Raw genomic sequence first — 57671 nt, forward strand, 5'->3', positions numbered from 1 at the left:
AACTTCCTCGGCCTCTATTCGCGCAATGACCACCGATAAGGCTGGGGCTGCTGCTGTGATTGGCGCAGTGGCTGCATTAGCGGCAGAGCAAGCACCGATTAATGTAGTGGCAGTTGCACCGTTATCACACAATTTGATTTCTGGCGAAGCGCAGTTACCAGGTGATGTAGTAACCACGGGCTCTGGCTCTACTATCGAAGTTGCAAACACGGATGCAGAGGGCCGATTAATATTGGCCGATGGCATTTGGTATGCCCGTGAACATTTTAACCCACGTGTAATTGCCGATATTGCTACCTTAACAGGGGCTAAAGTGGGCGCATTAGGCACCGATTACTCAGCGATTTTCAGCGAGCAGGACGACATTATTCGCACCTTACGCCAAGCTGGTGAGAATACTAACGAGTTAGTGTGGCAGCTTCCGTTAGGCCCTTATGCGAACATTGTTAGCAGCGATATCGCTGATCTACGGAACACGGGTTCGCCCGGTGCTCAGGCTGGCGCACGCTTATTACAGCACTTTGCTGGTGATACCCCATGGGTTCACATTGATATGGCGGGCAACGCAAGAGTACAAAGTGCTACCGGTATTCACCCGCAAGGCGCAACAGGTTACGGTGTGCGCTTACTTACTGAGTGGGTAAAAATCTACGCTGCTGAGTAAACCCGGTAAATACATGTGAAACCTCACATTATGCTTGAAATAATGTATTATCAAAGCCTCGGTTATCCGGGGCTTTTTTATAAAACTTCGGTTTGCAAAGTTATGTGGAGAGCATCATGAGTAAAGAAGTAAGCGAAGGGTGTGTGCGCGTTGAAGAAAAAATGGCACCTTTTACCAATCAAGTAACCACATATAATCACCGTTGGTTAGCCGATGAACCAGAATCAGTAGGCGGCGCCGATGAGGGCCCTGCGCCAATGGAAATGGTGATGGCTGGTTTAGGTGCCTGCACTTCCATGACCTTACGTATGTACGCTGCCCGCAAAGAGTGGCCACTTGAGAAGGTAACGGTGGATCTGCGGCATGAAAAAGGCAATGAGGGCAACGAGGCAATTTCCCGAAGTATCAAACTTGAAGGAAACCTCTCGGATGAGCAGCGTGAACGGCTGCTGGAAATCGCCAATAAATGCCCTGTTCATAAAACATTGTTAAACACTGATTTAGAAATCCCCACCGAATTAAAATAACCATGTTGTTGAGAGTTTAAAAAATAGGACGAACCATGAGTTTATTACCTTGCGTAGAAGTTGAACCGAAGGAATCCGCCAATGCAGCAGTGATCTGGTTGCATGGCTTAGGTGCCGATGGCCACGATTTTGAGCCTGTTGTGCCGCATATTCAGTTTGCAGCAGGTGTAAACACGCGGTTTATTTTTCCGCATGCACCGCGTATTCCGGTTACTGTGAATGGTGGCATGCAAATGCCAGCTTGGTACGATATTTTAGAAATGTCGATCGAGCGTAGTGTTGATGAAACGCAACTGCGTGCATCGGCCGCTTCTACGATTGCGCTTATTGAACGCGAGATAGAACGTGGCATTCCGGCCGAACGAATTGTGTTAGCCGGCTTCTCTCAAGGTGGTGCCGTGGCTTATGAAGCTGCACTTAGCTACAACCAAAAGCTGGCAGGTGTAATGTGCCTTTCCACCTATCTAGCAACCAAAGATTCCGTGCAATGTAGCGAAGCGCAGAAAACAACGCCGATGTTGATTCAGCATGGTACTCAAGATCCAATTGTACCTGTTCAGCTTGGTGAGCAGGCAAAATCTTGGTTAACCGAGCGCGGGTATCCCGTTACCTATCAAACCTACCCAATGGCACATCAAGTTTGTGCAGAGCAGCTACAACACATCAGCCAATTTATGCAAAAAGTATTGCCTTAGTAGTGCGCTTTTACAATGGCATGTAAGGCTATGGGAACAATTAAAAAAGCTGAACGTAACAATAATAGAGGAAGCTAACATGCAATTACGCTCAATTATCCGCTTTTTCGCGCTACTCGTTTTAGTGCTTGGCGGCACGGTTCATGTTGCGAGTGCACAGAACGCGAATAGTGCACCCGAAGCCATGCAGCATCTCGCTGCGGAAGATATTTTTGCGCTTCAGCACGCCAATGATGTGCAAGTGAGCCCAAACGGTGAGTACATTGTGTATGTGCGCCACAGCAACGATATCATGCATGATTCTACTCGCCGCAGTTTATGGTTAGTGGATATTGCCAGTGGCACACAAAGCCCGTTATTTGCCCATGAACATCAATACAGCAGCCCGCGCTGGTCGCCCGATGGCAAGCGCATTGCTTTTATTTCCAATCAATCTGGCAGCTCGCAAATTCATGTGCATTGGTTAGCAGAAAACAAAACCGCCACTGTTTCGGATCTCCGTAATAGCCCGAGTAGCTTAACTTGGGCTCCGAATGGAAAGCACATTGCGTTTAGTATGGAAGTGTTAGCACCATCTACGCCGTTCGCTCAGAGTGTCTACCGGCCGAAACGTCCAGAAGGCGCGAACTGGGCAGAACCCGCGATTATCTCTGAACGAGCTTATTATCAGGCTGATGGCCGCGGATTCTTAGAGAGTGCTTATCGGCACATCTTCGTGGTTAGCGCTGAGGGCGGTACAGCACGCCAGCTCACCGCGGGGAATTATAATCATGGTGGTAGGTTAGCTTGGTTGCCTGATAGCAGCGCAATTGTATTTTCAGCGAATCGCCGTGATGATTGGGAATATCAATCACTTGAAGCAAACCTATATCAAGTTGATGTAATCGATGGGCACTTAACCGAACTAACTAACGAAAGTGGCCGGCAAACTTCACCGGTATTTTCTCCCGATGGCACTCATTTAGCGTTCTTACATACTTCTGGTGAGAGAAAACCTTACCGCAATGCCAAGTTACGGGTTATGAGTTGGCGGAGTAAGGAAGTAACAGAGTTATTAACCGATTTCGATCGCTCGGTGGAATCACCTGCTTGGATGAGTGCCAGCGCGATAGCTTTTCAATATGCTGATCGCGGCCGGTTAAAATTAGCAAGTGTTGCGTTGAATGGGAGCACTATTACTGATTTAACCAGCGATGTTGGCACCGGCAGCAATGGCCGCCCGTATTTGGGTGGTATGTTTAGCGCCGCCAGTAACGGCGTGTTGGCATTTACCCATGGTAACGCTGGGCAAATGGGCAATGTAGGCGTGTGGCAAAGTGGCAGTGTAGAGGTGCTTACAGAGCTAAATCATGATTTATTTAGCCAGCGTAGTTTGGGTAAAGTGCACGAAATCAATTATCGCTCGAGCTTAGATAACGTTGAAATTCAAGGTTGGTATATTACGCCGCCGAACTTCGATCCGGAAAAAGAATATCCGTTGTTAGTAGAAATTCATGGTGGCCCACATTTGGCGTACGGGCCATACTTTGCGGCTGAACTGCAGCGTTATGCCGCCGAAGGTTATGTGGTTTTCTACAATAACTATCGGGGAAGTAGCTCCTATGGTGAAGATTTCGCCATGTTGCTAGATGGTAAATATTCATCACCAGATGATTTTGCTGATCATATGTCGGGCGTTGATGCCATGCTCGAAAAGGGTTTTATTGATGAACAAAACCTATTTATTACCGGTGGTTCTGCTGGTGGTATCGCAACGGCTTACGCCGTGGGCTTAACGGATCGCTTTAACGCTGCAGTGGCTACGAATCCAGTGATTAACTGGGTATCAAAGGTGCTAACAGCGGATAGCTACTTGGGGCAGGTGGCGAACCAGTTTCCCGGTATGCCGTGGGATGAACTTGAGCATTATTGGCAACGCTCGCCGCTTTCGTTGGTGGCAAATGTAACCACACCAACATTGATGTTTGTTGGCGAGGATGACCGGCGGACGCCGCTTTCAGATAGCCAACAGTTCTATCAAGCTCTGCAATTAAAGGGTGTCGATACGGCGTTAGTGCGAGTGCCGGGTGCTTCCCATGGGGTTTCGAGCCGGCCTTCGCGCATGATCATGAAAATTGAGCATGCGCTGGCTTGGTTCGAGCAGTATAAACAATAGCCTTTGCCGGCTACTGGCGTGGTAGGAAACTCTCACCATAGTCAGTAGCCGGTAAACCGAGGTGGCTGGCGATGCTTTGGCCGATGTCGGCAAAGCTTGTGCGCAGGCCAATATTTGCCGAATCATACTCGGCTATATTCAAATCTGGGCCAAAACAAATTACCGGAATATATTCGCGCGTATGATCAGTGCCTGGCCAGGTTGGATCACAGCCATGATCAGCGGCGATAAATACCCGATCACCAGGTTGCAGAGCAGCAATTAATTCTGGTAAACGCTGATCAAAATCTTCTAAAGCCTTGGCATATCCGGCAACGTTGCGGCGATGGCCATATTCCATATCAAAATCTACAAAATTTGGAAAAATGATGCTTTGCTCTGGTGCCGTTTTAATGGCTTCTAAGGTGGCATCGAAGATTGCATCGTTACCACTGGCTTTCACTTTTTGCGTAATCCCTTGATGGGCGTAAATATCCGCAATTTTACCAATACTAATCACCTCGCCACCGGCGGAAACGAGCTTATCGAGCACTGTGGGTGCGGGTGGTAACACCGAATAATCTCTGCGATTCCCGGTGCGCTTAAAGTTTTCTGCATTGCTTCCCAAAAATGGCCGAGCAATTACGCGGCCCACTCGCAAACCATGATCATCGAGTTTTTGCCGAGCGAGCTCACAAAGCGCGAGTAATGGTTCTAACCCAAAGGTTTCCTCGTGCGCTGCGATTTGTAAAACGGAATCGGCTGAAGTGTAGAAAATAGGCTTGCCTGAAGCCATATGTTCTTCGCCAAGACGAGCGATAATTTCGGTGCCAGAGGCGTGACAATCACCCAAAATTCCGGGTAAGTTCGCTTCATTTATAATTTGCTCAATAAAATCAGCCGGGAATGTGGGCACAGTAGTTGGGAAGTAGTGCCAATCAAATAGCACAGGAACACCGGCAATTTCCCAATGGCCGCTAGGGGTGTCTTTGCCGCGGCTCTTTTCTTGTGCGTAACCGTATAGTGCCTGGCAAGGGCCGTTGAAAGAAAAGCCGGCTGGGCGTTCACCGCCGCTCTCTTCGGCCAACAAACCTAACCCCAGCTTCTCTAGATTTGGAAGCTTTAATGGCCCTTGCCGATCGATATTAGCTTTGCCAGCAGCACAAGCTTCGGCAATATGGCCAAAAGTGTTTGCACCCACATCACCAAAATCTTCAGCATCGGCAGAAGCGCCAACACCGAAAGAATCGAGCATTAGAATAATTGCACGGGCCATTATTTACTCCTTACGCATCGTCTGCGGTAAGTGTCTCATAAACAACTGGATCAAGCTCAGGCAAAGTTTCGCTTAAGCCAATCGAAGCTTTCAACTCAACGGAAGCCGCTGCGGCACTCACCTCATCTTCAGCGTGAATCATGGCTAAAGGCCGATTGCTATCCACGAAGGTGCCAATCGGCGCAATTTCGCTCAAACCAACCGCATGGTTGATGCTATCGGCAGGGTTTGAACGCCCACCACCTAATGTTACTACAACTAGGCCTAAATCACGGGTGGCTACTTCGGCTACATACCCCGGAGAATCAGCATATACCGGCATGATTACCGGCGCTTTCGGGAGATAACCTTGCCAATTTTCTAAGAAATCAGCCGGGCCGCCTAATGCATGCACCATTTTACCAAAAATTTCAGCCGCACGGCCGGAATCAAGCGCATCATTCAGCTTAGCTTTTGCTTCATCTTTAGTGGCGGCAATGCCACTTAGTAATAGCATTTGCGTAGCCAATGTCATGGTTACCCGATGTAAACGCGGATTACGGCGTACACCGGTTAAATATTCAATGGCTTCACGCATCTCGGTGGCGTTACCCGCAGTATCACCTAATGCTTCATTCATATCAGTAATCGTAGCTGATGTGCGCACACCGGCGCCATTCGCTACCGCAACAATGCTGCTAGCGAGTGCTCGCGAATCTTCTAGGCTGGTCATAAACGCGCCATTACCGGTTTTTACATCCATCGCTAGGGCTTCTAAACCAGCCGAGAGCTTCTTAGAAAGAATAGAAGCAGTAATCAACGGGATAGAATCAACCGTAGCGGTAACATCACGAATGCTATAAAACCGCTTGTCCGCTGGCGCTAAATCGGCCGTTTGGCCTATGATTGCCACACCGATATCTTTCACGATACGTTGAAAATCGGCCAAATCGGGTTGAATGTTATAACCGGGGATACTTTCGAATTTATCGAGGGTTCCGCCCGTATGGCCCAAACCGCGGCCTGCTATCATTGGCACATAACCGCCACAGGCTGCCACCATAGGGCCGAGCATTAAGCTTACCGAATCACTTACACCGCCGGTTGAGTGCTTATCAACAATAGGGCCGCCTAAATTAAAGGAATCCCAATTAAGCACCGTACCTGAATTCATCATTTCTTCAGTTAGCGCAACTCGCTCCGGCATAGCCATGCCGTTAAAATAAACCGACATTGCGAATGCGGCTACCTGACCATCAGTAACATTTCCGTTGGAAATACCTTTTACGAAAAAGGCAATTTGTTCGCGAGTAAGGGTTTTCCCATCGCGTTTAGCTTTGATTATTTCTTGTGGCAACATCTCAGTATCCTCCTGATGCCGTGTGTTCTTGACCACCTTCCAAAGTAGCCACTAAATTTGCGCGCACTGAGCTGACACCTAAGCGAAAACACCTTGGGTGAACTGCATCGGCACCTAAAATTTCTTCCGCGGCCTGCATGTAAACAAGTGCATCGCTTAGATTACGAATACCGCCAGCTGGTTTAAACCCAATCATGTGGGTGGCATGAGCGGCGCTTTTGTTCGCCTTCTGTTCTTGGATGTAGTTAGCAATAACTTGCAACATTATTTTAGCCTTTTCTGGCGTGGCGTTTTCCGCCACCTTACCGGTTGATGTTTTGATAAAATCAGCACCACCGGCGATAGCTATTTCAGCCGCTTTTGTTATGAGCTCTGGGGTTTTCAATTCACCTGTTTCGAGAATTACTTTAAGCCGCGTTTGCGAACCACATTCAGCTTTACAGGCCTGCACTAATTGCAGCGGTGTTGTGGTATCGCCGGCCAGTAATGCTCGATAGGGTAACACAACATCTACTTCATCGGCGCCATAGGCAACGGCTGCGCGAGTTTCCTTCACAGCGATATCGATATCTGCATTGCCGTGAGGAAAATTAGTTACCGTAGCCAAGCGCACGGAATATAAATCACGCTCATCCAGTAGTTTGCGTGCAAGGGGTAAAAATCGAGGAAAAATACATAACGCGGCAACCTGCAAACGTTCAGTAATCTGAGGGTTGGCGCTTGTATCTTGCCAACTGGCATTGGCTACTAAAGCAGCGATATCGGCTTCAGTTTCTTGATCGGTAAGGCTGGTTAGATCAAGTAAAGCGAAGGCTTTGGCGGCATCAGCGGCGGCCAATTGAGCATCGTTCATGGTGTTGTTCCTTGCTGCTATTCTTTTTTAGGTTCGTGATTGTTTTTTTGCCTGTATCGTTACGCACTATTCATTTGCCGGTAACAATTGCTCAGGCCCAAACGAGTGGGGTAATAGTTCTTGAATTGTCATTACCGCACGAACCCCTTCCGGCCCGCAAATATGGATGCGGGTGTTGGCCGTTGCGAATTCACGTATTCGTTGGCGGCAACCACCGCAGGGTGAAACGAGCCCCTCACCATTGCCAATAACGTACATATCATTGATTTGGGTTACTCCAGCCATCACCATGGCGGCAATCGCACTGGTTTCAGCGCAGTTACCCTCAGGGTAAGAAGCATTCTCTACATTACAGCCAGAAAAAATCTCACCATTCGGGCCTACAATTGCGGCGCCCACGGGAAACTTTGAATAGGGCGCATAGGCCTTACTTTGCGCTGCTTTCACAGCTTCCAGCATTTGTGTATCGGATAAAGTATTTACTGAACTCATCTATGCAATTGCCTTAGGGTTGAAACGCGAAGGTGCAAACGCCAACGTATAAAATTTGAAAAAGGGCCGATATATTACCTGACTTTTTCAATTGCCGCTAACCAACGTTGATGAAGCGCTTGGCGCTCTTGTTTGTTGGTTTTTGGGCTAAAGGTACCGGCACTTTTACAGAGCGGCGGTAAATCGGTAAGTGAACGAAAAATGTTTACTTCTAGGCCGGCCAAGAATGCCGCCCCACGCACACTGATTTCGGCTGTGTCCGCACGCACTACCGTGTAGCCGGTAATATCTGCAAGGGCTTGCATGAACCAAGCGTTATCGGTCATGCCGCCATCAACTTTTATCGTGTCGATGGTTTGGCCATCAGCCACCATGGCTTTGAATAAATCTCGACTTTGCAGTGCAACACTGCGCAATGCTGCCGCGGCTAACTGTTTTTTCCCTGTATCGCGTGTCATTCCGAAAATGGCGGCGCGAGCATTTGGCTGCCAGTAGGGCGCCCCCAATCCGGTAAAAGCAGGAATCAGTATTTCGCTTTGTTCCGCACCTATGCCTTCGGCTAAGGATTCAGTTTCAGCTGCGGTATCAATAATTCCTAATTTATCGCGCAACCACTGCACAATGGCGCCGGCCATAAAGATGCTGCCTTCGAGGGCGTAAGTGGCTTCGCCGTTAAGTTGATAACCAAGAGTACTGAGTAACCGATGATCGGACATTACAGGTTGCTCACCGGTATTTACTAACGCAAAACAACCGGTGCCATACGTGCTCTTAATTTGCCCCGGCTCGATACAGGCTTGGCCTACTAGAGCCCCTTGTTGATCGCCAATTAGGGCGCCAACCGGTAAATCGGCGCTTTCATTTTTTTCAGAGGTTTGGCCGGCAAAGGTAATTTCAGTTTCTGCTTGAAATAGTGTGCGATCAACCATGGCAAACGAACTCGCGTTATCGCAAATTTCTGGCAACATAGCGGTAGGTACACAAAATGTTGCACAGAGTTCTGGATCCCACTGGCGAGTGTGTAAATTCATCAGTAATGTGCGCGAGGCATTAGTTGCATCGGTAGCGTGCACTTGGCCGCCACTTAAGTGCCAAAGTAAGAAGCTATCAACAGTACCAAACGCCAACTCTCCCGCTTCGGCCCTTTGTCGGGCGCCTTCCACATGATCGAGTACCCAAGCAATTTTGGTGGCCGAAAAATAAGGATCGAGAAGCAGCCCCGTGCGTTCTTGCACCCAATCTTCCAAATCGTTATCACGCAGCTCTTGGCAGTGATCTGCGGTGCGGCGATCCTGCCAAACGATGGCACGGTGAATGGGCTGCCCCGTAGCTTTATCCCAAACTATGGTGGTTTCTCGTTGGTTAGTGATTCCTAAAACGGCAAGCTTAGAAACGTCAACACCCGCATCTTTAATGGCTTGGCGGCAAGCTAAAATGGTGGTTTGCCAAATATCCATGGGCTCGTGTTCAACATGGCCGTTGGCAGGGAAATGTTGGGGAAATTCTTGTTGGCCGCGGCCTTTAGCTTCTAGCTTGGTGTTGTAAACCATGGCTCGGCTAGAGGTGGTGCCTTGGTCGATTGCCAAGATATATTGGCCTTGATGCTGGGCGGCAGAGCCGCCAGCAGAAGCATTCGTGCTCATAGTAAACTCCTGAAGGTCAGGCGATTACGATAGCACTTGTAACGATGGTGTCCAGTTTTTGCTGAGCGCTTCGGCTTCCGCACGCTTTGCTATACGCAGATTCACATGGCCTACTTTACGGCCCGGGCGTGAATCTTTGCCATACCAGAAGGCTTGTACCCGCGAATCCTGCCATAGCTCTGTTGGAATTTCAGCGCATCCAATGGCGTTCAGCATGAGTGTAGGTTGCACGGCGAGCTTTGGAAAAGGCATGTTGGTAAGGCTTCGAATATGCAAATCAAACTGGCTCGCGTTACAACCTGTTAGCGACCAATGGCCGGAATTGTGCACCCGTGGTGCAATTTCATTTACAAGCAACTCGGCTTCTTCGCCATCGCCTACCACAAAGAATTCGATGGCAAGTGTACCTACATAGCCCAAATGTTCGGTGATTCGTTGAAAGGCTAATTCCGCCGCTTTTTGCAAGCGTAAATCGGGTGCTTCAAAACCAGCAAAGGTATGGCTGAGAATGCCTTTAGTGTGCACATTTTCAACCAGTGGGTAGCAGAGTATGCGGCCATCTTTGGCTCGAGCACCCACAATAGATACTTCTTTGGTAAATGGAATTAATGCTTCGATAATACCCGGTTGTAACCCGGCGGAATGTGCAAGGCTCTCCGCTTCAGCTGCGGCAGATGCACTCTCGGGGCTCCAACGCCATTGGCTTTTTCCATCGTAACCACCAAAAGCGGCTTTGATAACCACAGGCTGTTGCCACGTGCGAAGCGTTTGGGTGAATTGATCGGCGGTTTGGAATGCTTGCCAGGGCGCCGTTGCGATACCAAGATCATCACAAAGCTTTTTTTCTAGTTGGCGGTGTGTGAGCGGCCGAATTTTATCGGCATCGGTGAGTAATTTATTCGCGGCCAAGGCAACATGTTCGGGGTCGAGTTGTTCGTGTTCCCAGCTCACTACATCGGCCCATTGCATGGCTTCTTCAATGCTTTGCGAGAGTGCCACGTGGGCACCGGCAGGCATTACTTTATTGGTGCGTGTGTTAACTAATAAACATTCGTGCCCAAGTTGAATGCTGCTTTGTGCGAGCATTTGCCCAAGTTGGCCATTACCGAGTATCAGAAGTTTCATGAATCAAGTTCCAATTTGCTATTCGCTAATACGGCTTCACGTTGCTTACTTCTGAATTCACGCACTTTATTTTGTACTTGGCTATCGGTTGTGCCAATCACCTGAGCTGCTAGTAGGCCCGCATTGGCCGCGCCGGCTTCACCAACGGCTAAGGTGCCAACGGCAACACCCTTCGGCATTTGCACGATGGATAGTAGGCTATCAAGGCCTTTAAGTTGTTTACTAGCAACGGGCACGCCAAATACCGGAAGGCAGGTAAATGCGGCTAGCATTCCCGGTAAGTGTGCAGCGCCACCGGCGCCGGCAATAATAACGCGGGTATCGCCTTGTTCAGCTTCAGCCATGGTAGCGGCTAGTAAATCTGGTGTGCGGTGGGCGGAAACTACGCGGGCTTCCCAACTCACCCCAAAATCTTCCAGCATACGCGCAGCTGCCTGCATTGTTGGCCAATCGGAGGTGGATCCCATTAAGATAAGCACAGTGGCCATTTACAGCTCCTGCTATTCTTGGCGAATAGATAAATATGAGGGTGCATTTATTGAAAGCCGCGGATTATAACAGAAAGTTGGTTACTTCGCATACGTTTAATGATGGCATTGCAACGGCCTAACATTGCTTTAGATGGAAATCAGCAGAAGCTTAATTTGCGGTAAAGATAAAAGCTTCATTTGTAAACTAAGGTACACTGTTAGATTGCTCGGTAAGTTTATAGGTCTAAACCTTCATGTTTAACGTTATAAGTGCCACAGAGTTTGCAGCGCGATATATAGAGAGAACATAGAATTGAAGCAAAACCTCGGTTTGCAGGCACAAGCGCACTTGAATAGCGCAACGCAGGGTTATAAAAGCGCAATTTGTGCGTGGTGCTTGCGGTTGCCTGTTGGAATCCCGCGGCTAAAGCATGGTCTCTTGCTTGTGTTTGTTTTCTTGCTGAGTAAATTTATTTTCTTTCCCGTGCACGGAGCTGAAGGTTTATGGCTCCCTGAGCAGCAGCCGGAGTGGCCAACTCAGCCGCATAGTTCGGCGGTATTGAAAGTAGGTGGCTGCACGGGCACCTTTGTTTCGCCCGATGGCCTAGTGCTTACTAACCACCATTGTATCTTAGATTTACTACAATATCGCTCCACGCTCGATAACAACTACCTTACCCAAGGCTTTTTAGCAATCAATCGAGATCTTGAATTACTTGCACCGCCAGATTTCGTTGTTGCGCAAACACTGGAACGTACTGATGTAACCAATTTGGTAATGCAGGGCGTTTCGAATAGAACAACAGGAAGCGCTCGGTTTAACCTTATTGCCAGTAACCGAAATGCACTACTGCGCAACTGTGAAGTTGCTGAGGGCATCAGTTGCCGAGTTGTGGAGCATTACGATGGCCAAGGTTACTTGCTCGTTCGTGATCAAATTTTTCCTCGCGTAAAACTGGTATGGGCACCACCGGTTAATGTAGGCCACTTTGGTGGTATCGAAGATAACTGGCAGTGGCCCCGGCATAGCGCTGATTTAGCATTGTTGCGGATTTACAATGCCGATGGCTCCGCCTACGAGCCAAGCCATTGGCTGCCGCTTTCTCCGGCCGCTCCAGCGGATGGCGAGCCGGTTTATGTGGCTGGATTTCCCGGAATCACCCAGCGTTATCGGTTACAGCAAGAAGCGAGCATGGCGTTTAATGATTTTTATCCGCAAGTGATTCGCTATTCAGAACGCTGGCTAAGCTTGATTGAAAAAGCGATGGCAAATAATCCTGAGATAGCGCTCCGCTACATCCCGATGCTAGTTAGGCAAGGTAACCGCCTGCAAAATTTAGTGGGCATGCTAGAAGCGGAGGAGGAATATCACGCGCTTGATTTGATCGCGCAGGAAGAAAAAGCGGTGCGAGAGTGGATTGCCAGCTCAAACGATAGCGAGCGATATACGGCGGCAATACAACAAACAGAGCAGGCGTTAGCGCAGCGCCAAGGTTTTCTGCAGCGGCAATTATGGTGGAATTTCTTTCAAGAGCTGCAATTACCCTTTATTGCCCAACGCTTATATCGTTTAGCACAGGAATCGGAACGTAGTGATGCGAATCGAACCCGGGGCTTTCAAGCCCAGCAAGTACCTGCTATTCGCTCGGAGCTGGTGAGTAAAGTACGCCAGTATGCGCCTGAAGTGGAAACTGAATTATTGATTGAATTGCTGCTGCTGTATCAAAAACTACCTAGCGAGCAAGCGATACCTTTTGTTGAAGAATTTTTTGCCTTGGCAGAGAACACAACTGAAGAGGCGATTCGAACAAAGGTTGCAGCGATTTACGCCGAAACACGGCTAGGCCAGATTGAAATAGTGGATGCTCTAGTTGCCCTGCCGATAGCTGATTTGCGTCAAAGCGAAGATCCATGGATACAATTTGCAGTGGCTTCTGCAGATGCAAGATTACAATGGGATTTGCAGGAACGAGAATTACGTGGCATCGAGCAACAAGGGCGCTCAGTGCTAATGGAAGCCTTTCGGCGGCAAGCACTTAGCGTGGGTGAGCGTTTACCCGATAACGCCAACCGAACATTGCGTTTGAGTGCGGGCATAGTGGCACCGCAGCAAAACTCGGAAACTCAGCTTGCACAGCCAACGCAAGGGCTTGAAAACGCGATACAAAAAAATGCAGAGCAGGCGAGTGCAGCGCAAGAAAACGCATTGCGAAAAAATTCTCAGCAAATAAGCGCTCCGCAGGAAATAGAGGCTCTGCTCACAAAGGCTCCAAGCGAAAATGCAATGGGAACCTCGCGAACCACTTTAGAAACTTTGTTAGCGATAGCCGGAAGTGAACCTCGTTACGAGCTGCCATTTAATATGCATGCGGCGGTTGCGGTGCACGGTGCCGGCTGCCTTGCGGAAAACGCAAATCAACTTACCCTTAATTTTCTCTCTACGGCCGATGGTACCGGAGGCAGCTCCGGTAGCCCTACGGTAAACAAACGCGGCGAACTGATTGGCTTAGTTTTCGATTCCACTACTGATGCAATTTTAAGTGATTGGCATTTCGATGAAACGCGCCATCGTTTGATTCATGCCGATGTGCGTTATCTTCTTTGGTTGCTGCGTTATGTTTATCAAGCTCATGAACTTATGGCAGAGTTAGGTTTTGAAGAGAACGGCGCAACCTGTACTTTGAATGGTCAGCCGGTTATTCCAAGGCCAGCTCGAGTTGACGATTTTCATCAGGATCCGGCAGAGTAAAGCCAATGCCAATTAATCTTACTGGCCGTTGCTTGGCGCGAGGCCACGCTTCGCTTAGAAGTTGATAGTAAAGTGAGGGTGAAACACGGTTGCTCACACGGCTTACCGTTGTTTGCGTGAAATCATTAAATTTCAACTTTACCGTTTGCCCTTTGGCGTGCAGATCTTGCCAACGCTCGCCCCCTGCTCGGCGCTGCAAAGATGGTAACAGAGTATTCTCCAAGAAACGCTCCGCATCTTTTAATTGTGTAAAATCGCGATGCAGTGTTTCCTCTACACTCACTTGCTTGCGCAAACGCGTGGTTTGCACTGGCCGATCATCAACACCCAAGCAGCGCTGAAATAAGAGCATGCCGGAGTGTTCACCGAGTAAGCGTTGCAGTTTCATTGGATCCGCGGCTTGAATATCACCTACTAAACGGTAGCCTGCGGCATTTAAACGCTCTTGGCTTTTTGGGCCAACGCCAGGAATGCGTTTCAATGGTAAGTTTGCCAGGTATTGAATAACCTTTTCTGGTGGTACAACAAATTGCCCATCGGGCTTTAATTCTTCCGATGCAATTTTAGCTACCATTTTTTGGCAAGATATCCCCGCTGATGCGGATACGCCGAGCTCGCGAAGTTCTTTACGAATCGCCTCTAATGTTAAACTTGCACTGCCTTGAAAGTGTTCGTTTTCGCTGAGGTCGAGATAAAACTCATCAATAGAGGCAGGCTCAATGCGATCGGTGTAACGAAGTAATACGGCCAAAACTTCTTTCGACATTGCTTTGTAACTGGCCATATCCGGCTTTACAAAAACTAAATCAGGGCACAGGCGGCGAGCTTGATGGCCCGGCATAGCACTGCGTACGCCGAATTTTCGCGCTAAATAATTGGCCGTAGCCACCACACCCCGATCACCACCGCCACCCACGGCAAAGGGCCGATGGGCAAGCTTTGGCTCTTTCAGCACCTCAACTGCGGCAAAAAAGGCATCGAGGTCGAGCAGTGCTATTTTTCGAGTGTTTACTGATTCTGGCAATAGGCGCTCATTCTGATGATATCAGCCTGCGGAAGGCTGAATTTCTAAAGTAATTAATCTAAATCACGGTTACTGCGTATATACAGTTGTACGCTTTACCTGCTGAGAGTGTACCACAGCGAAGAAAAGCAGCGCACAGGCTGTAAGAAAGAGCAGCTAAATTGGATAATTAGTGTGCAAGGTAGTTTCACCATAGGAATTTTCCCGTTATAATCGCTGTACGTATTCAGCAATCGAATTATTTTTTGCTCTAGTTGTGAATCAATAAACCATTGAATTGCGCTAGGTGCCAATCGCATAAACTGCGAACAGGAGAAAGCCGTGAAGTTTTTAAACCAAATCAAGTGGAAACAAGTTTTGGCCGTGTTTGCCGGTGTAGCTATTGCCGGTAGTGTAATGGCCGTTTCTGTGGATATGTCACGCGAGGCGATAGCCGACCGTATCAAACCAAGCGCTAAAGTACGTTTGGCAGGTGATGAAACTGCGCAAGCGAATAGCAGCCCAGCAGCGATGCAAGAGGGCTCGCGCTCCGGTGAAGCGGTATATAACCAAGCATGTGCTGCGTGCCATGCGGGTGGTGTATTGAACGCACCGCGCACAGGTAACGCTGAAGATTGGGAACCGCGTATCGCAAAAGGTATGGATACGTTGTTAGAGCATTCAATTAATGGGTTTAACGCAATGCCTCCTCGCGGAACTTGCATGAACTGTTCTGATGACGAAATTCTAGCTGCTATTGAATACATGATTGAAGATATCTAACAGCCCGATATTCGCTAAAAACAAAAAAAGCTGCCCATTCGGGCAGCTTTTTTTGTTTTAAGTCAATGTACTTATAAGAATAGCTTTTGATGTCTTTCTATTCTTTGAAAGTAGTAATATACTGCCGAATATATACATTAAAATAACATTTCTTATTTGAAGTGTTAGATAGCTGGGTGAGGTTGCTCAAGGGTGAGCGTAAAGTACCAAGATGCTCCAAAACTAGAACCGGAGGTACAAATACGCCGATTAGAGCGTGTTGTAGCAAGGCTGAAGGTTTTAACACAGAAGTATCGGCAAGCTGAAGTTATTCAGCAGGCTCTTTTTCGTATTTCCGAATCCGCATCCTCCGCGCAAAACATGGAACAAATATATCGTGATGTGCACCGCATCATAGGTCAGCTGATGACCGCCAAGAATTTTTATATTTGTTTGTACACCGAAGATCGCGAATCATTCACTTTTCCCTATTTTGTGGATCAATACGATGATGCCCGTATGGTTGCAGAAGTGCCTGCTGAAGCATTAATGCGTGGTATGACCGGGTATGTATTGCGTGGTGGCGAGCCTATTCTGTGCACGAAAGAGGATATCGAGGCTTTAGTTGAGGCGGGTGAGGTTAATTTCCTTGGTTCATTACCGGTAGATTGGCTTGGAGTACCACTCATCGCGAACGATGAGTTTATTGGCGCTATGGTGGTACAAAGTTATGCCGAGGAAATGCGCTATAAAACGGAAGATCTTGAGCTGTTAATGTTCGTTTCTCAGCACGTGGTGAATGCGCTCGAGCGCTTCCGTCACCGCGAATACTTGGAATCTGAAGTAGCCAAGCGTACTTCTGAATTACAGCAAACTAACGTTGATTTGCGTAGTGAAATTGTAGAGCGAGAGAAAGCCGAACTGCAAACTGCAGTGCTCTTCTCAATTTCAGAATTAACCAACACAGCCGAAGACATGCCTACCTTCTACAAGCAGCTGCACGTTGAAGTTTCTCGCTTGATTCAAGCAGAGAACTTTTATATTGCGTTGTTAACTGAAAACCGGCAACAGGTGTATTTTCCCTATTATACCGATGAAAATAGTAGCCAAGCACGGCAACGGAATTTGCAAAAAGGCCTTACCGAATATGTGCTGCGTACTCGCAAACCTGCGTATGTAGATAACAAAATCCGTGATGCTCTTATTGCCAAGGGAGAGGTTGCTCTTTCGGAATCTCGGGGCACTTTAGCGCATCAATGGTTGGGTTCGCCGTTAATGCTTGATGGCCGCATTTTTGGGGTAATTGCCACCCAAACCTATGCCATAGATAAACCCTTCTCCCGGGAAGATTTAGAGCTGCTAAACTTTGTTGCCCACCATGTTTCAGTGGCTATTGATAGGCGTAGAGCGGCTGAGCAACTCGCCAAGGCGAATAGCTTTTTGGAAAAGCGAATTGCTGAACGAACTGAAGAATTAGTAGAAGAAATTGAGCGGAGAAAAGAAATCGAGGCAAAGCTTTATCATGATGCTCACCACGATAACTTAACCGGCTTGCCGAACCGAGCGATGTTTGCTGAACGAGTGAATCAAGCATTGGCGCGGCAAAAACGAAACCCAAAAGATAATTTTGCATTGTTATTCGTAGATCTCGATCGCTTTAAGAATATCAATGACACCTTAGGCCACTCGGCGGGCGATGAGTTTTTATTAGAAGTATCAAAACGAATTTATGGCGCCATTCGGGAGCCCGATTTCTTGGCGCGCCTAGGCGGTGATGAGTTTGTTATTTTGCTGGAGCCCGTAAGAACAGTAGATGATACAAAAGATGTAGCGAGCCGCATTATCGAGGTGATGAAAGCGCCATTCACGTTAAACGGGCAGGAACATTTTTCTGGTGCCAGTATTGGTATTGCTACTTGCAGAGGGCCGGATGACACCACTGATAGATTACTACGGGATGCCGATGCGGCAATGTATGAAGCGAAGAATCTAGGGCGCGGCCGTTATGTAGTATTTGATGAGGCGATTCGCAGTGGCTTGGTAGATGCACTCAATCAGGAAGCGGCTCTTCGCCATGCGAAGGCCAAAGAAGATTTTCTGCTTTGGTATCAGCCTATCTATTCCTTACAAGGCGACACCATCAAGGGTTATGAAATGTTGCTGCGTTGGAAGCGTGGCAAACAAATTGTGCTTCCAGGTGAATTCATGGCCTTGGCGGAACGCTCTGGGGCTATTATTGAAATTGACCAATGGGTGTTATCAGAAGCGTGTAACTTGATTAAAGCTCGTAAGGCAAGAGATTACAAATCATTGCCTGTGCATGTGAATCTTTGTGTACAACACTTGTTGCGGCCCCGCCATGTGCAAACCTTGATTGATTCAGTATCTCGTTTGCAGGTGCCGCACAATTTGATTGTCTTAGAGTTCGATGAGGATTCATTACAAAAAGAAGATTCTCGGCGAATTTTATCGAGTTTGCGGAAGTTAAAAGAAGCAGGTTTCACTCTAGCTTTAGATGATTTCGGAAGAGTGACTGGGCCACTGCATTTTATTTACAACTATCCTTTCGACATCATTAAGCTTGATAGAAATTTTGTGGCCCAAGTTGATCGTAAAGAGCGCGCTCAAGCTATGGTTCGGCATATCGTAACCCTCTGTAAAGAGCTGGGTATTGAGCTCAGTGCCGAGGGTATTGAGAGTGCCTCGCAGCGCCGCGAACTTGAGCAACTCGGAGTAACTAGGGGGCAGGGAAATCTGTTGAGTGCGGCACAAACCATTGAGGGCGTGCACGGTCATGGCAGAGCACCGCAAGAAGCAAAAGCTCAAGATGAGAAAAGTACTCGAGCGGAACACTCGAAGTAGTTCTATTTCCGTAACATTTCTCGCAAACGCGCCACATTCGATTCGGTTTTCGCCTGTTGCTCCTCTTTGCTTACCGGTTTTCGTTGATCTTCCCAATCGATATCATCTTGCGGTAGTTCCATTAGAAAGCGGCTTACTTCGGGGCGCACCGTTTCGCCGTATTGGCGCCGTTGTTTGGCTAACGTAAAGGTTAACTTGCGCTGAGCTCGTGTAACCCCCACGTAAGCTAAGCGGCGCTCTTCCTCGATATCATCATTATCAATGCTGGTTTGATGCGGGAGTAAGCCTTCTTCCATGCCTACTAAAAATACATAGGGGAACTCTAACCCCTTCGAGGAATGTAGAGTCATCAGCTGAACCTGATCGGAATCATCTTCCTCATCTTGGCGCGAGAGCATATCGCGTAGCACTAACTTAGCAACCACTTGGTCGATCGAAAGCGGGTCGTTTTCAGGGCTCCCCATCAACATATCGCTCACCCACCGAAATAATTCATTCACGTTTTTAATGCGCATTTCCGCAGCAGCGGGACTGCCACTACTCTCAAACAGCCAATCTTCATAGTGAATACTTTGAATCATTGCTTTTACTGCTTGCGTGGCATGTTGCTCGCCGGAATCGCTTTCTCTGGCGGTATGTAAAATCAGTTGAGTGAATTCTTGCACATCTTGGAATGCGCGGGTGGCTAACAAGGTTTTCAAGCCTGAATGCTGGCAGGTTGCGAACAAGCTAAGATTCTCTTGATGAGCGAGCTGGCCGATTCGTTCAATAGTTTGCGGGCCAATCCCCCTGCGCGGCGTGTTGATGATGCGTAAAAAAGCATTATCATCGTTGGGGTTAACCACTAGCCGTAGGTAGGCCAAGATATCCTTCACTTCCGCGCGGGCAAAGAATGATTGTCCGCCCGTAATTTTGTAGGGAATACGGTTGTTCATTAAGGCTTTTTCAAAAATTCGCGCTTGGTGATTACCCCGATATAATATGGCGTAATCGCCATAGCGGGTGCTATCCATAAAGCGCTCGCGAATAATTTCCGCAACAACACGCTCAGCCTCATTCTCTTCATTCTTGCCAAAAATCACGCGTAAAGGCTGGCCATATTCCATGGCGGAAAAGAGCTCTTTTTCAAACACATGTGGGTTATTGGCAATGAGAATATTGGCGCTTTTTAAAATACGGCCTACGGAACGATAGTTTTGCTCAAGCTTTATTACTTTAAGGCTTGGAAAATGCTGTTGTAGTAGCGCTAGATTTTCCGGTTGTGCGCCGCGCCAAGAGTAAATACTTTGGTCATCATCACCTACAACGGTAAAGCGGCCGCGCTCACCCACAAGCAAGCGCACTAATTCGTATTGGCTGGTGTTGGTATCTTGATACTCATCTACCAACAAATAGCGAATGCGTTGCTGCCAGCGTTGGCGAACCTCAGGTACTTGTTTTAGCAATAAGGTGGGGAGCAAAATGAGATCATCAAAATCAAGAGCGTTGCAGGCTTTTAAATGCCGTTGATACGCCGTGTAAAGCTCCGCGAATACGGCATCATCTGGATGTTTGTCATCGGGTTGCACGTGCTCGGGGAGCAGCATGGCATTTTTCCAGTGGCTAATGCGCTGTTGTAGGCGTTGTATTACAGCCTTATCGGCATCAATGGTATCTTCACAGAGCGCACTAAGTAACGCAAAGCTATCTTGATCATCGAACAGCGAGAAACCTGGCTTAAAGCCAAGCATAGCCGCTTCTCGGCGAATCATATCGAGGCCTAAGGTATGAAAAGTAGATACTCGTAAACCGCGGCAATTTTTACGGCCTAAGCGTTGCGATATACGTTCTCGCATTTCTCGCGCCGCTTTGTTGGTAAAGGTAACCGCAGCAATATGATTAGCTTTGTAACCGGCTTGGGTGATCAGATAAGCAATTTTCTCGGTTATAACTCGAGTTTTCCCACTACCCGCGCCAGCGAGCACCAACGTAGGGCCGCTAATATATTCAACTGCCCCTTGTTGTTGTGGATTTAATTGCATGCTTTTGCCACCGCTACACTAAATGCTGATACAAATGGTAAGGCGCGCATTGTAACCGAATTCGGCCATATGCCATAACTTGAATTTGCGGTATGCTGTGATTAGTGAAAGGTATAAATGCTTGGCAATTGAGCCAATTAACTCGCTAAGGAAAAACCAATGATTGATGCAAAAAAAATTGAACAAATCGCAAAGCAAATTACCGAGAGCATCCCACCGGGTGTGCGAGGCATGGCCGATAATATGGAACAAAAGGTAAAGCAAGCTGTACAAGGGCAGTTGAGCAAGCTAGATGTTGTTACCCGTGAGGAAATGGAAATACAGCAACACCTTATTCTGCGCTTGCGCCAACGAATTGAAGCCCTCGAAGCAAAATTAGATGAACAGGATAAAGCTTAAGCCGGCTCACGGTATATCGAAACTGGGATTTTTGCTACTGAAGTTCAAAATCCTTTGGAGTTTGTGAGTGCTCGCTTCATGGTTACAACGGTTTAGCACACGTACGCAATTTTTTATTGCCATTGCTGGCACTGGAATTTTTCTAGTTGCTGTGGTTTTGCTCGGTGTGCGTAGCTATTTTTTGAATAATTTTTCGCGCTATATTGCCGAGCAAGAACAGCAACGCTTGCAGCCGGTGGCTGCCGTGTTTGCCGAATATTACACGCAAACCGTTGAAGAATTGGGCGCTCAAGGCATTAATGAAATTGCCGAAGATAACTTATGGCGAAGAATAGTAGCCGCAATTCAACGTGATTTATTGCTAAATCCAAGCCGCGTAAATTTTGCGCCGGAACTTAGTTTTACCGAGCTAAATTTAGAAACCCTTTCCGGTTATCGTGTGTTTGGTGTTGATATCGACGATCCCGTATCAGTAGCCATTCTTAATAACGGCGAGCTTATCGCGACGCTCAGTACCACCATGCCTCGCGAGCAAATGTTACCTATCGATTTAGTGTTTCGTGAGCAACAAGAAAAGGCACTGTTGTGGGCTGGTGCAGTAGCACTTACCGTGGCTGCCATAGTTGCTTGGTTACTCGCCACGCAACTGCGAAAAAGACTCCTGCGATTACGGCAAACAACTCAGCAAATTGCATCCGGTGATTATCGGGATGCCTCGAATGAAGCGATGCTTACTCGACAAACAGGCGCAAAGGATGATATCGCTGAGCTCTCTGAAGCCATTCATCGATTAGCTGAAACCTTAGCCAATACGGAAAATCAACGTCGGCAATTTATGGCTGATTTAGCTCACGAGTTGCGTACGCCATTAACTATTTTAAAAGGTGAATTAGAAGCGGTTGAGGATAATATTCGGCAGCCCGATAAAGCATTTTGTAAGTTGTTGTTGGCGCAAACTGAGCACTTAAATCATCTTGTGGAAGATTTTCATTCTTTGGCCCAAGCTGAGGCTTTGCAATACCAGTGGCAAAGCATTGATTTAAAGGCACTGTTAGCGCGCTCTGTAGAGCAAATAGCCACCCAAACCGCAACTGTGGGGCTCAACATTAAATATGTTGCGGCAGAGCATCCAATTTGGCTTCAGGCCGATGATCACCGCCTCCAACAAGCAATTATGAACTTACTACAAAATAGTGTTCGCTATACTAAAGCGCCAGGACAAATTTTTGTTCGATTAGGGGTGGATAAGATTACCCGCATGGCTTGGATAAGCATAGAAGATAGTGCGCCTAGTGTTGCTGAAGAGCATATTCCGCAGTTATTTACGCGATTTTATCGAGTGGACCAAGATCGTCAGCGCGCCACAGGTGGTAGTGGCTTGGGATTAGCTATCGTTGCGCAAATTGTGCATGCGCATCATGGTACTGTGAGTGCACAACCAAGTTCGTTGGGTGGGTTACGTGTTGATATCAACTTACCTTATGCACCCAACTCGCATAATAATTTGGCGCGAAAGGGTGCTATGAGAGGTAAAGCTCCATGACCGATATCTTAATCGTTGAAGATGAAGCGGCAATACAACAGTTGCTAGTTGATTATCTGCAACAAGCTGGGTACAAGGTGAAGGCGGTTAAGCGAGGCGATGATGCGCTCGAATGCATTCGCGAAAGCGCGCCTGATTTAGTGCTACTAGATGTTATGCTTCCAGGTATTGATGGCCTTGAAGTGTGCAGGCAAGTGCGCGAATTTAGCCATGTTCCGATTGTTTTCCTAACGGCGAGGCACGATGAAATCGACCGTATCGTTGGTTTACGGCTCGGAGCCGATGATTATATTGTAAAGCCATTTAGCCCGCGCGAAGTAGTGGCAAGGGTTGATGCCATGCTGCGGCGGAGCCGATGGTATTCTGAGTTGGCCGAAAAAGGCGAAAGCACAGGTTTGCATATCAATAATCGTGATTATCAGGCTTTTTGGGGTGATCAGCTTCTTGATTTAACACCGGTAGAGTTTCGTTTATTGAGTGCATTACACGCTCATCCGGGTAGAGTGTATCGCCGCGATGAATTGATCAACATTGCTTACGATGATCACCGTATCGTGAGTGATCGCACCGTGGATAGCCACATTAAAAATTTACGGCAAAAGCTGCATGCTGCTGGTGCCGGCGATATTATTCAGGCGGTGTACGGTGTTGGTTACCGCTATCTGTTATGAAAGTGAATGCTAAAGCTCCACAATTTCTCCATATTTAGCGCATATTTACTGCATCTTTTTTGGCGATACTGGCGGTGAGTGATGAAGCCATCCCGGCTTTTAAGGAGTGAATAATGAGAACATTAAACAAATTTAGCGCAATGATTATATGTCTTTTACCCTCGGTAATAATGGTAAATGCGTTTGCTACTGATAACACCGCAACAATCACAACAGCGATGGTTCGAGGGGATGCGCCGCCCGCACCGCCCAAGGCTCCTAAGCCACCGCAAGCCAACCGTATGACGTGGGTGGAACATATCAATGTTGATGGCGAGGTTGATCCTGAGACTCTTCGCGAGCGCGCAAGCGAAATGCGCACAGAGGCGATGCGTGAACGCTTTCAAGAGTTTGATTTGGATAGCGATGGATTTATCACCCAAGCGGAATTAACCGAGGTACTCGAAGCTCGTGCCCGAGAAAACGCAGAGCAAATGTTTCAGCGCTGGGGCGATGATGGCACTGGTATGATTAGCGAAGAACGCTTTTTGGAAAATCATCAAGAGCGGCTAATTCATGTGAATCGATTACGAGGTAGCCGCGATTTGTCAGCAGAAGATCGAGAAAGAATTCGCCAAGCGCGAGAACTTGCTCGTGAAGCCGGGCGAGAAGGCCGTGAGCGCGTGATTGAATTACGCGGGGAACGTGCCGGGCGCATGCGAGTTCTCGAACAAGATATTAGCCGAACAGTTGATGAAGATGGAAATGAAGTGATTATTATTAAACGCACTTTGGATAATGGAAATTAATGCAGCTGCATTTTATTTCGGCTGAGCATCACATCGGTTCCACATTAAAAAAGAGAGCGCTTGCGCTCTCTTTTTTATTTCTAACTTTCAATAGCCATCATGATTGTTAGCTCGATAGATTACTTAAAGCTTCTCGCAAGTTCTTATCGTCTTTAGCGAGTAAGGTAGCTTCAGCTCTCATTGCGTTGGCTTCTTCAATGCGATTTTGTTGGTGGTAGATTTGTGCCAGACGGTAATGCGGCCACCCTGGGGGCACTGCATCCGGAACCCGGTTCTCGGCAAGTATTCGCTCTAAAGCGCTTGCCCCGTTTTCCAGATCCTTACCCGATTCTGCCGCCAATTTACCCCATTGATAATATACCTGGCTAAGCAATTCATAGTCGGCATCGTTGTCCGCATTGGCGTTCTCAACAATATGTTGAATTTGTATTAGGGCCTTATCGAAGTGTTCGCTATTTATTCGTTGTAAAATATAGTTAAAACGAATATCTAAATTGTTCGGCTGATCGTTAAACCAAGCCTCCCAAGCGGCCTCTTCATCAGTAAAATCACCAGAAACAGCGGCAAGTACAATATCAGCTTGAAATCGCAGCGGGCTATTTAGTTCGCGTAAACGTTGAGCGTGAGCCGTGGCCTGCTCTTTATCACCACCGGCGATGCCTGGAGCATTTGCATGGAATTGGAGCAAGCTTAAATGCGCGAGCTCGTGATTCGGGTCTTTTTCTAACGCTTCATTCCATTGATTGCGCATCCGCCGTGCCAAAAAAGGCAAACGCAATGCGCTCGCATCATTCATAGAAAGTACGGTAACGATACCTTCCAAGAAATGATAATCAGCTGTATCGCCTAATTCGCTATGGAGCTCCTTAAGGCTTTGCTCCGCGGCTTTATGATCATTCTCGCCAAGTGCTTCAACAACTTGTGCGAACTTTTCATCAATTTGTTCAAAGCTGAAATTCTGTTGCCGCGCTTGTGCATTCACTGCGAGACCAAACCAAAGCATTAAAACGATAAATAACTTGGGCGTTAAAGAGTTTTTCATAAATACCTGCGCGTAAACTTGATGAGTAGCTAGCATAACGTAAAAGTATTGTTACAAGTTAGTAAAAAAGTGTTTCAAAATATTTCTTAGGGGCGCTGTTACAGGCAAATCCCCCACGGATTCCTAGCTCTTAAATAGTGTTCTTGCGCTCGAGTTAGCTATTAACTAGCGGCAAAATGTCGGCCAATGGCATGGGCCTATGGAAATAAAAGCCCTGAATTGCATCACATTTATGGATTACGGCAAACTCCGCTTGTGCAAGCGTTTCCACGCCTTCTACGATTAGCTCTTTGTTCAAGCTTTTCGCAAGGTGAATAACTGATTCGGCAATCTTCCGGCTTTCCGAACTTGCAGAAATGTCCTTGATAAAGGAGCGATCGATTTTAATAATATCTACCGGTAATTGATGTAATAACCCAAGGCTTGAAAACCCCGTGCCGAAATCATCTAAGGAAACCTTAATGCCGAGCGCACGCAATTCGTTTAATTTCTTGGATAAGTAGGCATGGTCTTTACTCAACACACTCTCAGTTAATTCAACGTGAAGCGTGCTCGGGCTTACTTGGAAATGATGAAGCGCACTAATAATAGAATCTACTGAATTCCCTCGGTCGAATAGCTGCGCAGATAAATTAACTGCCATGGTTAAATGAGGCGATATTTTTTGTAATTTAGCGAGTGATTCTAAGGCATTTTCTAAAACCAATTCAGATAAGGCAATAATTTGCCCTGTTTGTTCGGCTACGGGAATGAAATCACCTGGCGGAATGTAACTGCCGTCCGCTTGCGGCCAACGGGCTAATGCTTCGAAACCGATGATTTCATGGTCTACTGCGGAAACCACGGGCTGGAAATGCACAGCAAATTCTTTGTTTTCTATACCACGTTGAATTTTTGCACGAAGTAAATATTGTTTCTCATACCTCATGGCCATTTCGTGATTAAAAATCGAGTAAGTATTTCCACCCTTTATTTTCGCTTCCGACATCGCCACATCAGCATTTTGAATTAACTTGGTAGCGCTTTCGTTACTATCGTTAACTGAGGCAATACCAATACTGGCGGTAAGGTGAACATTCAGCTCACCGATTGCGAAGTTGCGGCCAATCTCAGTATTCAATTCATGGGCGAGCTGCACAGCACTTGCTTCTGAGGCATTAGGTAGGAATATAATAAATTCATCGCCACTAAATCGTGCCGCCAGCGCATCTTTGGGTAAACAGGTTTGTATCCGTTGTGCGGTTTCTGCGAGTAACTTATTACCTACCGTTAAGCCAAGGCTATCGTTGATAGGTTTGAAACCATCGAGGTCGATAAAAAGCACCCGAATGCTATGGGCAGTATATTCGGATAATAACGATTTGATACTTTCTTCAAGAACATCACGCCGCAGCAAACCTGTTACCCCATCGAATTTTGCCAGCTGCGCTAGCTTTTGGCGTTCTAATTGCAATTTATTGTTGGTGTCGATAACGAAAATGAAAAGCATGGAAAGTACGAAGGCAAACAATAATACAAGCTGGTTAGTGCGCGCCTGAGCCCATAACAAACTGAAATCAGAAATAACCACGGTAAAATTTGGGGTATAAAACTCCATCAAAGTTTGGGTATTTGAATATTGAAATGGATATCGGTTATCTAATTGATTTTTATTGAATACTTCAAATTCAGGTGCGTTGATGGCAATAAATATATCATTGGCGAGCTCAAGATATAGCTGGAAGAACTTAAGATGCTCAACCTGTCGAAAAGTGGAAAACCCTTGTAAATCGATAGCCACTAGTATTTGTGCCTGCAGGACATCATCTTCAATAATAGGCTCGGAAAAGAATAAAATTGGATGGCCCTTATCGATGGATACAGCAGAAACAGCAAAAGCTTGTTCGCCTTGATGCTCAGTAAACCATCCGCCTACTAAATTAGTGATTCCATTTTCGGAAAAGGTACTTGAGTTAAGGATATTGCTTTGTTCAGCTTCACTTTGATGCGTGATTTCGCCCGTAGGGTTGAAAACGCTAATCGATAGTGCATGGCTATGATCGCGAATAAACAAATCGAGGTCTAACTGCTTCAATGAAGAGTTACTCTCGGATAGGGCCCACCGAGTAGCTACTTTTTCAATGGAGGTGTTGTACGTTACCAATTTTTGCTGCAATTCATAGGAAGCTTGGTTCACCAAAGAACGAGAACGCGTTTCAAGCTCTTCAGTATTAATTACCGAAAGTGAAAGCCAAATGATTAAACCAAAAAAGGATACCAAAACAGCCGGAATTACCGTTGATTTTATTTCTATAAAAGGAACATTGGCACAGCTACAGCGAACTAACGAAGCGAGGCCTAATACTCCCACGATAACGGCAAGGAGTGATATGCCGATAGGGTTATCAAGCGTTGTTGCAGGGGTAAATTGGTAAACCCAACCGGTAACAATAATAGCAACAGAAAAAAATAAAGCGGTTGTGCCAAACATCAACCACGTTATGTCGCTTGCTTTGCTCTTTAAATTGAAAAGGCTGCATATGCCAAGAATGAGAATAAAAGTAGCTAAGGCGAAGGGGGCTATGCCGTTGCCATTTGTAGCCACGGAAAAGCGTTCTGGGTTGAGCGCTCCAAGATACAGAAACACTGCGTAGCTGATACAAAAAAGAGCGGCTGCTGTGCGCACGCGTGGCTTAGTTGAAACACCCAGTAGCATAGTGCCGCCAATTACCAGCATAGATATTCCGGAAACCACCATAAACTCAGGTTTTAACAGATGCACGGAACCGGCAAAGCGATACACAATCGCTAAGATACCAGTAAGCACAGCGGTTAATGCTGCAGTTACATAATATGCAGCTGATACCTCTTTGTTTCTTAGAATAAGCACAATGAGTTCTTCTTATAGTTTCAGATTGAAAAGGCCACTACCGGAAAGCGGCAGCATACTCTAAGTCATTCTGCACAACAGTACTTTGGAGATTTCGTAATAGGTAAACATTGAGTGTTGATATAATGTTAAGAAGCATAACAATAGCGAATCTACTAACACAAGCGTTTTCATGGTCTGATCAGCTTATACCTAAAAATAAGTAGTTGTTGGAGGCTGGTGAGTTCGTGCGTGATGTCGGAAATAGCGGTTTTTCCGTCGCGTTTTTTGAAGATTCTATTAGGCTAATCACTTTTGCAGGAAGCAATCGAGGTCGCTATGGGATTGGCAGTGGTATTAACGCGGGCGCAGTTGGGTATGGAATCGCCTTTGGTGAGGGTAGAGGTAAACGTGGCTGCTGGCGTGCCAGGCTTTCAAATTATCGGCATGCCAGAAACCACTGTAAGAGAAGCACGGGATCGGGTTAAAACAGCGATTCTAAATAGCGGTTTAGAATTCCCTGTGGCGAAAATAACCATTAATTTATCGCCCGCAGAATTACCCAAGCAGGGGGCACGGTTTGATTTAGCCATGGCGCTTGGCATTCTAGTAGCGGATGAATCCATTCAGGAAGGCGGATTAAGCCAGCTTGAGTGTTACGGCGAGCTCGCGCTTGATGGTGCGGTAAGGCGTATCGATGGTGTTCTACCCGCTTTACTGGCAGCGATTAAGGCAGGTAGGCAAGCACTTGTGCCAGCTGCAAATAAAGCAGAGGCGGCGCTATTGCGAAAGCCAAGCGCCTACGCGGTTTCCTCGCTCGCTGCTGCCGTGCGGCATGTGGAACAGAGCTCTTTACTTGGGCTAGTGCAATCTGTTGAGCTGCCTACCGATCCGCAGAGTGTGGGTGATATCGCTGATGTTGAGGGGCAGGAACAAGCAAAACGAGCCTTGTTGTTAGCGGCAGCAGGTGGCCATAACCTTTTGTTTGTTGGCCCACCCGGTACCGGTAAAACCATGCTGGCAAAACGCCTAATTGGATTAATGCCGCCATTACCGGAAAATGAAGCCCTTGAGGTTGCCGCGATTAATTCACTCACCGGCGAGAAATTTAATCCAGACAATTGGCGCCAACGCCCCTTTCGGGCGCCACATCATTCCTGTTCCGCGGCAGCGCTCGTTGGCGGCGGCAGCATACCGAGGCCGGGTGAAATTACCTTAGCGCACCGCGGTATTTTGTTTTTAGATGAGCTCACAGAAACTCCAAGGCACGTGCTTGATTCATTACGTGAGCCGCTAGAATCTGGGCGGGTTAGCATCAGCAGAGCACGCCAACAAGTTACCTTTCCTGCTTGTTTTCAACTGCTCTGCGCCCTTAACCCATCACCCTGTGGCACTTTTAATGGTGATATCCAAAGTTCGCGCTCAACGCCTGAACAAATTCTCAAATACTTGAGTAAAATTTCGGGGCCTTTTCTAGACCGGATTGATTTGCAGGTTGATGTTCCGCGGCAACCGGACGCGCTTCGCAACACCGCCACACGAAAAAAGATAACGAGTGCTGAGTTGCAGCATCAGGTAGTGGCGGCGCAAGCGCTGCAACGCAAGCGGCAAAACTGCCTAAATCATGCGTTATCACCAAAGCAACTAACGATCGTTGCCGAATTAGCAGAAACTGATCGTGAATTTTTAGTGGCAGCGATGGAAAAGCTATCACTTTCTCATCGCGCTTATCATCGTACGCTGCGAGTAGCGCGCACCATTGCCGATTTGGAAGGCCACGCTCAGTTAGCTCGTGAGCATTTGCTCGAAGCATTAAGCTACCGTGCGCTAGATGCGTTATTGATACAGCTTCGTGCCTTGTAGTTGAGCGGGTACTGCATTTTCTTGGTGATGTTTGCTATTCTGCCTATTCATTCGTTTGCATGGCAACATACATGAGGATTCCTATGCAGAAACAAAATACAGGTGGTAATGAGCCAACGGCCAAGCAGTCAGCCATGGCCGTTTCGCAACGCGTTATTTGGATTGGGCTCGCTATTTTGTTACTCACTATTCCGGTTTGGTTTGATGCGGTGGTTATGCCGGGTGATTATGTTTTTGTATGGCGCTGGACAGAATCACAGATAATTTTTGAAAGCCTTATTACCGTTGGTTTCTTACTTGCTGCCATAGCCGGCTATTTTCTACTTCGTCGAGTTGCGCTGGATTGGCAGTACTGGAAGATAGCGCGCTTGGGGATATTCATTTGGATTGCCATGCTGGTGTTACTCACGGCGTTTAGCTTGCTGATATACTATGCGGGCGATCAAGATGTGCGAGCAGAATATGAGGGTGAGGGCTACACCGTATCCGCACTTGGCTCCGGAGTAGAGGAGAATTCACAGTTTTTCGTGGTTATGAGCTGTGATCAACGGGGTATTTACAAGCGGGTGATACATATCGATCGTTTTATCGGTGCCGATGATGTTGAATTCCGCTTAGATGGTGAGAACCTGAATGCTCATTACACGATTGAAGGGCGCGAATTACGTTATCAAACTTACGCACTCGGCGATCTTTATCAACAGTGTTTAACAGGTGATTCACCTCGGCCTTTTGAATAAAAGCTGCGCATGAGGCTTCGTTTCAATACCCAAAAGGGTAACGATGCTTCTAAAGTGAATATAATGTGAGATTGCAAAATAAATGATAATGAGGTTTCGCAGTGTGGGAGGACCTAGTGTGCCCTTATCGGTTCTCTTATGGTGATGAGAGTCTGGTATATAGTGTAAGTTCTAATGAGAGGTCAGTAGTATGGATGAATTTGAAGTAAAGCGTATTTTGATAGATTACCTGAAGTCCAAGCACGACCAACCTCTTTTTGCTTCGGAAATGCCATTTGCGAATAGAAGTCGACGCGCAGATCTAGTTGTGCTCACCAATTCTGCGACGCTTACTTCTCAACGACTAATGTAGCTTGGAACGCTTCTTTGTGCGAACACCTAAGAAATTTTTTTACATCCCAAGAGAAAATGTGACAATTTATGAATAGTGAGTTTATGAAGTACACGTGGAAATAGTCCCCCAAGGAGGGGCTCGGGTAGAAAGTAAAAAAATGTTTGACTTTTTAACTTTCCCATTAGCTTATAATATTCAATATAATTAATTGGAAAATTAAGGAGTGTATATGAGACGGAAAAATATTTTGTTAAGCATATTGTATATGATGTTTATTCTAAATTTCACCAATGCAAAGGCAACCAGCGAAACGACCGATTGTGTGGATATTAAAGCTCTAAATTCTGTCATTACAGACTTAGAGTCATCCAATGATTTCATGAATTGCTTTAGTACAAATGAAATCCCGCAAGGGAATGAAATTGTGTTCAACGTAGTATCTGTGAATCAAGCAATCCCATTTAAAGTATTGATTTACGATATGAGTGGAAGCACTGCCGTTGAAATAAAGCAACTAAATTCACCATCGGGTGAAACAATTCAGTATCAATCAACGGTAGAAGCATCGAGAATTGGCTTTCGTGTGGTTCCTGCATCGAGTGTCACTGCGGATGTACGAATGAGATTGGGCTTCGGGATAACTGAGAATGCCGGTGGTATCTTTTTCATAAATTTAGACTATGCTCCAGACGATACTGGTGGTGATTGCGATCCTGTGACGGGTATCTGCTTCGAAATTCAATCAAACCCTACTGAGCCTACCCACTATACTCAACAATCTACCTAGTTTTCTGGTTGCAGTGAGTTCGCAGCGACGGGAGTGCCCGACAATTTTGATATTAATATGCAGTTAAACAGCATTAAGCAAGACACAGCTGATTTAAGTTTGAGTCAGAAGTTCGATTACTTTTTAACTCACTTCAACAGAAACAAAGTTTACGATTTAGCAAACAACACTGATTTTCCTGGAGCGTCGGAAGCTTTCGGGAATTGGTTTTACGGAGCAGCGATGAATGTTACTGGTTTTTCTAACGCTAGTGCCAGACGATTCGCGGCTGCAGTACAACCGGTTCAGAACTTAACTGGTGATGAGGACTTTCTCACCAAACTGGCAGCGAGAACTCAAGCTGTTTTCAATTTTACTACAAATACGGGTGACGGGCTGAACGATGCAGAGAATATCAATAAGGGTTCTGCGTACGCAGATATGTTCGCGAATGATATTGCATCGGGACAACCTGGCGATTCATGCAACTCAAGTAGTACTCCAACCGTAACTTGTGGCAGTGGAGGTTTTGGTTCTTGGATAGGACGCGTGTTTGTTCCGGGTGCGAGCTGGGGATTTTTTTACAGCACTACCTACAATACTTCTATCACCGATCTCCCGAATAACTCTGGTCCGGGCAATGGTGACCCAGAGGTTGATCCTGACTAAACGACATTTAAGCAAGAAGATAGCATCAGATGACGCAGTTCTTTGTGTGGTTGCGCGATAGTTTTGAACTCGATAATAGAGTGTTCATCTGCTATTGAAATAGCAGTTTGAGGTTTGAGTTCATTTTATTAGTGAAGCCACGCAAATCTGCGCCAGATGCTGAAGAAAAAGACGCTCAGCGGCGCGGTCAGTATTTAGCTCTTTTAATCTTTTAATTTGGCTGGGGTTTTAAAGAGAAAAGTGCTCGCTGAGGGGTCGATAGTATATCATCTGGTTTTATTTGTTGAGCTGCTTTCGCTTTCTGCCAGTCTCACTGTCCGTCAGTTGAAACTCTTGTGATGCGCTTATACTCGGCGAGCTTCAAACCATTACCAGCCGTGGTATTGCACGCAAGTTATTAAAAAGGTTGCAATATTTCAATAAAAAACCAGTAGCTTCGTTGGCATTTTTGCTAAGAACCTTAAGCTTACTTACCAATTGATTTTTGGCAATAACCCGACGATATTCAAAGCAGGTTCAATACCACTATGTGGCGCTCCCTCAAATTCAATGCTCGGTACTCGAGAGCGCTTCTAAAGACTGAACGTCGACGATTTTTGTACCCTTGTACCATGCCTTCTTTAAATTCACGTGCTCCAGAGAGAAAAAACGTTACAGCGAAGGACAAATCATCAAGGCCATCAAAGAGCATGAGTCCGGTGCCTTTGACTCTGTGTCAGATTGTTGGACATTATCCCTAATATAGTTTCTGCTCTGAGGAGACATGTCGCGCGAATCTAAAGAAAACCAGGTCTGTTGATGAGCTGAAATCCTTATCGCTTTGCTTTGATTGTCTTTAAAATATGTTGAACTAAAGCGGACTTACCGGAATCATTTGCGCCGCGCAAAAATAAGCCGGACCCTTTCGGCATTTCCAAAGCAAGACACTTGCCCGAAATTTTTGAGATGGATATTTTAGTTAGCATTCATTACTCACAATCATTGGGATTTTTCGACTTTATTATGGTAAAGGATTAAACGATAGTTCACATGTAAACACCCATGAGATAAATATAAATTTGCGTCCCGCTTCCGGCGGGATAATTAAATCTTAGTCAATAGATAAACTATTGACTGCAAACTTGATGAAAGGGAAAGCATTATCGCGAATCTGAGTAATCGTAGAGTTATTAATCAAATTGTCCTGATGAACTACTCCATTCATTTTGATATATGACCTCTTATCTTCTTTAAAGATGATAGTATATTCTTGCCATCGTCTCAGAATACATCTTTAGACTAATCCGATAAAAGCCAAGAAAGCATATGATCAAGGCTTGGTTTCATTTATTTCTGTATTTCACATATAAGCTGAGTGAACATAAGAATGCCGCACAAACTCAGCTTGTGCGGCATTTTTCGGCATGATGTACAAGCAGCATTATCTATAAGCGATTAACAGCCTGCTTTAGTACTGAATCTTTAATATTGTGAATCTTTAATACTGAAAGTTATCTTCCCAACCCCAAGGCGCTGGTGGCGCTTCTACTTCTTGGCTTAAATCTACATCCACATGGAACTCTCGATTTGGCCGCGATAACCGATAACGGAACGTATTTTCATCAGGAAACGACATCCACCAAGTGTTGGTAATCGACACTGTGGCATCTAAGTCAGTGAAAAGTTGTTTGCTGTCTTCATCCGCAGGGAATGATTGGGCATCTTCCGTGCCCAGTGTTACGGTAGTTCCGCCGTACATTGTCATAGGATCATCGCTACCATCTTCTAAACGGTGATCGTGTTTGAGTTCTAAGCCCATTTGCGTTTTCGTGATAATCCAAGTGCGCGAACGGTTATCACCAACATGCAGTGGAATACGGATGCGATTCTCTGTGCACTCCCGAACTTCAATGACAATACGGCTATTCATCCAAGTAGCATCTGTTTCTGGATTGCCGTTCGTTACCTCACCTTCGTAAGCCTTCCCGCAATGTTCCGCAATTTTATCAAAGAATACATCCTGTGGATTTGGTTCCGCAGGCGTGCAAGCGGCAAGAGCGCCAGCCGCTCCTACAACAAGTAAGTGCATTTTATTCAGGCGCATAGTTCATCCTTATTTAGTTGAATCTTTGTTTTTAAAATAACATAGAAACAACTGGCATGGATAGTAGGCGCCGTGTCGAGTAGAATATGCGCAAAGTGAAACACATCGAGAATTAAAAGGTAGGCTCATGAAGGTATACAACAACGCGTTAGAAATGATTGGGAACACGCCAATGGTTCGAGTGAACCACATTGATACGGGCCCTTGCGAGCTCTACTTGAAGCTGGAAATTCAAAATCCGGGCGCCTCAATAAAAGACCGGATCGCCGTAGCCATGATTGCGGCGGCCGAAGAGCAAGGCAAAATCAAACCGGGCGATACCCTAATTGAAGCAACCGCAGGCAATACGGGATTAGGTTTGGCGCTGGTGGCAGCCCAAAAAGGTTATAAATTGATTATTGTGTTGCCAGATAAAATGAGCCGCGAAAAACTTTATAACTTACGAGCTCTGGGTGCGGAGGTTATTGAAACACGTTCTGATGTGCAAAAAGGGCATCCGGAGTATTACCAAGATCTTGCCCTGCGTTTGGCGGAAGAACGTAATGCTTTTTATATTAATCAGTTTGAAAATCCAGCTAATGTGCAAGCTCATTATGAAACTACCGCGCCAGAAATTTGGCAACAAATGGAAGGCAACCTTGATGCATTCGTGTGTGGTGTAGGTTCTGGCGGCACACTCACAGGTGTTGGCCGTTATTTACGTGAACAAAAAGCGGATATCGATTTAGTATTGGCCGATCCCGATGGTTCAATTTTGGCACCGTTAGTAAATGAAGGTAAAGAAGTTGAAGCAGGAAGCTGGCGCGTAGAAGGTATTGGCGAAGATTTTATTCCAGTGATTTGTGAAATCGCCTTAGCTGGCAAAGCTTACAGTATCACTGATAAAGAATCGTTCGATATGGCTCGAGAAGTATTGCTAAAAGAGGGGATCATGGTTGGTTCTTCGAGTGGCACACTAATTGCTGCTGCTGTGCAATATTGCCGTGAACAAACCGAACCGAAGCGGGTGGTTACGCTAGCCTGTGATACCGGTTGCCGTTACCTTTCAAAGTTATTTAATGATGAGTGGCTCAACGCTCAAGATTTTAGTTAAGGGGTATTAAATTTATGCGCGATACCAAGAATTTAGCATTCGCCACTCGTACTATTCACGGAGGCCAAGAGCCTGAGCCTGTTACTGGCGCAGTGATGCCACCTATTGTAACGAGCTCAACCTATATTCAGCCAAGCCCTGGTGAGCATTCAGGTTTTGAATACTCGCGTTCACAAAACCCAACCCGGTTTGCTTGGGAACGTTCGATTGCCAATCTCGAAGGCGGTAGCCGCGGTTATGCTTTTGCATCAGGAATGGCGGCTACAGCCACTATCCTTGAGCTTTTGGATACCGGTGATCATGTTGTAGCAATGGACGATTTATATGGTGGTAGTTTTCGTTTATTCGATAAAGTGCGTGGGCGTTCTGCCGGTTTAGATTTTAGTTATGTTGATTTAACTGACATGCAGGAACTTACCGCATCGTTCACGCCGAAAACGCGTATGGTGTGGATTGAAACACCAAGTAATCCAATGTTGAAGCTTGTCGATATTCGTGCTGTGGTTGCAAAAGCGCGGGAGCATAACCCGGATATGATTGTGGTGGTAGATAACACCTTTGCAACGCCATATAACCAGTTACCGCTGGCGCTTGGTGCGGATATTGTGATGCACTCAGCAACTAAATATCTAAATGGCCACTCGGATATGGTGGGTGGTATTGCCGTTGTGGGCGAGCGGGAAGATTTGCAAGAAGACATGGCATTTTTGCAAAATTCTATTGGCTCGATTGCAGGGCCGTTTGATAGTTACTTAGCACTTCGCGGCGTGAAAACCTTGGCGTTGCGAATGAAGCATCATAACCAAGCGGCGCTGGAAATTGCCGAATGGCTAGAGCAACACCCACGTGTAAAAACGGTAGTGCACCCAGGTTTAGCAAGCCACCCACAGCATGAACTTGCGAAGCAGCAAATGAGCGGCTTTGGTGGCATGATTTCAATTTTCTTGGATGGTGATTTAGATACTGCGCGGCGTTTCTTGGAAGCGGTGGAAATCTTCGCGCTGGCTGAATCTTTAGGTGGCGTAGAGAGCTTAATTGAACATCCAGCGATCATGACGCACGCATCGATTCCGCCAGAGAATCGCCAAAAACTCGGTATTCACGATAACTTTGTGCGTATTTCCGTAGGTATTGAAGATACGCAGGATTTGATTGCGGACCTTGCCCAAGCATTGGAGAAAATGTAATGGCCGTTGCTCCATTTCATTTGGCTATTCCAGTGGATGATCTCCATAAGGCGCGCGCTTTTTATGGCGAGCTTCTTGGCTGTAGTGAAGGCCGCAGCAGCGATCATTGGATTGATTGGAACTTTTATGGCCATCAGTTGGTAACGCACGTTGCACCCGATCGTTTGCTGCCGCCGGTGAGTAACCCGGTGGATGGCCATGATGTGCCCGTTCCCCACTTTGGTGTTGTGCTGGATATGCCAAGTTGGGAAACGCTAGCTAAACGTGTGCGTGAGGCAGGTATAGAGTTCGTAATCGAACCCTACGTTCGCTTCAAGGGCAAACCGGGCGAGCAAGCCACGATGTTCTTCTATGACCCTGCCGGTAATGCGCTGGAGTTCAAGGCTTTCGCCGATATTGGCCAGTTGTTTGCTAAATAACCGTGCACTCACCGTTAAATGCCGCCATAACCAAGCAGGAATGAGCTGGAACGATAATCAACAAATCGCCCAGCTCTAGTTCTTTTAACATGGCTTCAGATACCCGTACTTTTCCATGCTCTTGGGAAACGCTAACAAGCTGTGCGCCTTGGATGGGGCTGCCCCAACCATTCGCCGTTTGATGCATGACTTGACCAAACACCGAGTTACCATCAATAGATACGGAATCTTTACTAAAATGTACGGCGCCACCGTGCACCACCACTTCGTTGCGCTCAGGATAAATACCGATAATAGGGCAGGCTACAGCTAGGGCCACATCGGGCCAATCGCACGCGCCTATCCGTTGTTGTTGCCAATCATAAAATACATAATTGCCAGGCCGAATTTCATCGGCGCCGAGGAAGCTTTCCATGCGGCTACAGGTGGGGGTATCGCCAACAGAAATGCGCAACTCATGCTGTGGAATATGCAGGTTTTCGATTAATTCCGCCAAGCGCTGCAAACTCTCTTCATGGATTTGAGCAATGCCATGTTCGCCCCGCATCGTGTAACTATTACCAGCGTGTAGTAATAAGCCAAGGCCGCGCACTTGTGGCATGGTTCGAGCCTGCTCAAGAATCAAATTAATGGTTTCGTGAGCACGCCACGATATACCGGTGCGGCCATAACCGGCATCAATTTCAATGTACACATCAACAGGGTTGAGCAGCCGCGCGATAGCTTTCAAGCTATCGGCATTTTCAATAGTGAGGCCAAAACGAACTTCTCGTGCTAAGCGATTATAGGCAGGGAGTGCACGTGGGTTCATGGGAATTGCCAAAAGAATATCTTGCCAGCCGGCATCAGCAAAATGGCGGGCCATTTCTGCCGAGGAAACCGCGATAGGTGTTTCCTCAGGTTTACCAAACCACTTGCCAATGGTTACCGATTGGTGGGTTTTAAAATGTGGCCGTAAAGCAACATGAGCGCTTGCCGCTTTTTCCTGCATACGTTTGATATTCCGCTTGCTTTTGCGGCTATCTACCAGCACTTGTGGCCCAGTAATAGTATTCCAATTCAGGCTCATTTTGCTTTCTCCAAACGGGTAACGGGCCAGGGCAAACAGGCTACATCGAGATTGCCGCCACTTAGAATAAGCCCCACTGCTTTACCAGAAAAATGCTCTGGATACTTACACACGGCAGCAAAAACTGTGGCTGCAGAAGGCTCAACGATAACCTTGAGAGCCTGCCAAAGCTGTTGCATAGCCACAATTACTTCATCCTCTGATACGAGTAATACCGCATCTACGTAATTTTGGATAATGGGGAAGGTGTGATCGCCCAAGTTAGTTAATAAACCATCGCAAATACTTATTGGCGGCCTTGCACTTTGGATACTTCCTGCCTGCAGCGAGAGCCAAGCATCGTTGGCTAGTTCTGGCTCTACACCGAACACGGCCATATTTTGGCTATGGCCTACCATTGCCGTTCCCGATAGCAGGCCACCGCCACCTAGGGGGCTCATTAGAACTTGTAATTCTGGCACTGCCTTTACCAATTCCAGTGCTGCCGTTCCCTGACCGGCCATAATCAAGGGGTGGTTATACGGCGGAATAAATATCCGCTCGCTTTGCTGTTGATTGGCCGCTACAAAGGCTTCACGCGCCGCCATACCGGGTTCGATTTCAATGATATCGGCGCCGTTTTGCGCAATATTCTGTTTCTTTACGCTAGGTGCGTTAGTAGGAACCGCCACTTGCACGGAAATATTCAAAATACGCCCAGCTGCGGCAAGGGCCGCCCCGTGATTACCCGAGGAAACGGTGTAAACACCCGCCTTTCGCTGTGCCGCGGTGAGATTTAATAATGCGTGAATCGCACCACGGAATTTAAAGGCGCCGGTGTGTTGCAAGTTTTCACATTTAAAGAAGAGCCTAGCGCCACTGGAGTTATCCAGTTCTGGGCTGCGCAGTACAGGTGTGTTCATAATATAAGGCGCGATCAGTTTTTCCGCTCGATGAATGAGATCAAGGTTCAAATCGTCTTGCCCGGCAATATGTTGCCATCCTGTCACTGAATTGCTCCAAGTTGATAAGTAAAAACTACGTGTTCAATCATAATTTCTCGAAACTTTAACCTACGGCTTTATATTTACCGTTAGTATTCAACTAGAGTATATCAAGGTGTGCAAGGCTCACCAGTTTTGTTTCCGTATTTTCAAGGGTATACTGCCGGCATAAACTCTAGGCCTAATCACCAAAGCATCACTAGCAAAGCATCACTAACTGGGCAAGGAATATTCATGGATACCGTTACGGCCGCAATAACATTGTTATTGATTATGAACCCACTTGGGAATTTACCGATCTTTATTTCGGTTCTGCGCCATGTGGACCCGAAGCGGCGAAGAAAAGTACTCATTCGTGAACTCTTGTTTGCTTTAGTGTTTATGTTGCTATTCCTTTATCTTGGCACCAGCTTGTTAAGCTGGCTCGGCTTGCGGCAAGAATCGGTGAGCATTGCTGGCGGTATCATTCTTTTTATCATTGCCTTGCGCTTAATTTTCCCTCAGCCCGGCGGCGTGCTGGGTTTGCCAGCGGGTGATGAACCCTTTATTGTGCCGCTGGCGATTCCATTGATCTCAGGCCCTTCGCTGCTGGCAGCCCTGTTATTGCTAGCGAACCAAGCACCTGATCAAATGCTCGATTGGACCTTGGCTTCGATTGCTGCTTGGGCAATCTCGGCTACTATATTGCTCTTTAGCGGCTTTGTGCTGAGGGCGTTGGGCCAACGGGGGCTGAACGCTATCGAGCGCCTAATGGGGATGATTCTGGTGATGATTTCCGTGCAAATGTTCTTGGATGGCATTATGGCTTACCTTGCCAAATCTGCGGTTTAGTTGCAGTGATGAGCAGTTTGCCACAAGACGCTGCGCAAAATAGGAGATAGCAAAGGTTATGGCACGAAAAACAATTTTTCAGCAGATTCGAGAACTTCCTTTCAATCACCAAGCCGTTTTGGCGGCATATCTGTGCGAGCGTATGTTACCGAATTACGATTTGTTCTCTGCAAGCACAGGCTTTGGTGATGCCAAAACGTTGCGTGGCGCGCTAAATGCCGTTTGGGATAAGCTAGCCGTGAATAAGAAAAGTGATTGGCAGCGTTGGCAGGAGAAACTGGAGGAAAACACGCCGAACGAACAAGATTTTGATGTGCTCGGTATGTTCCCAGCAATTGCGGCGTGCACCGCTTTAAGTAGTTTACTGCAGGGCATTGAAGATAAAGAGGGTAGCCCGTTACTCGATGTTGCGAAAATATCCCAAGGTTCGGTAGCTCATTTTCTTGAGCTCGGTGAATGTGCTGAGATCGATAATGTGGATGAGCGCGCGGAGGCCATTGCTGAACACCCACTAAGCAACTACGAAATCGAAGTGCAAGAGGCCATGTTAGGCTTCTTACAAGAAACCGCGGTGATAGATAAAGAGCTTGTTCGCGAAGTTCGGGGTATTGCTCGCGATGAGGGCATTTCAAACCTCGGCCTTTAAGCCGAGGTGGTTTTTGTGTGCGCTTAGTTTTTGATTTACTCGGCGTTTCCAAGCGTGTGCTTGTTGTGCTTATTGTGTTTTTGCAGCGCCATCATCCAGCCAACAATTCCAAACAAAAAGATAAACAAATAATCTTTGCCACCGGCTTTCAATGCTGCTTGAAAAGCAGCATAGAAAATTAGCATTTGCAGCAAATGCAGTACTACCACGATCAGTAGCAAAAGTAGAAACAATGCAAACGCATTACCTGGAAAAGGCATAACTAAATTAGCGAGTAATGCTAACCATAAAAAACTAAATAATACTTGCCCGATAAGGATAATGGCGCGCATGTTCTAGTGTCCTTTTTAACAAAGTGAAAACGCAAAATAGATAACATTAAAAAAGTAGAAGCTAAAAATCAGTAAAATAAAACTCAGGCTATTTAAATTCGCAAATAAAACCTAGAGCGCGAGCACTCACGATATTCAAGTTCATTGAACATGGAACAAGCGGAAGCTCACTTGGCCTGCTTTTTTCTCGCGATAAAGCTGCCAGTTTTTTGGGGTGCTAAATGTGAGTGATTGCTCACTTTCGATATAAACCCAGCTACCAAAGCTCACTAAGCTCTCTTTAGCTAAGATTCCAATGCACTGTTCTAATAGCCCCTGATGAAAAGGCGGATCGAGAAACACGATATCAAATGCACCTTTGATTTGCTCGAGGTGGCTTAACGTATCCTTGTTATGAACTTCGGCTCGTGGTTTTGAATCGCTATTATTTTGGATATCACCAAGCAAGGTTTTGATGTTTTTATCAAGCTGCTTGCTTGCCGAAATCGCTTTTTCTATGAAAACCACCTCGCTGGCGCCCCGTGAAAGTGCCTCTAGCCCTAAGCTACCTGTACCGGCAAAGGCATCAAGCACACGAGCTTCTGGCAGCTCAAACTGCAACCAATTGAAGAGGGTTTCTTTTATGCGGTCGGTGGTGGGGCGCAGGCCCTCTTGATCAACAACCGCTAATTTGCGACCACGCCATTGGCCGCCAATAATTCTGATTTGCCCTAGCGCACTTGAATGGTTCTTGGCTGTTTTACGGTGTTGTGTTGCCATGGGTACCTCGAAGATCGAAATCCGGTGAATTGTACCTATTCTCTCTCCTTTTGTCGCGATTTCTGGCCGTACACATAGGGCGGGAACAATGCTATTATCATGGCTTCGCATCGATGTTGTTGGAATTCTAAATTATGGCAAAGAAACCCTCTATTTTTTCCACTTTGTTTGGTCGTAAAAAGGCTGAGGAAACAAAGGAAGAAAGAAACGAGCAAGAACAAAATGAGGCGCTAGAAAAGCGCCCTGAAACATCTGGCTCGGATTCGGAAATTGCGGCTGAGGATGCGCCGAAAGAATCGGATGAAAAGCCAACGGCCACCAATGAAGAAGTTGTAGAAGCGAATATCAATGCTGATTCGGCAACTCCAGAAGCAAAAGTAGCCCCTCAAGAAAGCGAGCACGATAGCCCGCTAATGGAACGCGAGGGCACCGATTTGCCAAGTGCGGTGGACGATGCAGCCAGCATGCACAGTAAAAGTGTGCCTCCAGCAAGTGCCACGCAAGAGCGGCCGCAACGAATGAGTTGGTGGCAACGTTTACGCCAAGGCTTACAAAAAACTTCAAGCTCTTTAGGCTCAGGGTTGGCCAACTTATTCGTTGGCAAAGAAATTGATGAGGAGCTGTTTGAGGATTTAGAAACTCAGCTTTTAATGGCTGATGTGGGTGTGGATACCACGGCTAAAATTATTGATCAGTTAACAGAGCATGCCTCGCGCAAAGAACTAAAAGACGCCGAGTTGTTGTACGCTAAATTGAAAGACGACATGGCGGAAATTTTAGCGCCTGTTAGTGAACCCTTAATGATTAATAATACCGATGGGCCGTTTGTGATTTTGATGGTTGGCGTGAATGGTGTTGGTAAAACAACAACCATAGGTAAGTTAGCGCGGCAGTTTCAAAGTGAAGGTAAATCAGTGATGTTAGCCGCAGGTGATACCTTTCGAGCGGCTGCGGTTGAGCAATTGCAAGTATGGGGTGAGCGTAACGAGATTCCCGTTATTGCACAGCATACGGGTGCTGATAGTGCCTCTGTTATTTTTGATGCGGTGCAAGCGGCGAAAGCGCGTGGTGTGGATGTGCTGATTGCCGATACGGCTGGGCGCTTGCAGAACAAAGCCAATTTAATGGAAGAGTTGAAAAAAATCGTGCGGGTAATGCGCAAACTCGATGCGGCTATGCCCCATGAAGTGCTGTTGACCTTAGACGCAGGAACAGGACAAAATGCCATAAGCCAAGCAAAATTATTCAACGAAGCGGTTGGCGTGAGCGGCTTGGTTATGACAAAGCTCGATGGCACTGCCAAGGGTGGCGTTATCTTTGCGCTGGCTAATCAATTTAAGATCCCGATTCGTTACATTGGTGTTGGGGAGAGCCTTGAAGATTTACGGCCGTTTGTAGCGAGTGAATTTGTGGATGCGTTATTTGCTAATAATGCTTCGCAAAACAATGCCTCTTAAAACAATGCTTCCCAAAACAAGGCTTCATAACCAATGTTAAGCAAATAGGCACTAGAATAATAACAACGACCAATCATGGCATGGTGCAAATGAGTAGCCATGCAATCAAGGGCCTTTAATGATTCGTTTTGAACAGGTAAGTAAAACATATCCCGGTGGCTTTCAGGCGCTAAACCGTGTGAATTTTCATGTGGCGGCCGGTGAGCTGGCGTTTCTAACCGGGCACTCGGGCGCGGGTAAAAGTACTTTACTGCGCCTAGTTGCGTTGATGGAGCGGCCAACCTTGGGCCGGGTGCTTATTAATGGCCACGATTTAAATAAAATCAGCCGCCGGCAGGTGCCGTATCTGCGCCGCGATATCGGTATGATTTTTCAAGATCATCGATTGCTCATGGATAAAACAGTATTCGATAACGTGGCGTTGCCGCTTTACATTGAAGGTTACACGCAATCAGAAGCTCGCAAGCGAGTGCAAGCGGCTCTTGATAAAGTTGGGTTAGGTGGCCAAGAGCGAAAATACCCAATCATGCTTTCAGGTGGCGAACAGCAGCGAGTGGGGATTGCTCGGGCGATTGTGAATAAGCCACCCCTACTACTTGCCGATGAGCCAACAGGAAATCTTGATCCTAGCTTATCGTTAGAGATTATGAATTTGTTTGAATCCTTTCATCAAGTTGGTGTTTCCGTGTTAATTGCTACCCATGATTTGGCGCTGGTGGCGCGGATGCGGCACCGAAACCTGGTTTTACGCAATGGCGCTATGATTGATGATGGGCTCGCAAGCGGTGCTTATGAGCCTCTTGATGAGGAATCTTTTTAATGGGATTCCTAATGCGTAAGGCGGAACAACGAAAAGGTGCAAAAGCGGTAAAAATTTCGCCGTGGCGCCGATTCTTAATGTTTTTTGTGAATAATTTTCAGCAAGCGCTGGGTAGTTTAGGCGAGCTTTCGCGAACGCCCATGGCTTCGCTCATGACAATCGCGGTACTGGGATTGAGTTTAACTCTGCCTACAACCTTGTATGTGGTGGTGAAAAACGCGCAAGCGATTAGCGCCGAGTGGGATAGTGCTGCGGAAATTAATGTATTTCTCCGCAAGGAACTCTCGCCACAAGAGGTTCAAACCTTTCGCGAACGCATTCGTTTAATGGCAGAAGTGGATAGGGTTGAGCTTATCGATAAAGAAGCCGGCCTTGCTGAATTTCAGGCCAATTCGGGCTTCGGTAGTGCAATCGATTATTTACAAGAGAATCCTTTACCGGATGTTCTTATTGTTGTGCCCACAGCTGATTTTCAAAGTGTTGAGCGAGCGCAAATGTTGCTCACTACCCTGGAACAAGAGCGTGAGGTGACTTCCGCGAGCTTAGATTTGAAATGGCTCGAGCGTTTACAAGCACTTGTGCGTGTAGTGGAGAATAGCTTTGCCGCACTGGGCTTATTGCTCTGCACCGCGGTGGTGCTTATCGTTGGTAATACTATTCGGCTCGCGATTTTAAACCGCCGCGATGAAATTATGATTATGAAACTGGTGGGTGCCACCGATGCCTATATTCAGCGCCCATTTTTATACACAGGCTTTTGGTATGGTGTAGTTGGCGGGATCATCGCCTGGCTTGCCACTACGATTATAGTGATCTGGATTGATGCTTCTATCGTTCAATTTAGCAGTTTGTACGAGAGCGATATGAGCCTGCAAGGTTTGAGCTTGCACGATATGCTGGTGGTGTGGTTAGTGGCTATTGGGCTCGGGTTAATTGGTTCATGGATTGCGGTACGCAGGCATGTGAGCGCCATTGAGCCAAAATAGCAAATGCATCCTGGATAATTTATGTTTATATTCAGTGAGTTAAGGCTAGCGTAAGGAACTCAGTAACGAATTTGTGGTCTTACAGAAAGCAGTGTCATTAATTGGTTACATTTGCTTGCTACATTGAACTTGCACAAACACACTTGCACAGGTGTATGGCTCTGATAGAATGGTTTTTTGATGTTCGGCTGAGTTATTAGCCAAAATATGTTCGGTTCGCAGTTAGGGGTGTTAAAGCAAACACTCAAGGATATTAGCAGCAGAATTGAAAGTGAGGTAAATAGATGACTGCACACTCTGAATCAATGGGTTTAATGGTTCCCCGCACGGGCAGCCTAGATGCCTATATTGCATCGGTAAATGGTATTCCGATGCTCAGTGCAGAGGAAGAGAAATCGCTGGCAGAGCGGTTACAACAAGATGGCGATTTGCAGGCAGCGAAACAGCTGATCATGTCGCACTTGCGTTTTGTTGTGCATGTAGCTCGTAGTTATCAGGGATACGGTTTACCCCAAGCGGATTTAATCCAAGAAGGTAACATTGGTTTGATGAAAGCGGTAAAGCGCTTTGATCCTACCGTTGGTGTTCGCTTAGTATCTTTTGCGGTGCATTGGATTAAAGCCGAAATTCATGAATTTGTATTGCGCAATTGGCGTATTGTGAAAGTGGCAACTACGAAAGCCCAGCGTAAGCTTTTCTTTAACCTTCGTAAGGCTAAAAAACGCCTTGGTTGGTTTACTAATGATGAAGTAGATACAGTTGCCCGCGAACTTGGGGTAAGTAGCTCTGAAGTGATGGAAATGGAATCACGGATGAGCGCACATGATGCCGCTTTTGATATGGGTGTAGATGAGGATGACAACAACGAAGTTGCGTTTTCACCCTCACAATATTTAGAAGATAAATCCTCTGATGTGGCCGCAACGATTGAAGCGCAAGATTGGGAAGAGCAAGCGAGTAAGCGCTTAGCACATGCCATTTCTAGTTTAGATGAACGTAGCCAGCACATTGTGCGTGCGCGTTGGTTAGATGATAACAAAACCACATTGCACGATTTGGCGGATACATTCCAAGTGTCTGCTGAACGTATTCGTCAGTTAGAACAAAACGCAATGAAGAAATTGCGCATGGCTATGCAGTAAGCGCACTAATTTGCGACTTCTTAGCTTTTCACGCAGCTTACTTTCTATGATATTCACTTTAGATGAAATGTAGAGCAGGGTGCGGTGCTTGTTGCATTGCACCCTCGATTTCTAGCCCAATCCCGGGCATGCCAGCCGGAAAACCTGCCAACACACGCTGTGTACAACTTGATGAGAATAATCTGTGCCGTATCTTTGGGAAACCGGAGCGGCCGAAAGTGTGTGAACAATTCACCGCCCAGGATTATGTTTGCGGAGATTCGCGTGAGCAAGCGCTTATTCTGCTAACCCAACTAGAGAACGATAGCGCGCCCGAATGAGCTTTACCCGGAGGCCTTGCCTAGGGGCTTAACCCAGGGGCTTAACCCAGGGGCTCAACCCAGGGGCTTAACCCAGGGGCTCAACCAAGAAGAACAACATCACGCCTGCTACGGATCATCGTTCGGGCTAAAATCCTTTACCCGAGGCTTTATCAATACAGCAAGAACGGGCGATGTGCGTTCTTATCAGCGAGCGATATAAGGCCCAGGGTTTATAGGATTACCCTCATGGCGAATTTCAAAATACAAACCACTTTCCGATTGGCCACCACTGCGGCCCGCCAGAGCAATGGTTTCGCCCCGGCGAACAGGCTCGCCAATATCTTTTAGGAGTGCTTGGTTATAGCCATATAAGCTCATGTAATTTTCGCCATGATCGATTATCACCACCATGCCGAATCCGCGTAACCAATCCGAGAAAATTATACGCCCATCGGCAATGGCCCTTACTGGCGCTTCTGCATTCGCATCAATCACCACACCGCGCCAAATCACTTCGCCACTCCGCTGGCTACCATAGCTATGCTTGATAGCGCCTGGCGTAGGCCAACTAAGCTGCCCGCGCAGGTTGGCTAAACCGGATAAATTGAAATTTTGCCGAGCCATTACTTCCTGCAATGCGGCAAGCAATTCCGTGAGCTCCTGTTCATTGCGCAGCATGTTTTGCAACGCTGATTCTTCGTTTTGCTGCTCCCGTTGTAGGCGAGCAACAAGCTGCTCTTGTGCCTGTTGCTGGCTTGTGAGCTGGTTCCGTTGTTGCTCTTGCTGGCGCAACGTTGCATTCAAGGTATCTCGTTGCGCCGATACTTCTTGCCGAACAGCAATAAGTTGTTGTTCTAAAGCATGCAAGGCTTCTAATTGCTGCAAGCGTGCGGCGCTTAAGTATTGATAGTATTCGAGCATGCGCTCGAAACGAGCCGGGTTATCTTGGTTCAACAACAGTTTCAGAAACCCATGATCACCGTTTCGATACGCCGATTCTATCTGATCGGCGAGTGCGGCAGCTTGCGCCTCAACATCACTTTGTAACTGCTGTTGCTCTTGCTCAAGCTCATAAATATGGCCTTCCACTGAAGCTATTTTTAGCTCCGTTTCGCGCAATAAACGGCTTGCATTTTGCACCTGAGTTTCTAAGTTTCGAAGCTCTCGTTCACCGCTACTGAGCCGTTGTTGGCGTTGCTCTATACTCCGGCGACGTTGCTGTATCTCGTTTTGTAACGTCTGCAACTGCTGCTCTGCTCGCGCATGTTCTGCCTGGGCATCATTATCCTGCTGGGCCGTAAGTGAGGCTCCCACCAACATTGAGCTGGTGCTGAATTTGTGCGCGGGAAATATTTTTGGCTCCGCAGCGGCAAGCGCCGAAGCCAAAATTAGAACACCGGTAATACCAACGCTAAGGCAAGTACCAAGCGCGCCGCGCCAAATTTTCATGCTTAATCCTTCAATTGCATGAGCGTTTTGCCGGTCATCTCTGTAGGTTGCGGCATGCCCATCAGATGCAACATGGTAGGCGCTACATCAGATAAACGGCCACCCGGTACCGGGGTAGCTTCACGGCCAACGTAAATAAAAGGCACCAAGTTACTAGTGTGGGCGGTATGCGATTGGCCAGTAGCATGATCGTTCATTTGCTCGGCATTGCCGTGATCCGCTGTGATTAAGCATTCGCCACCGGTTTTACGAATTGCCTCAACAACTCGGCCTACCGCTGTATCTACCGCCTCACAGGCTTTCACCGCCGCGGCAAAGTTGCCGGTATGGCCAACCATATCACCGTTCGGGTAGTTACAAATAATGGCATCGAATTCGCCGCTTTCAATTGCAGCAACGAGCTCGTCGGTTAATTCAACGGAGCTCATTTCTGGTTGTAAATCATAAGTTGCCACATCTGGTGAAGGAATAAGAATGCGCTTTTCGCCAGCAAAGGTAGCTTCTCGGCCACCACTGAAAAAGAAGGTTACATGAGCATATTTTTCGGTTTCTGAAATACGCAATTGAGTTTTATTGTGTTTTTCCAACCACTCACCAAACACGTTATTTAATGATTCTGGCGGGAAAGCCACGGGGGCAGGAATATCCGATGAATACTCTGTGAGCATTACAAATGCTGAAAGCTTGGGTGTCGGATTACGGTCAAATTCCTTGAAATCTTTTTCTACGAAGCAGCGGCTCAGTTCACGTGCGCGGTCGGCTCGGAAATTCATAAAAAATACGGCATCATTATCACGAATTGGCTGTGAACCATCTATCCATGTGGGTGCTACAAACTCGTCACTTTCTTCTCGCGCATACGCCGCTTCTAAGCCCGCTTTTGCGGAAACCGCTGTTTCGCCCTCGCCTTGAGTAAGTAGGCGCCAAGCCTTGCTAACTCGATCCCAGCGATTATCTCGATCCATAGCAAAATAACGGCCACAAAGGCTAGCGAACTGCACACCTTTGAGCTTGGCAAATTCGGTTTCAAAACGTTCGAGCGAGGCACCTGCTGAGCGCGGTGGCGTGTCTCTACCATCAAGAAATGCATGCACAAACACCTGTTTAGCGCCTTTTTCATGGGCTAACTTCGCCATCGCCAGCAAGTGATCTTCATGGCTGTGTACGCCGCCTGGCGATAACAGCCCCATAATATGCACATTGCCTTTTGCCGCTTGCGCCTTTTCTAGGCAGGAATTAATCGCTTTATTTTCGGCAAAATCACCATCTTCTATGGCTTTCGTAATACGAGTGAAATCTTGATAAACAATGCGGCCAGCACCAAGGTTCACGTGGCCCACCTCCGAATTACCCATTTGCCCATCAGGTAAACCCACAGCCATGCCTGAACCATCAACCAAGGTATGTGGCACGGTGGCATAGAGCTTATCTAGATTTGGGGTATTGGCATGCGCTATGGCATTATCAGGCGCGGCATCACGGTTGCCCCAGCCATCGAGAATTAACAAGGCGAGTGTTTTTTTGCGAGTTTCTCCAGTAGACATGCGGCATCCCCGATTGGTTTTCTGATTGTTCATAAATTATGCCTTAGTTTACTGCATTTAAGGATCAGAAGCACCTGCGCAAGTGCAGATTTTACTGGTATCTGTGCGCTGAACCGTTATACTCTTCGGCTGTATTTTTAGTCGATAAATTCACACCAGTTTGGGTGGTAGTTACAGTTAGTCGGGAGAGGTCATGGACCAACTAATCGAATTCGCAACAGAGCATTACATCCTCAGTGGTTTGTGGGTTTTAGTTTTTGTAATGCTAGTTATGGATATTGTGAAAAAGCGCTTTTCTTCTATTCAACCGCTAAAACCGCAAGAGGCTGTTTTAAAAGTGAATCGGGGTGGTGTGTTCGTAGATATTCGTAGCGATGAAGATTTCGCAAAAGGGCATATTCAGGGTTCGAAGCAAATTTCTGCTGAAAAAATTCGTGCAGGGGATGTAAAAAGCCTTGAGAAATTTAAAGATGCCCCCATTGTTACCGTATGCAACTATGGAAATACTGCCCGAGGCGCTGCAACAGCACTTGTGAAAGCAGGATTTACCCAAGTGTATGTACTGCAGGGTGGGCTGCAAGCATGGCAAGGTGCCAGTTTGCCAGTTTCAAAAACGCAGTTAAAAAATAAAAAATAGAACAACAACACTGAATTCGTTCATTTTTAATCTTTCATTTTAATTTAAGAAAAGTAGGTAAGTATTATGGCTGATGAACAGCAAACTCAAGCAAATGGCGCAGCTCAAAACGAGAAACAAGCAACCAACCAATTTTCAATTCAACGTATCTATGTGAAAGATGTTTCTTTTGAAGCGCCGAACACGCCAGCTATTTTCCGCAAAGAGTGGAAGCCAGAGCTGAACGTTGATATGAACGTAAGCAACAACAAGCTTGATGAAAACGTTTATGAAGTAACCCTCAGCCTAACTGTTAAAAATACTGTTGGTGAAGATGTTGCATTCTTATGTGAAGTAGCTCAGGCCGGTATTTTCTCAATCCCTGCAGACCTTGCCGACGATGCTCTGGCGCACACGCTCGCAGCATTCTGCCCGAACATTTTGTTCCCTTACGCACGTGAAGCGATTTCTGGTTTGGTAAGCAAAGGTACATTCCCACAATTGAACCTTGCGCCAATCAACTTCGACGCAGTGTATGCACAACACGTGCAGCAACAACAGCAAGCGGCACAAGAACAGCCGAAAGCTGACGCGTAAGCATTAAGGAAACTTAGTGACTGATACAACATCAGTAACAGTGCTAGGGGCGGGGTCGTATGGCACCGCCCTTGCTATCTGTATCGCAAGAAAGGGCCAACGCACAGTGCTGTGGGGGCGCGATCAAGCGCAAGTACAGGAAATGCAAGCCGCAGGCGAAAACACTCGTTATCTTCCTGATTGTCCGTTTCCAGAGTTACTTGAATTAGAAACGAGTTTGGAAAAAGCGGTGCAAGCATCGGAAACCATTCTTGTGGTAGTGCCGAGTTATGGCTTTGCCGAAGTTTTGCAGCAAATTGCCCCTCATCTGCGAGAGCGAGCCGGTGTCGCATGGGCTACAAAAGGTTTAGAACCTGAAACCGGGCGTTTACTTTCTGAAGTGGCCACTGATGTTTTAGGCCCAGATCGCGCGCTAGCGGTACTTTCAGGGCCAACCTTTGCCGCAGAAATGGCGAAAGGCATGCCTACGGCTATTGCCGTGGCCGCGAACAAGCCAGAATTTGTAGAAGATCTATCTAAGGCGCTGCACTGCGATCGTTCTTTTCGAGTTTACCTAAACGATGATTTCATTGGTATGCAACTTGGCGGTGCGGTGAAGAACGTTATCGCCATAGGCGCTGGTATGGCCGATGGCTTAGGTTTTGGTGCGAATACACGAACTGCCTTAATTACACGTGGTTTAGCCGAATTAACACGTTTGGGTATAGCCTTGGGTGGTAAACCCGAAACCTTTACGGGTATGGCCGGCTTAGGTGATTTAATTCTCACCTGCACAGATAACCAATCGCGAAACCGTCGATTTGGCCTTGCTATCGGCCAAGGCAAAACCGTTGAGCAGGCCATGGCCGAAATTGGGCAAGCGGTAGAGGGCTACCGGAACACCCGTGAAGTGGTGGCACTAGCCAAACGCTTTCATGTTGAAATGCCTATCTCGGAACAACTTTATAAAGTTTTATACGAGGGCAAAGAGCCGATGCAAGTGGCGCAAGATTTACTCGCTCGGGCGCAAACCAGCGAAAGCGTGGCCGCGCCGCGAGATTAATCGCTAAGTTCCCCGCTATTAAGAGCTGTGCTTCTGCACAATCAAGGCCTAAGCACTAAGTAGCTGCTGTTCCAGTAGCTGCCACTGGGCGGTAAATTCGGTGGTTGGTTTTTTCTTAAATCCGGAGCGTACATACTGGCTTAGTTTGCCTTCCGCATAGGCCATTACAATATTGGCGAGCATGCCTTCGTCGGCACTAAATTGAACGCCTTCGCGCATGCGCCGTTCGCGTAAAATCTGCTTTACTTGGCTCTCTAAGCGTTCAAACAGGCTTACCACGCGAGCACGTAAACGCTCATTCTCACCCATTAACGCATCGCCAGTGAGTACGCGGGTCATCCCCGGGCTTTGTTCTGCAAACTGCAACAGTAAGCCAATAATTTGTTGTACTCGGGGCATGGTTTGCTTTTCTGTTTCCAGAACTTTATTTACGCCACCAAGCACGATGTCTTCAATGTAGCTGATGAGATCATCAAACATTTTTGCTTTCGATGGAAAATGCCGGTAAAGGGCAGCTTCAGAAACGCCAACTTCAGCTGCTAACTTTGCTGTAGTGATGGGCTGCCCAAGATGGGTTTCGAGCATATAGGCAAGCGTGCCTAGAATTTCTTCACGGCGATTCGATTTCCGTTGTGTGGTCATGCATGTTTTCCCTGATATATTTTGCGGCTTGTGAGTTTGCCGATAGTTTATTTTTCAGATTTTTAGCGTTGAATTTAATGGCGGCCGGAAGAGCCAAATCCGCCAGCACCGCGGTCACTATCGGTAAATTCACTTACCAAATTAAAATCAGCTTGAATTACTGGGATAATCACCAATTGTGCGATGCGCTCGCCAGGTTGAATGGTGAATGTGGAGCTCCCCCGGTTCCAAACCGACACCTTTAACTCGCCTTGATAATCAGAATCAATAAGCCCAACGAGATTGCCAAGCACAATGCCATGTTTATGCCCTAAACCAGAGCGCGGCAAGATTGTGGCGGCTAACCCCGGATCGGCAATGTGAATCGCTAAGCCCGTGCCTACGAGCTCTGTTTGCCCGGGTTCAAGCGTGATTGGATCGCCTATACATGCGCGTAAATCTAAACCTGCAGAACCAGGTGTGGCATAGGTAGGGAGCGGAAACTCTTTGCCTACACGGGGATCAAGAATTTTCACATCAATTGCTTTACTCATAGATTACTCGTGTTAATTAACGTTAAGGTGACGATGTATTGTTATCTGAAAGAGCCTAAGTTTTAAGTTCACTGCTGATTAACGCAATCAGTTGATTCGCTATCTCAGTTTTACTGTTGATTGTGAAATGTTGAGTAGCACTAGCTGAGATTGCGATTACGGCGTTATTTTCACTATTAAAACCCACATCTGCTTGGCTTACATCATTGGCAATAATAAGTTGAATGCCTTTTTGTGCCAGTTTTTTTCGTGCGTAGGCTTCAACATTTTCGGTTTCAGCGGCAAAACCAACGCAAAATGGTGCACCTTCTTGTTGCGCAACAGAGGCCAAAATATCGGGGTTCTTGATGAGCGAAATTTGCATTTCGTTTTGGTTATCTTGCTTTTTCATTTTCTGCTCAGCAATATTCATAGGCCGAAAATCGGCTACTGCTGCACAGCCAATAAAAATATCTTGGCCTGCAAGGTTTGCCATTACCGCGCTATGCATATCCTGAGCACTTACTACATCAACTCGAGTTACGCCCGCAGGTGTTGTGAGTTCGCATGGCCCGGCCACTAAAGTAACATCAGCTCCCTCTTTTGCGGCTGCGGCTGCCAGCGCAAATCCCATTTTCCCAGAGCTATGGTTACTCAAGTAGCGCACTGGATCGATAGCTTCCCGGGTTGGCCCAGCGGTGAGCAATACACGCTTCCCAGCAAGCAGGCCCGCGCTTTCACCCGCCTCTTGATGCAGTGAGTAAGTGGCGGAGAAAAACTCTTGAATGCGTTGAAGAATCTCCTGAGGCTCGAGCATACGCCCGGCACCCGTTTCGCCACAAGCTTGAGAGCCTTCATTAGGCCCCCATATGAGCTTGCCATCTTCTTGCAGTAATCCAAGGTTCCGTTGAGTAGCGGCTGCCGACCACATTAAGCGATTCATTGCCGGAACTAATGCCACCGGTGCATCGGTGGCCAAGCATAATGTTGTGAACAAATCATCGGCAAAGCCATGTGCTAGGCGTGCCATGGCGCTCGCAGATGCCGGCGCCACGACAATAAGATCGGCCCAGCGCGCTAATTCTATGTGGCCCATTGCGGCCTCTGCGGCTGGATCGAGCAAATCATCGTGTACTGGGTTGCCGGAAACCGCTTGCAGTGTGAGCGGGGTTATAAAGGCTTTTGCGCCTTTTGTCATAACCACGCGCACCTCGGTACCTTCATCTTTTAAGCGCCGCACCAACTCGGGTGTTTTATAAGCGGCTATTCCACCAGTGATAATCAGCAATAACTTACGGTTTATAAGGCTCGCCATAGTTGTATCCATGTGAGTAAATACTTACTGTAAAGATAACACGATGCAGATTGTTTTGACGAGTATGGATTGAATTGAGTAGCAGGAACAGGAGGTTCCAATGGTAGCCAAGTGCAAGGATGCAACCTTATCGGCGGATATTACCGAAGTTGTTAGAAATCAAGCAGAGTTAGATTTAGGTGAAAAAAATGACCCGTGGCAAGGCGCATCTAAAGAAGCAGGCGCTCTGGAATTGCCAGAAATGTTAGCCGGTGGCTCGTTAGTGCCGGAAATTTCAAAGAACACAGAAACCCCGGCGAAAATTCTTATCAAAGAGTGGGAAGCCCACGAGCGGCCGCGGGAAAAGCTTGCTACTTTTGGTTCCGCTAGCCTTACGGATGCCGAACTGCTTGCTGTGCTATTTGGCACCGGAAGTGGTGGTAAAGATGTATTAACATGGAGCCGGGAAGTATTAAAAACTGCAGGTGGGTTAGGTGGCTTATTAGCGTTACCGAATGAGCGTTTGCTGGAAATTCCGGGCATTGGCTTAGCCCGCTCAATGCAAGTTCAAGCCATTCTTGAGCTTACTCGGCGATATTTAGCAAGCTCTTTGCGTAGCGGCGAGGGCTTTACGCGGCCAGAAATGGTGAAAGATTATTTATCAGCCCAATTGCGGCATCAAGACCGAGAAGTTTTCGCACTACTATTGCTGGACAGCCAGCACCGTTTGCTGCATTATTGCGAGCTGTTTTACGGCACGATCAATGCAGCGCCCGTTTATCCGCGGGAAATCATTAAATTAGTGATGCGCCACAATGCGGCCGCCGTAATCTTAGCGCACAATCATCCTTCGGGGGTGGCTGAGCCGAGCCAAGCAGATCAGCGTGTAACCACACGAATTCGAGAAGCACTGAGCACAATTGATGTGGCCTTGTTAGATCATTTTGTAATCGGAGCGGGCGAAACAGTTTCTTTTGCCGAAAGAGGTTGGTTATAAAGGCTTTTTCCTGCTGGGAACACTTATTGAGCATAAAAAATATCCGGTAAAGCTTGTTTTTAGCGGCGTTTTTTAGTATAAATTGCGCCCTCGATTTATAGGGCAAGGCCATCAGGGCGATTAGGCGAGCTTGCAAAGCAATTTCGGAGTAACGAACATGTCACGAGTATGTCAAGTAACAGGAAAGCGGCCAGTGGTTGGTAATAACCGCTCACACGCGAACAATGCGACCCGCCGTCGTTTCCTGCCAAATCTTCAAAGCCATCGGTTTTGGGTTGAAAGCGAAAAGCGTTGGGTAAAACTACGCATTTCTACCAAAGGTATGCGTATCATTGATAAAAACGGTATCGATTCCGTGCTATCTGATTTGCGTGCGAAAGGCGTCCGGGTTTAATACCGGCTAGAACGAAAGGGATAATACGATGCGCGATAAAATTCGTCTGGTTTCTTCTGCTGGTACTGGATTCTTCTACACCACAGATAAAAACAAACGTAACATGCCAGAAAAATTTGAGATCAAAAAATTTGATCCAGTAGTTCGTAAGCATGTGATGTTTAAAGAAGCGAAAATCAAGTAATTCAACTTGTTTTGCAGCTTCATTGAATATTGAAAACCCGCCTTGGCGGGTTTTTTATGCCTGTAATATAGCTAACGTGGTTGAATAAGCGTAGCAGGTTGTGGAATAGCAACGTTAAGGTGTGTGAATTTGTTACATTTAATTGCTTGCCGAAATTGCATTCAACAACTAATCTTTTGCCGATTTTCATAAATATTTCTTCATAAAAAAATAGCACTCAATAATTCTAAAAAAGAGGCTCACTTATGAGTACGGCAACGCCAATCGCGCCCCAAGAGCGCATTCACTTACTCGATATCATTCGCGGTTTCGCTTTGTTAGGCATTCTGCTGATGAACATTGAATATTTTCAGCGCCCACTTGGCGAAATGATGCACGGCTTCAATACCGAGCAAGCAGGCTTAGATTACGCAACCGCATGGAGCGTTTATACCTTTGTTCAAGGTAAGTTTTACACCATGTTCTCCCTACTGTTTGGTATGGGCTTTGTGTTGTTTCTTGATCGAGCCATAGAAAAAACAAATTCACCTCGATTTCTTTTTTTCCGGCGCATTTTTGTATTGGCGTTGTTTGGGCTAGTGCATATCGTTTACATCTGGGGTGGCGATATACTGTTAAACTACGCCATTGTTGGCGTATTTTTACTGCTATTTGTGAAAACATCGGCCGGGCGTTTGTGGAAGTGGGGCGCGGCCCTCATCATTATTCCGGTTCTTTTATACTGGTTAGGTGCTTGGGGCATGCAAATGGGGCTCAATTCGCCCGCAGGCCCTGAGATGCTTGCTCAAATCGAGCAAGGCGGCATGGAGATGCAAAAAATGATTGCTGCCGGCCATGAGATTTATGCCCAAGGTGGTTATGGCGAAGTAGTGGGCTATAGATTAACAGAAATTGCTCTGTTATACGGCGGCGGTGGAATCGTATTTTTTGTACCCACCATACTCGGTACGATTTTGATCGGCGCCGCCTTTGCTCGCGCTGGTATTTTCACTAAGCCGCAAGCCCACAAAAAAGCGCTAAAAAATATGCTGGTATTTGGCGCTATTTTCGGTTTACCGAGTGCTTTAGCAGTTGGTATTTATGGCTTAGAGATGAATTTAATGGTGCCAGATTACCACGGCGCGTTAATTTTCACGCTCCAAGCCGTTGCCAATATCGGCCTTTGTTTCGCGTATATGGGTATTCTCGCCTTGTTATTCTTAGGCGGTAAAAAGTGGCTAAGGCACTTAGCACCAGCTGGGCGCATGGCACTCACTAATTATCTTACCCACTCAATCGTATTTACTACCTTATTTTATGGCTACGGCTTTGGGCTCTACGGCGAGTATGGCCGCTTTGCTACAACAGTTATGGCGATTTTATTGTATGTGGGGCAGTTGTGGTTTAGCACCTGGTGGTTACAACGGTATCAATACGGGCCAATGGAATGGTTGTGGCGGAGTGCTACGTACATGAAGTTGCAGCCTATGCGTAAAGCTTGAGCCCAAGTGCTAGCGAGCAAAGTGATAAAAAGAAGCAGTACGCTTATTAGGCACACTAAAGTTAACCAGAAATAGCTAATTAAAAATTGCTAATTAGAAATAACTAATTAAAAATAGCTCCTAGAAAAGCAAAACCGCCAGCAAATAGCCGGCGGTTTTGTTTTTTGCTCTGTTTGTCAAAAAAATGTCTTATGCGGGAGGATCTACTCGGTGAGCATCCGATGCGTTATGGCGGAACCAGCCCGTTATACTGAAGCGTTCTCGATAGGCGGTTTTTACCTCGTGCACGAAGGTATCGCTCAGAAACACCACTAAGGTGTTCTGTTTCGGCAAAACGGTTTCCAGTATCTCGTCGTTTGTGCCGTAAATAACCAGCTCGCCACCATCTTCAGCATGCCACTCCGGGTTTAGATAAAATACTGTAGTTAGCACACGATTGCTGCGGCCTTTAAATGCATCTAAATGCTTCTTATAAAATGCGCCAGGCTGGTAACGCGCCAAGTGGCATTCATAATCAAATAGCCCCATAAAG

54 protein-coding genes (2 of these 54 cut by a window edge) are annotated in these 57671 nt (G+C 46.8%); 32 read left to right on the top strand and 22 right to left on the bottom strand.

The features are described from left to right. From CWE08_RS01305 to CWE08_RS01320, 4 genes are all read left to right on the top strand, one after another. Window positions 1–664 carry the end of a leucyl aminopeptidase family protein gene (locus CWE08_RS01305; RefSeq protein WP_126764865.1) on the top strand. 881 nt of this gene lie to the left of the window's left edge, so only the last 664 of its 1545 coding nucleotides appear in the window; the start codon falls outside the window, past its left edge; it ends in the stop codon at window positions 662–664. 116 nt (window positions 665–780) lie between these two features. After that, window positions 781–1191: an OsmC family protein gene (locus tag CWE08_RS01310; protein WP_126764866.1), complete on the top strand. Its 411-nt coding sequence runs from the start codon at window positions 781–783 to the stop codon at window positions 1189–1191. A 35-nt stretch (window positions 1192–1226) separates the two neighbouring features. Further along, a complete protein-coding gene (locus CWE08_RS01315) occupies window positions 1227–1886 on the top strand; it encodes an alpha/beta hydrolase (protein ID WP_126764867.1) in 660 nt (219 codons plus the stop codon). A 79-nt stretch (window positions 1887–1965) separates the two neighbouring features. Continuing rightward, window positions 1966–4041 (top strand): alpha/beta hydrolase family protein, encoded by a 2076-nt coding sequence (locus CWE08_RS01320; RefSeq protein ID WP_126764868.1) that lies wholly within the window; start codon window positions 1966–1968, stop codon window positions 4039–4041. Window positions 4042–4051: 10 nt separating this feature from the next. On the opposite strand, the gene CWE08_RS01325 is transcribed toward CWE08_RS01320, so the two are convergent. The 7 genes from CWE08_RS01325 to purE all read right to left on the bottom strand — a co-directional run bounded on the left by CWE08_RS01325 (window position 4052) and on the right by purE (window position 11236). Beyond that, window positions 4052–5296: a phosphopentomutase gene (locus CWE08_RS01325; RefSeq protein ID WP_126764869.1), complete on the bottom strand. Its 1245-nt coding sequence runs from the start codon at window positions 5294–5296 to the stop codon at window positions 4052–4054. A gap of 10 nt (window positions 5297–5306) precedes the next feature. Then, window positions 5307–6635, bottom strand: a complete 1329-nt coding sequence (gene deoA, locus CWE08_RS01330; RefSeq protein ID WP_126764870.1) for a thymidine phosphorylase — start codon at window positions 6633–6635, stop codon at window positions 5307–5309. Window position 6636: 1 nt separating this feature from the next. Further along, window positions 6637–7488 (bottom strand): deoxyribose-phosphate aldolase, encoded by an 852-nt coding sequence (gene deoC, locus CWE08_RS01335; RefSeq protein WP_126764871.1) that lies wholly within the window; start codon window positions 7486–7488, stop codon window positions 6637–6639. 66 nt (window positions 7489–7554) lie between these two features. Further along, window positions 7555–7980 carry a cytidine deaminase gene (cdd, locus tag CWE08_RS01340; RefSeq protein WP_126764872.1) on the bottom strand — a complete coding sequence of 142 codons (426 nt, stop codon included), beginning with the start codon at window positions 7978–7980 and terminating at the stop codon, window positions 7555–7557. Window positions 7981–8054: 74 nt separating this feature from the next. Then, window positions 8055–9623, bottom strand: a complete 1569-nt coding sequence (glpK, locus tag CWE08_RS01345) for a glycerol kinase GlpK (protein ID WP_126764873.1) — start codon at window positions 9621–9623, stop codon at window positions 8055–8057. A gap of 24 nt (window positions 9624–9647) precedes the next feature. After that, complete coding sequence (locus CWE08_RS01350) at window positions 9648–10748, bottom strand: ATP-grasp domain-containing protein (protein WP_126764874.1); 1101 nt, start codon at window positions 10746–10748, stop codon at window positions 9648–9650. Continuing rightward, a complete protein-coding gene (gene purE / locus CWE08_RS01355; protein ID WP_126764876.1) occupies window positions 10745–11236 on the bottom strand; it encodes a 5-(carboxyamino)imidazole ribonucleotide mutase in 492 nt (163 codons plus the stop codon). Before purE ends, CWE08_RS01350 begins: the two co-directional genes overlap by 4 nt. A 427-nt stretch (window positions 11237–11663) precedes the next feature. On the opposite strand from purE, the gene CWE08_RS01360 reads away from it, so the two are divergent. After that, window positions 11664–13967 (top strand): S46 family peptidase, encoded by a 2304-nt coding sequence (locus tag CWE08_RS01360; protein ID WP_241973816.1) that lies wholly within the window; start codon window positions 11664–11666, stop codon window positions 13965–13967. Here CWE08_RS01360 and dinB read toward each other — a convergent pair. After that, complete coding sequence (dinB, locus tag CWE08_RS01365) at window positions 13915–14991, bottom strand: DNA polymerase IV (protein ID WP_126764880.1); 1077 nt, start codon at window positions 14989–14991, stop codon at window positions 13915–13917. The two genes, CWE08_RS01360 and dinB, sit on opposite strands and share 53 nt — an antisense overlap. A gap of 321 nt (window positions 14992–15312) precedes the next feature. On the opposite strand from dinB, the gene CWE08_RS01370 reads away from it, so the two are divergent. Both CWE08_RS01370 and CWE08_RS01375 read left to right on the top strand, forming a co-directional pair. After that, window positions 15313–15753: a c-type cytochrome gene (locus CWE08_RS01370; protein ID WP_241973802.1), complete on the top strand. Its 441-nt coding sequence runs from the start codon at window positions 15313–15315 to the stop codon at window positions 15751–15753. A 192-nt stretch (window positions 15754–15945) separates the two neighbouring features. Further along, a complete protein-coding gene (locus CWE08_RS01375; RefSeq protein ID WP_126764881.1) occupies window positions 15946–18594 on the top strand; it encodes a sensor domain-containing phosphodiesterase in 2649 nt (882 codons plus the stop codon). Window positions 18595–18596: 2 nt separating this feature from the next. Here CWE08_RS01375 and rep read toward each other — a convergent pair whose 3' ends face one another. Then, window positions 18597–20615: a DNA helicase Rep gene (gene rep, locus CWE08_RS01380; protein WP_126764883.1), complete on the bottom strand. Its 2019-nt coding sequence runs from the start codon at window positions 20613–20615 to the stop codon at window positions 18597–18599. A 159-nt stretch (window positions 20616–20774) separates the two neighbouring features. Here rep and CWE08_RS01385 point away from each other — a divergent pair, with 159 nt between their 5' ends. The 4 genes from CWE08_RS01385 (at window position 20775) to CWE08_RS01400 (ending at window position 24016) form a co-directional block, all read left to right on the top strand. Next, the gene (locus tag CWE08_RS01385) at window positions 20775–21014 is read left to right on the top strand and encodes an accessory factor UbiK family protein (protein WP_126764885.1); all 240 of its coding nucleotides are present in this window, start codon (window positions 20775–20777) and stop codon (window positions 21012–21014) included. Window positions 21015–21081: 67 nt separating this feature from the next. Then, on the top strand, window positions 21082–22557 hold the full coding sequence (locus tag CWE08_RS01390; RefSeq protein ID WP_126764887.1) for an ATP-binding protein: 1476 nt from the start codon (window positions 21082–21084) through the stop codon (window positions 22555–22557). Beyond that, entirely contained in the window at window positions 22554–23228 is a 675-nt protein-coding gene (locus CWE08_RS01395) for a response regulator (RefSeq protein WP_126764889.1), read from the top strand. The genes CWE08_RS01390 and CWE08_RS01395 overlap by 4 nt, the downstream gene beginning before the upstream one ends. 113 nt (window positions 23229–23341) lie before the next feature. Beyond that, complete coding sequence (locus tag CWE08_RS01400) at window positions 23342–24016, top strand: EF-hand domain-containing protein (protein ID WP_126764891.1); 675 nt, start codon at window positions 23342–23344, stop codon at window positions 24014–24016. Window positions 24017–24122: 106 nt separating this feature from the next. On the opposite strand, the gene CWE08_RS01405 is transcribed toward CWE08_RS01400, so the two are convergent. Both CWE08_RS01405 and CWE08_RS01410 read right to left on the bottom strand, forming a co-directional pair. Then, window positions 24123–25058, bottom strand: a complete 936-nt coding sequence (locus tag CWE08_RS01405; protein ID WP_126764893.1) for a tetratricopeptide repeat protein — start codon at window positions 25056–25058, stop codon at window positions 24123–24125. A 154-nt stretch (window positions 25059–25212) separates the two neighbouring features. Continuing rightward, window positions 25213–27927 (bottom strand): putative bifunctional diguanylate cyclase/phosphodiesterase, encoded by a 2715-nt coding sequence (locus tag CWE08_RS01410; protein ID WP_126764895.1) that lies wholly within the window; start codon window positions 27925–27927, stop codon window positions 25213–25215. Between the two features lie 318 nt (window positions 27928–28245). Here CWE08_RS01410 and CWE08_RS01415 point away from each other — a divergent pair, with 318 nt between their 5' ends. From CWE08_RS01415 to CWE08_RS01430, 4 genes are all read left to right on the top strand, one after another. Then, a complete protein-coding gene (locus CWE08_RS01415; protein WP_126764897.1) occupies window positions 28246–29769 on the top strand; it encodes a YifB family Mg chelatase-like AAA ATPase in 1524 nt (507 codons plus the stop codon). A gap of 83 nt (window positions 29770–29852) precedes the next feature. Beyond that, entirely contained in the window at window positions 29853–30509 is a 657-nt protein-coding gene (locus CWE08_RS01420; protein WP_126764899.1) for a hypothetical protein, read from the top strand. 563 nt (window positions 30510–31072) lie between these two features. Further along, window positions 31073–31630 carry a hypothetical protein gene (locus tag CWE08_RS01425; RefSeq protein WP_126764901.1) on the top strand — a complete coding sequence of 186 codons (558 nt, stop codon included), beginning with the start codon at window positions 31073–31075 and terminating at the stop codon, window positions 31628–31630. A 33-nt stretch (window positions 31631–31663) separates the two neighbouring features. After that, window positions 31664–32278, top strand: a complete 615-nt coding sequence (locus CWE08_RS01430) for a hypothetical protein (RefSeq protein ID WP_126764902.1) — start codon at window positions 31664–31666, stop codon at window positions 32276–32278. A gap of 1477 nt (window positions 32279–33755) precedes the next feature. Here CWE08_RS01430 and CWE08_RS01435 read toward each other — a convergent pair. Then, entirely contained in the window at window positions 33756–34361 is a 606-nt protein-coding gene (locus tag CWE08_RS01435) for a hypothetical protein (RefSeq protein WP_126764904.1), read from the bottom strand. Between the two features lie 127 nt (window positions 34362–34488). Between CWE08_RS01435 and CWE08_RS01440 the strand changes: the two genes are divergently transcribed. Genes CWE08_RS01440 through CWE08_RS01450 form a run of 3 tightly spaced genes read left to right on the top strand, consistent with a single transcriptional unit; the run spans window position 34489 to window position 37060 of the window. Then, window positions 34489–35454: a PLP-dependent cysteine synthase family protein gene (locus CWE08_RS01440; protein WP_126764906.1), complete on the top strand. Its 966-nt coding sequence runs from the start codon at window positions 34489–34491 to the stop codon at window positions 35452–35454. A 14-nt stretch (window positions 35455–35468) separates the two neighbouring features. Next, entirely contained in the window at window positions 35469–36641 is a 1173-nt protein-coding gene (locus CWE08_RS01445; RefSeq protein ID WP_126764908.1) for a trans-sulfuration enzyme family protein, read from the top strand. Continuing rightward, window positions 36641–37060: a VOC family protein gene (locus CWE08_RS01450; RefSeq protein WP_126764910.1), complete on the top strand. Its 420-nt coding sequence runs from the start codon at window positions 36641–36643 to the stop codon at window positions 37058–37060. The genes CWE08_RS01445 and CWE08_RS01450 overlap by 1 nt, the downstream gene beginning before the upstream one ends. Here the strand turns inward: CWE08_RS01450 and CWE08_RS01455 are convergent. Both CWE08_RS01455 and CWE08_RS01460 read right to left on the bottom strand, forming a co-directional pair. Continuing rightward, window positions 37053–38129 (bottom strand): alanine racemase, encoded by a 1077-nt coding sequence (locus tag CWE08_RS01455; RefSeq protein ID WP_126764912.1) that lies wholly within the window; start codon window positions 38127–38129, stop codon window positions 37053–37055. The two genes, CWE08_RS01450 and CWE08_RS01455, sit on opposite strands and share 8 nt — an antisense overlap. Then, complete coding sequence (locus CWE08_RS01460) at window positions 38126–39118, bottom strand: threonine ammonia-lyase (RefSeq protein ID WP_126764914.1); 993 nt, start codon at window positions 39116–39118, stop codon at window positions 38126–38128. Before CWE08_RS01460 ends, CWE08_RS01455 begins: the two co-directional genes overlap by 4 nt. A 228-nt stretch (window positions 39119–39346) precedes the next feature. Here CWE08_RS01460 and CWE08_RS01465 point away from each other — a divergent pair, with 228 nt between their 5' ends. Together CWE08_RS01465 and CWE08_RS01470 are read left to right on the top strand one after the other, a co-directional pair. Next, window positions 39347–39943 (top strand): YhgN family NAAT transporter, encoded by a 597-nt coding sequence (locus CWE08_RS01465; RefSeq protein WP_126764916.1) that lies wholly within the window; start codon window positions 39347–39349, stop codon window positions 39941–39943. Window positions 39944–40001: 58 nt separating this feature from the next. Further along, window positions 40002–40589, top strand: coding sequence for a YjaG family protein (locus CWE08_RS01470; RefSeq protein ID WP_126764917.1), 588 nt, complete (start codon window positions 40002–40004; stop codon window positions 40587–40589). 35 nt (window positions 40590–40624) lie between these two features. Here CWE08_RS01470 and CWE08_RS01475 read toward each other — a convergent pair whose 3' ends face one another. Together CWE08_RS01475 and rsmD are read right to left on the bottom strand one after the other, a co-directional pair. Continuing rightward, a complete protein-coding gene (locus CWE08_RS01475; protein ID WP_126764919.1) occupies window positions 40625–40921 on the bottom strand; it encodes a DUF1145 domain-containing protein in 297 nt (98 codons plus the stop codon). A gap of 141 nt (window positions 40922–41062) precedes the next feature. Then, window positions 41063–41680 (bottom strand): 16S rRNA (guanine(966)-N(2))-methyltransferase RsmD, encoded by a 618-nt coding sequence (gene rsmD / locus CWE08_RS01480; protein ID WP_126764921.1) that lies wholly within the window; start codon window positions 41678–41680, stop codon window positions 41063–41065. Window positions 41681–41814: 134 nt separating this feature from the next. Between rsmD and ftsY the strand changes: the two genes are divergently transcribed. From ftsY to CWE08_RS01505, 5 genes are all read left to right on the top strand, one after another. After that, window positions 41815–43137, top strand: a complete 1323-nt coding sequence (gene ftsY, locus CWE08_RS01485; RefSeq protein ID WP_126764923.1) for a signal recognition particle-docking protein FtsY — start codon at window positions 41815–41817, stop codon at window positions 43135–43137. Window positions 43138–43255: 118 nt separating this feature from the next. After that, window positions 43256–43957: a cell division ATP-binding protein FtsE gene (ftsE, locus tag CWE08_RS01490; RefSeq protein WP_126764925.1), complete on the top strand. Its 702-nt coding sequence runs from the start codon at window positions 43256–43258 to the stop codon at window positions 43955–43957. Then, window positions 43957–44943, top strand: coding sequence for a permease-like cell division protein FtsX (gene ftsX, locus CWE08_RS01495; RefSeq protein WP_126764927.1), 987 nt, complete (start codon window positions 43957–43959; stop codon window positions 44941–44943). The genes ftsE and ftsX overlap by 1 nt, the downstream gene beginning before the upstream one ends. 284 nt (window positions 44944–45227) lie before the next feature. Then, the gene (gene rpoH, locus CWE08_RS01500; RefSeq protein ID WP_126764929.1) at window positions 45228–46085 is read left to right on the top strand and encodes an RNA polymerase sigma factor RpoH; all 858 of its coding nucleotides are present in this window, start codon (window positions 45228–45230) and stop codon (window positions 46083–46085) included. A 62-nt stretch (window positions 46086–46147) separates the two neighbouring features. Then, window positions 46148–46405, top strand: coding sequence for a YkgJ family cysteine cluster protein (locus tag CWE08_RS01505; RefSeq protein ID WP_126764931.1), 258 nt, complete (start codon window positions 46148–46150; stop codon window positions 46403–46405). A 186-nt stretch (window positions 46406–46591) separates the two neighbouring features. Here the strand turns inward: CWE08_RS01505 and CWE08_RS01510 are convergent, their stop codons facing one another. Further along, window positions 46592–47836 (bottom strand): murein hydrolase activator EnvC family protein, encoded by a 1245-nt coding sequence (locus CWE08_RS01510; RefSeq protein ID WP_126764933.1) that lies wholly within the window; start codon window positions 47834–47836, stop codon window positions 46592–46594. Window positions 47837–47838: 2 nt separating this feature from the next. Further along, window positions 47839–49380 carry a 2,3-bisphosphoglycerate-independent phosphoglycerate mutase gene (gpmI, locus tag CWE08_RS01515; RefSeq protein ID WP_126764935.1) on the bottom strand — a complete coding sequence of 514 codons (1542 nt, stop codon included), beginning with the start codon at window positions 49378–49380 and terminating at the stop codon, window positions 47839–47841. Between the two features lie 193 nt (window positions 49381–49573). Between gpmI and CWE08_RS01520 the strand changes: the two genes are divergently transcribed. From CWE08_RS01520 to gpsA, 3 genes are all read left to right on the top strand, one after another. Beyond that, window positions 49574–50017, top strand: a complete 444-nt coding sequence (locus CWE08_RS01520) for a rhodanese-like domain-containing protein (RefSeq protein WP_126764937.1) — start codon at window positions 49574–49576, stop codon at window positions 50015–50017. Window positions 50018–50083: 66 nt separating this feature from the next. Beyond that, window positions 50084–50593, top strand: a complete 510-nt coding sequence (secB, locus tag CWE08_RS01525; RefSeq protein ID WP_126764939.1) for a protein-export chaperone SecB — start codon at window positions 50084–50086, stop codon at window positions 50591–50593. 16 nt (window positions 50594–50609) lie between these two features. Next, entirely contained in the window at window positions 50610–51635 is a 1026-nt protein-coding gene (gene gpsA / locus CWE08_RS01530) for an NAD(P)H-dependent glycerol-3-phosphate dehydrogenase (protein ID WP_126764940.1), read from the top strand. 48 nt (window positions 51636–51683) lie between these two features. On the opposite strand, the gene slmA is transcribed toward gpsA, so the two are convergent. The 3 genes from slmA to coaBC all read right to left on the bottom strand — a co-directional run bounded on the left by slmA (window position 51684) and on the right by coaBC (window position 54104). Beyond that, window positions 51684–52277, bottom strand: coding sequence for a nucleoid occlusion factor SlmA (gene slmA, locus CWE08_RS01535; RefSeq protein WP_126764942.1), 594 nt, complete (start codon window positions 52275–52277; stop codon window positions 51684–51686). 74 nt (window positions 52278–52351) lie between these two features. Beyond that, window positions 52352–52810 carry a dUTP diphosphatase gene (dut, locus tag CWE08_RS01540; RefSeq protein WP_126764944.1) on the bottom strand — a complete coding sequence of 153 codons (459 nt, stop codon included), beginning with the start codon at window positions 52808–52810 and terminating at the stop codon, window positions 52352–52354. A gap of 55 nt (window positions 52811–52865) precedes the next feature. Then, window positions 52866–54104, bottom strand: a complete 1239-nt coding sequence (coaBC, locus tag CWE08_RS01545) for a bifunctional phosphopantothenoylcysteine decarboxylase/phosphopantothenate--cysteine ligase CoaBC (RefSeq protein WP_126764946.1) — start codon at window positions 54102–54104, stop codon at window positions 52866–52868. Window positions 54105–54405: 301 nt separating this feature from the next. On the opposite strand from coaBC, the gene radC reads away from it, so the two are divergent. The 4 genes from radC (at window position 54406) to CWE08_RS01565 (ending at window position 57139) form a co-directional block, all read left to right on the top strand. Continuing rightward, window positions 54406–55080, top strand: coding sequence for a RadC family protein (gene radC, locus CWE08_RS01550; RefSeq protein WP_126765525.1), 675 nt, complete (start codon window positions 54406–54408; stop codon window positions 55078–55080). Between the two features lie 157 nt (window positions 55081–55237). Then, window positions 55238–55474, top strand: coding sequence for a 50S ribosomal protein L28 (rpmB, locus tag CWE08_RS01555; RefSeq protein ID WP_126764948.1), 237 nt, complete (start codon window positions 55238–55240; stop codon window positions 55472–55474). Between the two features lie 28 nt (window positions 55475–55502). Further along, window positions 55503–55658, top strand: a complete 156-nt coding sequence (gene rpmG / locus CWE08_RS01560; protein ID WP_007420939.1) for a 50S ribosomal protein L33 — start codon at window positions 55503–55505, stop codon at window positions 55656–55658. 245 nt (window positions 55659–55903) lie between these two features. Then, the gene (locus tag CWE08_RS01565) at window positions 55904–57139 is read left to right on the top strand and encodes a DUF418 domain-containing protein (protein ID WP_126764950.1); all 1236 of its coding nucleotides are present in this window, start codon (window positions 55904–55906) and stop codon (window positions 57137–57139) included. Between the two features lie 189 nt (window positions 57140–57328). On the opposite strand, the gene CWE08_RS01570 is transcribed toward CWE08_RS01565, so the two are convergent. After that, a protein-coding gene (locus tag CWE08_RS01570) for a 2OG-Fe(II) oxygenase (protein WP_126764952.1) crosses the window boundary here: on the bottom strand, window positions 57329–57671 show its 3' portion. 338 nt of this gene lie beyond the right edge of the window; 343 of the gene's 681 nt are visible here — the last part of the coding sequence; its start codon lies off the right edge, out of view — the gene reads right to left on this strand; it ends in the stop codon at window positions 57329–57331.

The sequence above is a fragment of the Aliidiomarina iranensis genome (assembly GCF_003987135.1).
In the GTDB taxonomy this organism is placed as follows: Bacteria; Pseudomonadota; Gammaproteobacteria; order Enterobacterales; family Alteromonadaceae; genus Aliidiomarina; species Aliidiomarina iranensis.

Excerpts from the sequence above, each read along its gene's own strand:
- CWE08_RS01310 (WP_126764866.1), top strand. The coding sequence starts at position 781 with ATGAGTAAAGAAGTAAGCGAAGGGTGTGTGCGCGTTGAAGAAAAAATG.
- CWE08_RS01315 (WP_126764867.1), top strand. The coding sequence starts at position 1,227 with ATGAGTTTATTACCTTGCGTAGAAGTTGAACCGAAGGAATCCGCCAAT.
- CWE08_RS01320 (WP_126764868.1), top strand. The coding sequence starts at position 1,966 with ATGCAATTACGCTCAATTATCCGCTTTTTCGCGCTACTCGTTTTAGTG.
- CWE08_RS01325 (WP_126764869.1), bottom strand. The coding sequence starts at position 5,296 with ATGGCCCGTGCAATTATTCTAATGCTCGATTCTTTCGGTGTTGGCGCT.
- deoA (WP_126764870.1), bottom strand. The coding sequence starts at position 6,635 with ATGTTGCCACAAGAAATAATCAAAGCTAAACGCGATGGGAAAACCCTT.
- deoC (WP_126764871.1), bottom strand. The coding sequence starts at position 7,488 with ATGAACGATGCTCAATTGGCCGCCGCTGATGCCGCCAAAGCCTTCGCT.
- cdd (WP_126764872.1), bottom strand. The coding sequence starts at position 7,980 with ATGAGTTCAGTAAATACTTTATCCGATACACAAATGCTGGAAGCTGTG.
- glpK (WP_126764873.1), bottom strand. The coding sequence starts at position 9,623 with ATGAGCACGAATGCTTCTGCTGGCGGCTCTGCCGCCCAGCATCAAGGC.
- CWE08_RS01350 (WP_126764874.1), bottom strand. The coding sequence starts at position 10,748 with ATGAAACTTCTGATACTCGGTAATGGCCAACTTGGGCAAATGCTCGCA.
- purE (WP_126764876.1), bottom strand. The coding sequence starts at position 11,236 with ATGGCCACTGTGCTTATCTTAATGGGATCCACCTCCGATTGGCCAACA.
- rep (WP_126764883.1), bottom strand. The coding sequence starts at position 20,615 with ATGCAATTAAATCCACAACAACAAGGGGCAGTTGAATATATTAGCGGC.
- CWE08_RS01385 (WP_126764885.1), top strand. The coding sequence starts at position 20,775 with ATGATTGATGCAAAAAAAATTGAACAAATCGCAAAGCAAATTACCGAG.
- CWE08_RS01395 (WP_126764889.1), top strand. The coding sequence starts at position 22,554 with ATGACCGATATCTTAATCGTTGAAGATGAAGCGGCAATACAACAGTTG.
- CWE08_RS01400 (WP_126764891.1), top strand. The coding sequence starts at position 23,342 with ATGAGAACATTAAACAAATTTAGCGCAATGATTATATGTCTTTTACCC.
- CWE08_RS01405 (WP_126764893.1), bottom strand. The coding sequence starts at position 25,058 with ATGAAAAACTCTTTAACGCCCAAGTTATTTATCGTTTTAATGCTTTGG.
- CWE08_RS01415 (WP_126764897.1), top strand. The coding sequence starts at position 28,246 with ATGGGATTGGCAGTGGTATTAACGCGGGCGCAGTTGGGTATGGAATCG.
- CWE08_RS01420 (WP_126764899.1), top strand. The coding sequence starts at position 29,853 with ATGCAGAAACAAAATACAGGTGGTAATGAGCCAACGGCCAAGCAGTCA.
- CWE08_RS01425 (WP_126764901.1), top strand. The coding sequence starts at position 31,073 with ATGAGACGGAAAAATATTTTGTTAAGCATATTGTATATGATGTTTATT.
- CWE08_RS01435 (WP_126764904.1), bottom strand. The coding sequence starts at position 34,361 with ATGCGCCTGAATAAAATGCACTTACTTGTTGTAGGAGCGGCTGGCGCT.
- CWE08_RS01440 (WP_126764906.1), top strand. The coding sequence starts at position 34,489 with ATGAAGGTATACAACAACGCGTTAGAAATGATTGGGAACACGCCAATG.
- CWE08_RS01445 (WP_126764908.1), top strand. The coding sequence starts at position 35,469 with ATGCGCGATACCAAGAATTTAGCATTCGCCACTCGTACTATTCACGGA.
- CWE08_RS01450 (WP_126764910.1), top strand. The coding sequence starts at position 36,641 with ATGGCCGTTGCTCCATTTCATTTGGCTATTCCAGTGGATGATCTCCAT.
- CWE08_RS01455 (WP_126764912.1), bottom strand. The coding sequence starts at position 38,129 with ATGAGCCTGAATTGGAATACTATTACTGGGCCACAAGTGCTGGTAGAT.
- CWE08_RS01465 (WP_126764916.1), top strand. The coding sequence starts at position 39,347 with ATGGATACCGTTACGGCCGCAATAACATTGTTATTGATTATGAACCCA.
- CWE08_RS01470 (WP_126764917.1), top strand. The coding sequence starts at position 40,002 with ATGGCACGAAAAACAATTTTTCAGCAGATTCGAGAACTTCCTTTCAAT.
- CWE08_RS01475 (WP_126764919.1), bottom strand. The coding sequence starts at position 40,921 with ATGCGCGCCATTATCCTTATCGGGCAAGTATTATTTAGTTTTTTATGG.
- rsmD (WP_126764921.1), bottom strand. The coding sequence starts at position 41,680 with ATGGCAACACAACACCGTAAAACAGCCAAGAACCATTCAAGTGCGCTA.
- ftsY (WP_126764923.1), top strand. The coding sequence starts at position 41,815 with ATGGCAAAGAAACCCTCTATTTTTTCCACTTTGTTTGGTCGTAAAAAG.
- ftsE (WP_126764925.1), top strand. The coding sequence starts at position 43,256 with ATGATTCGTTTTGAACAGGTAAGTAAAACATATCCCGGTGGCTTTCAG.
- ftsX (WP_126764927.1), top strand. The coding sequence starts at position 43,957 with ATGGGATTCCTAATGCGTAAGGCGGAACAACGAAAAGGTGCAAAAGCG.
- rpoH (WP_126764929.1), top strand. The coding sequence starts at position 45,228 with ATGACTGCACACTCTGAATCAATGGGTTTAATGGTTCCCCGCACGGGC.
- CWE08_RS01505 (WP_126764931.1), top strand. The coding sequence starts at position 46,148 with ATGAAATGTAGAGCAGGGTGCGGTGCTTGTTGCATTGCACCCTCGATT.
- CWE08_RS01510 (WP_126764933.1), bottom strand. The coding sequence starts at position 47,836 with ATGAAAATTTGGCGCGGCGCGCTTGGTACTTGCCTTAGCGTTGGTATT.
- gpmI (WP_126764935.1), bottom strand. The coding sequence starts at position 49,380 with ATGTCTACTGGAGAAACTCGCAAAAAAACACTCGCCTTGTTAATTCTC.
- CWE08_RS01520 (WP_126764937.1), top strand. The coding sequence starts at position 49,574 with ATGGACCAACTAATCGAATTCGCAACAGAGCATTACATCCTCAGTGGT.
- secB (WP_126764939.1), top strand. The coding sequence starts at position 50,084 with ATGGCTGATGAACAGCAAACTCAAGCAAATGGCGCAGCTCAAAACGAG.
- slmA (WP_126764942.1), bottom strand. The coding sequence starts at position 52,277 with ATGACCACACAACGGAAATCGAATCGCCGTGAAGAAATTCTAGGCACG.
- dut (WP_126764944.1), bottom strand. The coding sequence starts at position 52,810 with ATGAGTAAAGCAATTGATGTGAAAATTCTTGATCCCCGTGTAGGCAAA.
- coaBC (WP_126764946.1), bottom strand. The coding sequence starts at position 54,104 with ATGGCGAGCCTTATAAACCGTAAGTTATTGCTGATTATCACTGGTGGA.
- rpmB (WP_126764948.1), top strand. The coding sequence starts at position 55,238 with ATGTCACGAGTATGTCAAGTAACAGGAAAGCGGCCAGTGGTTGGTAAT.
- rpmG (WP_007420939.1), top strand. The coding sequence starts at position 55,503 with ATGCGCGATAAAATTCGTCTGGTTTCTTCTGCTGGTACTGGATTCTTC.
- CWE08_RS01565 (WP_126764950.1), top strand. The coding sequence starts at position 55,904 with ATGAGTACGGCAACGCCAATCGCGCCCCAAGAGCGCATTCACTTACTC.